General features: G+C 70.6%; 51 protein-coding genes (1 of these 51 cut by a window edge). 16 read left to right on the top strand and 35 right to left on the bottom strand.

Translation table 11 applies throughout. The annotated features are described in order from the left end of the window. The 4 genes from ACWCQ6_RS04490 to rimP form a co-directional block, all read right to left on the bottom strand. A partial coding sequence (locus ACWCQ6_RS04490) for a translation initiation factor IF-2 N-terminal domain-containing protein (protein ID WP_451085354.1) occupies positions 1-605 on the bottom strand: 605 nt, incomplete at its 3' end. Between the two features lie 147 nt (positions 606-752). Next, positions 753-1,031: a YlxR family protein gene (locus tag ACWCQ6_RS04495; RefSeq protein ID WP_403781980.1), complete on the bottom strand. Its 279-nt coding sequence runs from the start codon at positions 1,029-1,031 to the stop codon at positions 753-755. 122 nt (positions 1,032-1,153) lie between these two features. Beyond that, complete coding sequence (gene nusA, locus ACWCQ6_RS04500) at positions 1,154-2,194, bottom strand: transcription termination factor NusA (RefSeq protein WP_266729381.1); 1,041 nt, start codon at positions 2,192-2,194, stop codon at positions 1,154-1,156. 2 nt (positions 2,195-2,196) lie between these two features. Then, a complete protein-coding gene (rimP, locus tag ACWCQ6_RS04505) occupies positions 2,197-2,694 on the bottom strand; it encodes a ribosome maturation factor RimP (protein WP_329813712.1) in 498 nt (165 codons plus the stop codon). A gap of 176 nt (positions 2,695-2,870) precedes the next feature. Between rimP and ACWCQ6_RS04510 the strand changes: the two genes are divergently transcribed. Genes ACWCQ6_RS04510 through ACWCQ6_RS04520 form a run of 3 tightly spaced genes read left to right on the top strand, consistent with a single transcriptional unit; the run spans position 2,871 to position 4,844 of the window. Beyond that, a complete protein-coding gene (locus ACWCQ6_RS04510; protein ID WP_451085357.1) occupies positions 2,871-3,398 on the top strand; it encodes a hypothetical protein in 528 nt (175 codons plus the stop codon). Then, a complete protein-coding gene (locus tag ACWCQ6_RS04515) occupies positions 3,395-3,913 on the top strand; it encodes a ferritin-like domain-containing protein (protein ID WP_451085359.1) in 519 nt (172 codons plus the stop codon). Before ACWCQ6_RS04510 ends, ACWCQ6_RS04515 begins: the two co-directional genes overlap by 4 nt. Positions 3,914-3,941: 28 nt before the next feature. Next, complete coding sequence (locus ACWCQ6_RS04520; RefSeq protein WP_451085361.1) at positions 3,942-4,844, top strand: aminoglycoside phosphotransferase family protein; 903 nt, start codon at positions 3,942-3,944, stop codon at positions 4,842-4,844. A gap of 57 nt (positions 4,845-4,901) precedes the next feature. On the opposite strand, the gene ACWCQ6_RS04525 is transcribed toward ACWCQ6_RS04520, so the two are convergent. From ACWCQ6_RS04525 to ACWCQ6_RS04570, 10 genes are all read right to left on the bottom strand, one after another. Further along, entirely contained in the window at positions 4,902-6,596 is a 1,695-nt protein-coding gene (locus tag ACWCQ6_RS04525; protein ID WP_451085363.1) for a proline--tRNA ligase, read from the bottom strand. 81 nt (positions 6,597-6,677) lie between these two features. Then, positions 6,678-7,247: a GNAT family N-acetyltransferase gene (locus ACWCQ6_RS04530; RefSeq protein WP_451085365.1), complete on the bottom strand. Its 570-nt coding sequence runs from the start codon at positions 7,245-7,247 to the stop codon at positions 6,678-6,680. 64 nt (positions 7,248-7,311) lie between these two features. Beyond that, positions 7,312-8,157: a GNAT family N-acetyltransferase gene (locus tag ACWCQ6_RS04535; RefSeq protein ID WP_451085367.1), complete on the bottom strand. Its 846-nt coding sequence runs from the start codon at positions 8,155-8,157 to the stop codon at positions 7,312-7,314. A 169-nt stretch (positions 8,158-8,326) separates the two neighbouring features. Continuing rightward, positions 8,327-9,481, bottom strand: a complete 1,155-nt coding sequence (gene ispG, locus ACWCQ6_RS04540; RefSeq protein WP_451085369.1) for a flavodoxin-dependent (E)-4-hydroxy-3-methylbut-2-enyl-diphosphate synthase — start codon at positions 9,479-9,481, stop codon at positions 8,327-8,329. Between the two features lie 178 nt (positions 9,482-9,659). Beyond that, entirely contained in the window at positions 9,660-10,970 is a 1,311-nt protein-coding gene (locus tag ACWCQ6_RS04545; protein ID WP_451085371.1) for a M50 family metallopeptidase, read from the bottom strand. Further along, positions 10,967-12,220 (bottom strand): 1-deoxy-D-xylulose-5-phosphate reductoisomerase, encoded by a 1,254-nt coding sequence (gene dxr, locus ACWCQ6_RS04550; protein WP_451085373.1) that lies wholly within the window; start codon positions 12,218-12,220, stop codon positions 10,967-10,969. Before dxr ends, ACWCQ6_RS04545 begins: the two co-directional genes overlap by 4 nt. Positions 12,221-12,342: 122 nt before the next feature. Beyond that, complete coding sequence (locus ACWCQ6_RS04555; RefSeq protein WP_451085375.1) at positions 12,343-14,289, bottom strand: acyl-CoA dehydrogenase family protein; 1,947 nt, start codon at positions 14,287-14,289, stop codon at positions 12,343-12,345. 307 nt (positions 14,290-14,596) lie between these two features. Next, on the bottom strand, positions 14,597-16,042 hold the full coding sequence (locus tag ACWCQ6_RS04560) for an aldehyde dehydrogenase family protein (RefSeq protein WP_451085377.1): 1,446 nt from the start codon (positions 16,040-16,042) through the stop codon (positions 14,597-14,599). A gap of 150 nt (positions 16,043-16,192) precedes the next feature. Beyond that, entirely contained in the window at positions 16,193-17,764 is a 1,572-nt protein-coding gene (locus ACWCQ6_RS04565; protein ID WP_451085379.1) for a PucR family transcriptional regulator, read from the bottom strand. 124 nt (positions 17,765-17,888) lie between these two features. Then, entirely contained in the window at positions 17,889-20,243 is a 2,355-nt protein-coding gene (locus tag ACWCQ6_RS04570) for an ATP/GTP-binding protein (RefSeq protein ID WP_451085381.1), read from the bottom strand. Positions 20,244-20,507: 264 nt separating this feature from the next. Between ACWCQ6_RS04570 and gabT the strand changes: the two genes are divergently transcribed. Both gabT and ACWCQ6_RS04580 read left to right on the top strand, forming a co-directional pair. Further along, positions 20,508-21,848, top strand: coding sequence for a 4-aminobutyrate--2-oxoglutarate transaminase (gene gabT / locus ACWCQ6_RS04575; protein WP_451085383.1), 1,341 nt, complete (start codon positions 20,508-20,510; stop codon positions 21,846-21,848). A gap of 148 nt (positions 21,849-21,996) precedes the next feature. Next, positions 21,997-22,824 carry a phosphatase PAP2 family protein gene (locus tag ACWCQ6_RS04580; protein ID WP_451085385.1) on the top strand — a complete coding sequence of 276 codons (828 nt, stop codon included), beginning with the start codon at positions 21,997-21,999 and terminating at the stop codon, positions 22,822-22,824. Between the two features lie 56 nt (positions 22,825-22,880). Here ACWCQ6_RS04580 and ACWCQ6_RS04585 read toward each other — a convergent pair whose 3' ends face one another. From ACWCQ6_RS04585 to ACWCQ6_RS04615, 7 genes are all read right to left on the bottom strand, one after another. Then, positions 22,881-23,342 (bottom strand): hypothetical protein, encoded by a 462-nt coding sequence (locus ACWCQ6_RS04585; protein ID WP_451085387.1) that lies wholly within the window; start codon positions 23,340-23,342, stop codon positions 22,881-22,883. Positions 23,343-23,493: 151 nt separating this feature from the next. Further along, entirely contained in the window at positions 23,494-24,909 is a 1,416-nt protein-coding gene (locus ACWCQ6_RS04590) for an NAD(P)/FAD-dependent oxidoreductase (RefSeq protein ID WP_451085389.1), read from the bottom strand. A 24-nt stretch (positions 24,910-24,933) separates the two neighbouring features. Then, on the bottom strand, positions 24,934-25,734 hold the full coding sequence (locus ACWCQ6_RS04595; RefSeq protein WP_451085391.1) for an ABC transporter permease: 801 nt from the start codon (positions 25,732-25,734) through the stop codon (positions 24,934-24,936). Continuing rightward, positions 25,734-26,663, bottom strand: a complete 930-nt coding sequence (locus ACWCQ6_RS04600) for an ABC transporter permease (protein ID WP_451085393.1) — start codon at positions 26,661-26,663, stop codon at positions 25,734-25,736. The genes ACWCQ6_RS04595 and ACWCQ6_RS04600 overlap by 1 nt, the downstream gene beginning before the upstream one ends. Continuing rightward, complete coding sequence (locus tag ACWCQ6_RS04605; protein WP_451085395.1) at positions 26,660-27,826, bottom strand: ABC transporter ATP-binding protein; 1,167 nt, start codon at positions 27,824-27,826, stop codon at positions 26,660-26,662. Before ACWCQ6_RS04605 ends, ACWCQ6_RS04600 begins: the two co-directional genes overlap by 4 nt. Before the next feature lie 79 nt (positions 27,827-27,905). Beyond that, on the bottom strand, positions 27,906-29,153 hold the full coding sequence (locus ACWCQ6_RS04610) for an ABC transporter substrate-binding protein (RefSeq protein WP_451085397.1): 1,248 nt from the start codon (positions 29,151-29,153) through the stop codon (positions 27,906-27,908). Positions 29,154-29,195: 42 nt separating this feature from the next. Then, entirely contained in the window at positions 29,196-30,710 is a 1,515-nt protein-coding gene (locus ACWCQ6_RS04615) for a gamma-aminobutyraldehyde dehydrogenase (protein ID WP_451085399.1), read from the bottom strand. Between the two features lie 216 nt (positions 30,711-30,926). Between ACWCQ6_RS04615 and ACWCQ6_RS04620 the strand changes: the two genes are divergently transcribed. Then, entirely contained in the window at positions 30,927-31,466 is a 540-nt protein-coding gene (locus tag ACWCQ6_RS04620; protein ID WP_451085620.1) for an NADAR family protein, read from the top strand. Positions 31,467-31,581: 115 nt separating this feature from the next. Here ACWCQ6_RS04620 and ACWCQ6_RS04625 read toward each other — a convergent pair whose 3' ends face one another. Next, positions 31,582-32,355, bottom strand: a complete 774-nt coding sequence (locus tag ACWCQ6_RS04625; RefSeq protein ID WP_451085401.1) for a DUF4190 domain-containing protein — start codon at positions 32,353-32,355, stop codon at positions 31,582-31,584. 132 nt (positions 32,356-32,487) lie between these two features. On the opposite strand from ACWCQ6_RS04625, the gene ACWCQ6_RS04630 reads away from it, so the two are divergent. From ACWCQ6_RS04630 to ACWCQ6_RS04655, 6 genes are all read left to right on the top strand, one after another. Further along, a complete protein-coding gene (locus tag ACWCQ6_RS04630; RefSeq protein WP_451085403.1) occupies positions 32,488-33,522 on the top strand; it encodes an adenosine deaminase in 1,035 nt (344 codons plus the stop codon). 22 nt (positions 33,523-33,544) lie between these two features. Then, positions 33,545-34,249 carry a glycerophosphodiester phosphodiesterase gene (locus ACWCQ6_RS04635; RefSeq protein ID WP_451085405.1) on the top strand — a complete coding sequence of 235 codons (705 nt, stop codon included), beginning with the start codon at positions 33,545-33,547 and terminating at the stop codon, positions 34,247-34,249. Between the two features lie 67 nt (positions 34,250-34,316). Further along, positions 34,317-34,616 carry an SAM-dependent methyltransferase gene (locus ACWCQ6_RS04640; RefSeq protein ID WP_451085407.1) on the top strand — a complete coding sequence of 100 codons (300 nt, stop codon included), beginning with the start codon at positions 34,317-34,319 and terminating at the stop codon, positions 34,614-34,616. A 13-nt stretch (positions 34,617-34,629) separates the two neighbouring features. Then, complete coding sequence (locus ACWCQ6_RS04645; RefSeq protein WP_451085409.1) at positions 34,630-35,835, top strand: sensor histidine kinase; 1,206 nt, start codon at positions 34,630-34,632, stop codon at positions 35,833-35,835. Further along, positions 35,832-36,578: a response regulator transcription factor gene (locus ACWCQ6_RS04650; protein WP_451085411.1), complete on the top strand. Its 747-nt coding sequence runs from the start codon at positions 35,832-35,834 to the stop codon at positions 36,576-36,578. The genes ACWCQ6_RS04645 and ACWCQ6_RS04650 overlap by 4 nt, the downstream gene beginning before the upstream one ends. Positions 36,579-36,811: 233 nt before the next feature. Next, positions 36,812-37,999 (top strand): serine hydrolase domain-containing protein, encoded by a 1,188-nt coding sequence (locus ACWCQ6_RS04655; protein ID WP_451085413.1) that lies wholly within the window; start codon positions 36,812-36,814, stop codon positions 37,997-37,999. A gap of 1 nt (position 38,000) precedes the next feature. Here the strand turns inward: ACWCQ6_RS04655 and ACWCQ6_RS04660 are convergent, their stop codons facing one another. The 3 genes from ACWCQ6_RS04660 to ACWCQ6_RS04670 form a co-directional block, all read right to left on the bottom strand. Continuing rightward, positions 38,001-38,546, bottom strand: coding sequence for a hypothetical protein (locus ACWCQ6_RS04660; protein WP_451085415.1), 546 nt, complete (start codon positions 38,544-38,546; stop codon positions 38,001-38,003). A 53-nt stretch (positions 38,547-38,599) separates the two neighbouring features. Continuing rightward, a complete protein-coding gene (locus tag ACWCQ6_RS04665; protein ID WP_451085622.1) occupies positions 38,600-39,763 on the bottom strand; it encodes an ABC transporter substrate-binding protein in 1,164 nt (387 codons plus the stop codon). 188 nt (positions 39,764-39,951) lie between these two features. Beyond that, positions 39,952-41,391, bottom strand: a complete 1,440-nt coding sequence (locus ACWCQ6_RS04670) for a gamma-aminobutyraldehyde dehydrogenase (protein ID WP_451085417.1) — start codon at positions 41,389-41,391, stop codon at positions 39,952-39,954. A 163-nt stretch (positions 41,392-41,554) separates the two neighbouring features. Between ACWCQ6_RS04670 and ACWCQ6_RS04675 the strand changes: the two genes are divergently transcribed. The 4 genes from ACWCQ6_RS04675 (at position 41,555) to ACWCQ6_RS04690 (ending at position 45,607) form a co-directional block, all read left to right on the top strand. Next, on the top strand, positions 41,555-42,061 hold the full coding sequence (locus tag ACWCQ6_RS04675) for an Lrp/AsnC family transcriptional regulator (protein WP_451085624.1): 507 nt from the start codon (positions 41,555-41,557) through the stop codon (positions 42,059-42,061). After that, positions 42,046-43,425: an aspartate aminotransferase family protein gene (locus tag ACWCQ6_RS04680; RefSeq protein ID WP_451085419.1), complete on the top strand. Its 1,380-nt coding sequence runs from the start codon at positions 42,046-42,048 to the stop codon at positions 43,423-43,425. Before ACWCQ6_RS04675 ends, ACWCQ6_RS04680 begins: the two co-directional genes overlap by 16 nt. Positions 43,426-43,703: 278 nt before the next feature. Continuing rightward, entirely contained in the window at positions 43,704-44,441 is a 738-nt protein-coding gene (locus ACWCQ6_RS04685) for an ABC transporter ATP-binding protein (protein WP_451085421.1), read from the top strand. Continuing rightward, positions 44,423-45,607 carry a hypothetical protein gene (locus ACWCQ6_RS04690; RefSeq protein WP_451085423.1) on the top strand — a complete coding sequence of 395 codons (1,185 nt, stop codon included), beginning with the start codon at positions 44,423-44,425 and terminating at the stop codon, positions 45,605-45,607. The genes ACWCQ6_RS04685 and ACWCQ6_RS04690 overlap by 19 nt, the downstream gene beginning before the upstream one ends. 40 nt (positions 45,608-45,647) lie before the next feature. Here ACWCQ6_RS04690 and ACWCQ6_RS04695 read toward each other — a convergent pair whose 3' ends face one another. The 10 genes from ACWCQ6_RS04695 to rpsB form a co-directional block, all read right to left on the bottom strand. Further along, positions 45,648-46,100 carry an SRPBCC family protein gene (locus ACWCQ6_RS04695; protein WP_451085425.1) on the bottom strand — a complete coding sequence of 151 codons (453 nt, stop codon included), beginning with the start codon at positions 46,098-46,100 and terminating at the stop codon, positions 45,648-45,650. A 188-nt stretch (positions 46,101-46,288) separates the two neighbouring features. Further along, a complete protein-coding gene (locus tag ACWCQ6_RS04700) occupies positions 46,289-47,314 on the bottom strand; it encodes an ABC transporter ATP-binding protein (protein WP_451085427.1) in 1,026 nt (341 codons plus the stop codon). A gap of 2 nt (positions 47,315-47,316) precedes the next feature. Beyond that, a complete protein-coding gene (locus tag ACWCQ6_RS04705; protein ID WP_451085429.1) occupies positions 47,317-48,930 on the bottom strand; it encodes an ABC transporter permease in 1,614 nt (537 codons plus the stop codon). 125 nt (positions 48,931-49,055) lie between these two features. Further along, entirely contained in the window at positions 49,056-50,168 is a 1,113-nt protein-coding gene (locus ACWCQ6_RS04710; protein WP_451085431.1) for a thiamine ABC transporter substrate-binding protein, read from the bottom strand. 246 nt (positions 50,169-50,414) lie between these two features. Beyond that, entirely contained in the window at positions 50,415-51,521 is a 1,107-nt protein-coding gene (rlmN, locus tag ACWCQ6_RS04715; protein ID WP_451085433.1) for a 23S rRNA (adenine(2503)-C(2))-methyltransferase RlmN, read from the bottom strand. Positions 51,522-51,614: 93 nt separating this feature from the next. Beyond that, the gene (locus ACWCQ6_RS04720; RefSeq protein WP_451085435.1) at positions 51,615-52,700 is read right to left on the bottom strand and encodes a phosphatidate cytidylyltransferase; all 1,086 of its coding nucleotides are present in this window, start codon (positions 52,698-52,700) and stop codon (positions 51,615-51,617) included. Continuing rightward, entirely contained in the window at positions 52,700-53,257 is a 558-nt protein-coding gene (gene frr / locus ACWCQ6_RS04725; RefSeq protein WP_397803143.1) for a ribosome recycling factor, read from the bottom strand. Before frr ends, ACWCQ6_RS04720 begins: the two co-directional genes overlap by 1 nt. A 179-nt stretch (positions 53,258-53,436) precedes the next feature. Continuing rightward, positions 53,437-54,213, bottom strand: a complete 777-nt coding sequence (pyrH, locus tag ACWCQ6_RS04730) for a UMP kinase (protein WP_189545913.1) — start codon at positions 54,211-54,213, stop codon at positions 53,437-53,439. A gap of 159 nt (positions 54,214-54,372) precedes the next feature. Next, the gene (gene tsf / locus ACWCQ6_RS04735; RefSeq protein WP_451085438.1) at positions 54,373-55,209 is read right to left on the bottom strand and encodes a translation elongation factor Ts; all 837 of its coding nucleotides are present in this window, start codon (positions 55,207-55,209) and stop codon (positions 54,373-54,375) included. Positions 55,210-55,308: 99 nt separating this feature from the next. Then, on the bottom strand, positions 55,309-55,969 hold the 3' portion of the coding sequence (gene rpsB, locus ACWCQ6_RS04740) for a 30S ribosomal protein S2 (protein WP_451085440.1). Its footprint extends 218 nt past the window's final position; only the last 661 of its 879 coding nucleotides appear in the window; its start codon lies off the right edge, out of view — the gene reads right to left on this strand; the stop codon is at positions 55,309-55,311.

Here is a 55,969-nt window from a genome sequence, read left to right on the forward strand (position 1 = left end):
GCCGCCGCGACCAGCTGCGCACCACCCCGGTGGGCACCGACGCGTCCGGGTTGGCGTGCTCCTCCCACCGGTCGCCCGCCGGCCGGGGCCGGACGGGCGTGGCCACCGGCAGGTCGAGGCCCGGGCGTGGCACCCGTGGGTCGCGGGGCCTGCTGCGGGGCAGCGGGCTGGGCCGGAGCCGGAGCCGAGAACTCGGCGGCGGGCACCGGGGTCACCGGAGCGGGCTTGGGCGCGGGCTTCGGGCCCGGACGCGGGCCGGGAGTCGGCGCGGAAGGCGCTGCGGGGGTGCTGCTCGCCGGGGCGGCGGGGGCCGGCTTGGGGGCCGGGGCGCCGGGCTTCGGGGCAGCGGGACGTGCCGCAGCGGCCGGGGAGGGCGCTGCGGGCTTTGCGGGCGTCGCCTTGCGGGGCGCGCCAGGCTTTGCAGCGGACTTGCCGGCGTTGCCGCCGGGCCCCTGCAGTGCGTCAGTCAACTTGCGTACAACCGGCGCCTCGATCGTCGAGGACGCCGAACGGACGAATTCACCGAGTTCTTGGAGCTTGGCCATGACGACCTTGCTCTCGACGCCGAACTCCTTGGCGAGTTCGTATACCCGGACCTTAGCCACTTCGCTCCTTTTAGGTCCGGGTTACCGCCGGACCGTCGCTACTTCATGGGCGTACTCATCGCGTACTCATCGAGTGCTCATCGCAATCTCGACCTACTTCCAACTCGCGAGGTACCTGACCGCACGGGGTCCCGTGCCGTTCATTTCTTACGGTGTCACCCGTTCGACGAACCGCTGCACTGCGGCGGGGTCGAACGGCCCCTTGGCCTTGAAGGCCCGGGGGAAGGCCCGGCGGCGAACCGCCAGGTCCAGACAGACGGAGGCGGGGTGTACGTAGGCACCCCGGCCGGGCAGCGTACCGCGAGGATCGGGGACGCAGTCGTCCCCGTCCGCGACGATGCGCAGCAGCTCGCTCTTGGCCGCCCGCTCCCGGCATCCCACACAGGTTCGCTCAGGGCAAGCGCGGGCGTGCGTCCGGCCAGACACGGTTAAGTCTACCTCCCCGCACCGACCTCACCTCTTTGGGGCAAAAATCGAACGGATGTTGTCGTGATCTCAGCGGCCTGCCGCCGAGATGTATTCCCCGCGGGTGTATTCCCGCGGACCGGTCAGCGGCGCTCGGACCGCTCGCGGGCCCGCTCGGCCCGCTCCCGGTCGGCCACGTCGCGCTCGGCGTCGGTCTCGGTGTCCGGGCGGATGTCGATGCGCCAGCCGGTGAGGCGGGCGGCGAGGCGGGCATTCTGCCCCTCCTTGCCGATCGCCAGCGACAGCTGGTAGTCCGGCACGGTGACCCGGGCGGACCGGGCACCGAGGTCGACGACCTCGACCTCGCTCACCCGCGCGGGTGACAGCGCGTTGGCGACCATCTCGGCCGGATCGTCCGACCAGTCCACGATGTCGATCTTCTCGCCGTGCAGCTCGGCCATGACATTGCGCACCCGGCCGCCCATCGGGCCGATGCAGGCTCCCTTGGCGTTCAGCCCGGAGCGGGTCGAGCGGACCGCGATCTTGGTGCGGTGACCGGCCTCGCGGGCGATCGCGCAGATCTCGACGGAACCGTCGGCGATCTCCGGCACCTCCAGCGCGAAGAGCTTCTTCACGAGGTTGGGGTGGGTCCGCGACAGCGTCACGGACGGGCCGCGCACACCCTTGGCGACCCGTACGACGTACGTGCGCAGCCGCAGGCCGTGGGTGTACTCCTCGCCCGGCACCTGCTCCTGCACCGGCAGGATCGCTTCCAGCTTGCCGATGTCGACCAGGACGTTCTTCGGGTCCTTGCCCTGCTGGACGACGCCGGTGACGACATCGCCCTCGTGGCCCGCGTACTCGCCGAAGGTCTTGTCGTCCTCGGCGTCGCGCAGCCGCTGCAGGATGACCTGCTTGGCGGTGGTCGCGGCGATCCGGCCGAAACCGGACGGGGTGTCGTCGAACTCCTTGGGCTCCTGGCCCTCCTCAAGGTCGGCCGGGTCCTCCTTCGCCCACACCGTCACATGGCCGCGCTCGTCGAGCTTCACTCGCGCGCGGCGGTAGCTGCCGTCGGTACGGTGGTAGGCGATGAGGAGGGCCGACTCGATCGCCTCGACGAGCACGTCGAAGGGGATCTCCTTGTCCTGTGCCAAGCCCTTCAAGAGCTTCACATCGATGTCCACGGCTACGCCTCCTCTTCCTTCTTGTCCTTGCGGCTGAATTCGATCTCCACGCGCGCCTTGGCGATCTCGTCGAAGGCGACCCGGCGGGACGTGGGCCTGCGGCCCTTGACGCCCGGCACTTCGAGGTCGAGGCCCTCCTCGTCCACCGCGAGGATGCGGGCCACCAGCTCGCCGCCCTCGTGCAGGTGGAACTTGGCCAGGCGGCCCGTGGCACGTACGTAGTGGCGGTGCTCCGTCAGCGGACGGTCGGCACCGGGGGAACTGACTTCGAGGACGTACTCGCCGTCGCCCATCGCGTCGGTCTCGTCGAGCTTCTCGGAGATCGCGCGGCTCAGCTCGGCGCAGGCGTCCAGCTCGACGCCCTCTTCGGAGTCCACGACGATGCGCAGCACACGGCGGCGGCCGGCCCGGGACACCTCGATCTCCTCGAGGTCCAGCTGTTCGGCGCTGACGAGCGGTTCGAGCAGCCCGCGCAGCCTCTCGCTCTGGGTGGTGCTCATCCGGGTGACTCCTCGGCCGCGTGTGCTGTTGTGGGATCGTCGCGTGTCAGGTCAAAGGGTATCCGGTCCCGAGGGGTGTTGCCGTCCCCCGGCTCCCCGGCCGCGGGTACGCTCGCCTGCGGTGATCACTTCAGGACAGATCCCGTCAAGTCAGGTACAGGCCCGAAGGAGAACAGGTGCGGCGCACGGGGACGACGCGCAGAGGTGTGTTCACCGCGACGGGAGCGATCGCCCTGGGGGCGGTGCTGACCGGCTGCGGTGACGGGCCCGGCAGCGAGAAGGAATCCGGCCGGTCAGGGGCGGCGACCGCGGCCGAACAGGCCTCCGCGGCACGGACGGAGAAGCGGATCCGGGCCGCTGCCGCGCGGACCAGCCTGGAACTGCTCGGCGGCTACGAGCACGTGATCAGGACCCATCCGGCGACCACCGCCGGGCTCTCGCCGCTGCGGGACGCCGTACGGGCCCACGCGAAGGCGTTGGCTCCCGACGACTCGCAGGCGCTCGCCTTCACGCGCTCGCGCGCGACCGGTGCCAAGGCCGCAGTCAGGGAACTGGCCACGGCGGAGCGCCGCGCCGCGGACACGCACCTGGCGGCCCTCATGGAGGCCCCGCCGGAGCTGGCCCGGCTGCTGGCGTCGATCGCGGCGGCGGGCGCGGCCCACGCCCATCTGCTGACCGAACTGGCCAAGGAGACCTCGTCATGAGCGCCGGGACACAGAAGGCAGCCCAAGCGGCCCTGGCCGCCGAACACGCGGCGGTGTACGGATACGGAGTGGTCGGCGGCCGGGTCGCCGAGGGCCGCCGGACCGAGGCCACGGCCGCCTACCACGCGCACCGGGCCCGGCGCGACGCGCTGGTGCGGACGGTGCGCGGGCTGGGCGGTGAGCCGGTGGCGGCGCAGGCCGCGTACGCTCTGCCGTTCGCGGTGCCCGACCCGGCCGCGGCGGTGCGGCTGGCGGCCGTGCTGGAGGACCGGGTCGCGGGCGTGTACTCCGATCTCGTCCGGGCCGCCGAGGGGCCGCTCAGGCGGGAGGCCGCCGACGCGCTGCGGGAGGCCGCGGTCCGCGCGGTCCGCTGGCGGGGCAGCGGCGTAGCCTTTCCCGGGCTCGTCGAGCGGACCGCCGACGGCACCGGCGCGAAGGCGGGGACGGCCGCGAACGCCGGGTCCGGTGCGCAGCGGGGGTCCGATACGACGAACGGGTCCGGCGCGGCGCACTGAAGACGCTCTGAAAGGGAACAAAGCACGTATGGGTTTCGAACCGCCGCAGCGTCTGGTGCGGGCGCTGGGCGAGTCGTACGGGGACGCGGCCGCCGCCGACTGGCTGGCGCGGCTTCCCGCACTGGCCGAGGAAGCGCTGTCCGCCACCGGCGGGCCGGCCGTGGAGCGGGTCGCCGCCCCGGGGGGCCGCAGCAGTCTGGTCCTGCTGGTGACGTGTGCCGACGGCACACCGGCCGCGCTGAAGATCGCACCGCCCGGGGCCGCGCCTGAGCTGGAGCGGGCGGCACTGGCCCACTGGAACGGCTGGGGCGCGGTGCGGCTCGTCGCCTCCGGACCCGGCGCGCTGCTGCTGGAGCGGCTGCACCCCGAGGTGTCGCTGCGCTCGCTGCCGGAGGCGAAGGCGCTGCTCGAAGCGGCGGGGACGGTGCGCCGGCTGTGGGTCGAGCCACCGCCCGGGCACGGTTTCGAGACGGTCGCCGAGCGGACCGGGCGCCGCATCGAGCCGATGCGTGCCTGCGCGGCGGCCGCCCCGGGGCTGGAGCCGCTGGTCGCCGCGGCGCTCGCGGCGCGCGAGGAGCTGATCGCCCACTCCCCCGAACTCCTGCTGCTGCACGGCAATTTCCGCCAGAGCAAGGTGCTGGCCGGTGAGCGGGTGCCGTGGCTGACGGTCGGTCCCGAGCCGCTGGTCGGTGAGCGCGCCTACGACCTGGCGCGCCTGGTGCGCGACCGCGTCGAGGACCTGATCGCCTCGCCCGGAGGCCCGGTGACGGCCCGGCGGCGGATCAAGAAGCTCGCCGATTCGCTGGACGTGGACCGGGAGCGGCTGCACGGCTGGACGCTGTTCCGTGCGGTGGAGTCGGGGACCCGGGCACTGACAGCAGGCCGCCGCCAGGAGGGCGAGCTGACGCTGGAGTTCGCGAGCTGGCTCTGAGGACCGGAAGCCGCAGGCCCCCGCGCGGTGCGCGAGGGCCTGCGGCTTTCTGCGGTGTCAGGCGGTGAGGCGGGCGATCGCCTCGTCGACGGTGAGCTCCTCGCGCTCGCCGGTGCGGCGGTCCTTCAGCTCCAGGACACCCTCGGCCGAGCGGCGGCCTGCGACCAGGATCTTCGGGACGCCGATGAGCTCGGAGTCGGTGAACTTCACGCCGGGCGAGACTCCCGGGCGGTCGTCGACCAGGACCCGCAGGCCGGCGGCGTTCAGCTTCTCGGAGACGTCGAGCGCCAGCTCGGTCTGGAGCGCCTTGCCCGCCGCGACGACGTGCACGTCGGCCGGGGCGATCTCGCGGGGCCAGCACAGGCCCTTGTCGTCGGCGGTCTGCTCGGCGAGGGCGGCCACCGCACGGGAGACGCCGATGCCGTACGAGCCCATCGTGACGCGGACCGGCTTGCCCTGCTGGCCGAGGACGTCGAGGGAGAAGATGTCGGCGTACTTGCGGCCGAGCTGGAAGATGTGGCCGATCTCGATGGCGCGGTCCACCTGGAGGCCGGTGCCGCACTGGGGGCAGGGGTCGCCCGGCTCGACGACGACGACGTCGAGGTAGTCGGCGACCTCGAAGTCGCGGCCCGCGACGACGTTCTTCGCGTGCTTGCCCTCCTGGTTGGCGCCGGTGATCCAGGCGGTGCCGGGGGCGACGCGCGGGTCGGCGATGTAGCGGACCTTCTCCAGGCCCTGCGGGCCGACGTAGCCGCGTACCAGGTCGGGACGGCCCTCGAAGTCCTCGGCGGTGACCAGCTCGACGACGGCGGGGGCGAGGTGCTCGCCGAGCTTGCCCAGGTCGACCTCGCGGTCGCCCGGCACGCCCACGGCCACGATCTCGCCGTCGACCTTGACCAGCAGGTTCTTCAAGGTGGCGGAGGCCGGGACGCCGAGGTGCGCGGCGAGCGTCTCGATGGTCGGGGTGTCGGGGGTGTCCAGCTCCTCGACGGGGCCGTGCGCCGAGCCGTCCGCGGGGGTGGCCTTGAAGGTCACGGCCTCGGTGTTGGCGGCGTAGTCGCAGGCGGGGCAGTCGACGAAGGTGTCCTCACCGGCCGGGGCGGGCGCGAGGAATTCCTCGGACGCCGAGCCGCCCATGGCGCCGGAGACGGCGGAGACGATGCGGTGGTCGAGGCCGAGCCGCTCGAAGATCCGGATGTAGGCGGCGCGGTGGAGCCGGTACGCCTCGGCGAGACCCTCGTCGGTGGTGTCGAAGGAGTACGAGTCCTTCATCTGGAACTCGCGGCCGCGCAGCACGCCGGCCCGGGGGCGGGCCTCGTCGCGGTACTTGGTCTGGATCTGGTACAGGATCACGGGCAGGTCCTTGTAGGACGAGCACATGTCCTTGACGACCTGGGTGAAGATCTCCTCGTGGGTGGGGCCGAGGAGGTAGTCGGCGCCCTTGCGGTCCTTCAGCCGGAACAGCAGGTCGCCGTACTCGTCGTACCGCCCGCTCGCCTCGTACGGCTCCTTGGGCAGCAGTGCGGGGAGCAGCACCTCCTGGCCGCCGATGGCGTCCATCTCCTCGCGGACGACGCGGGTGATGTTCTCCAGGACCTTCTTGCCGAGTGGCAGCCAGGTCCAGATTCCGGCCGCGGTGCGACGAACGTAACCGGCCCGGACGAGCAGCTTGTGGTTGAGCGTCTCGGCGTCGGCCGGGTCGTCGCGCAGTGTCTTGATCATCAATCGGGACATGCGCTGGACCTGGGCCATGGTGAACTCCTGCTCGGAAAGGTTGATGTGCAGGAGGTTAGCCGGGTGGCCCGGGTGGGCGGAAATCCATTGCCCACGGTCTCAGCCCTTGCGACGCAGCGGGAGCGGCGCTCCCATCACGGCGTACGGCTTGGGAGCACTGGGGAAAAGCACCTGACGTGCCAGGTCCTGGTAGCCGAGACTGCGGTACAGGCCACGTGCCGGACTCTCGGTGTCGATGGCGGAGAGGATGGACCGGGGCTGGTCCACGGCGTCGGTGATGGTGGTGATCAGGGCGCGCCCGATGCCCCGGTTCTGGAATCGCGGCAGGACGTGCAGCTCGGTGATGACGAAGGAGTCGTCGAGCCAGTGCGCGCAGCCGGTGGCGCGGAGGTAGGGCTCGACGACGGTGGACCACCACTGGCCGCGTTCGTTCGGCATGCCGTAGACGAAGCCGACGAGCCGCTCGTCGGCGGTGGTGGCACCGAAGGCGCGGGCGTGCGGGTGGTCGAGGTGTCTGAGGACGATGTGGCGCCGTACCTCGATCTCTTCGGGGCCCAGGCCGAAGGCGACGGCCTGCACGGCGAGCGCCTCGTCCACGCGCGCGGCGAGATCGATGGGCCCGATCCGGACGCTGGGAGTGCGGGGGCCGCCCCCGGAGTCTGCTGCCATGCGCCGACCCTACTGGCCGGGGCGGGGTACGGGGTACGGGGCGGTGGCGCCGGTGCCCGGAGGGTCAGAACAGCACGCTCATGAACGCGCCGGTCTCCCGGAAACCGACCCGGGCATAGGCCCGGCGCGCGGGAGTGTTGTAGTCGTTCACGTAGAGGCTGACGACGGGGGCGACATCGGCCAGTGCGTAGCGCAGGACCGCCGCCATGCCGGATTCGGAGAGCCCACGGCCGCGGTGTTCGGGGGCGACCCAGACGCCCTGGATCTGGCAGGCCTGCGGGGTCGCGGCGCCGATCTCGGCCTTGAAGACGACCTTGCCGTCCTCGATCCGGGCGAAGGAGCGGCCGGCTCCGATGAGCTCGGCGACGCGTGCCTGGTAGAGGAGTCCGCCGTCGCCCGCGAGCGGGGAGATGCCGACCTCCTCGGTGAACATCGCCACGCAGGCCGGCATCAGGACGTCCATCTCGTCCTTGCCGATCCGGCGGACCAGTGGGTCGGGGGCGATGTCGGCGGACGGGCGCTCGGCGACCATCAGCGGCTGGTTGGCCCGGACTTCGCGGGCGGGGCCCCAGCCCGGTTCGAGGAGCCGCCACAGCTGGGCGGTGGGCTCGGCGGGGCCGACGATCGAGGAGCAGCGGCGGCCGGCCCGGCGGGCCCGGTCGGCGAAGGCCCGCACGGCCTCGGGGGTGGCGCAGATGGGGACGAGGTTGGCGCCCGAGTAGCAGAGCGAGCGGAGCCGTCCGTCGGTGTACCAGCCCCACATCTCGCCGCCGAGGCGCCAGGGGTCGAGACCCGCGATCTGGACCCGGGATGTCACGAAGGCGTTGGCGACGGGCTCGCTCTCCAGGACGGCGAGAGCGGCACCGAGGTCGCCGGGTTCGAGCACCCGGGTGGTGGTCTGCGTCAACACGAGGGGGGCCTCACCATACGGTCTGCTGATTTCCGCACTTTAACCGAAGCGACTGATCCGTGCCGAACGCGCCTGCGAACAGGGTCCGCGGTGCTCCGTGAGGTCGCTCACGGGAGCGCCCCGCCGGTCGGTGTCCGTCCGGCGGGGCGCTGTGGTGCGGGTCATGGGTTCAGCTGACGGACACCTCGGGCTCGCCCGAGGCGATGCCGTCCTTCTCCATCTGCTCGGCGATCTTCATGGCCTCTTCGATCAGCGTCTCGACGATCTTCGACTCGGGAACGGTCTTGATGACCTCGCCCTTCACGAAGATCTGCCCCTTGCCGTTGCCGGACGCAACACCCAGGTCCGCCTCACGGGCCTCACCCGGACCGTTGACGACACAGCCCATCACGGCCACCCGCAGCGGAACCTCCATGCCCTCAAGCCCCGCGGTCACCTGGTCCGCCAGCTTGTACACATCCACCTGCGCCCGCCCGCACGACGGACACGACACGATCTCCAGCCGCCGCTGACGCAGATTCAGCGACTCCAGGATCTGGATACCGACCTTGACCTCCTCGGCCGGCGGCGCCGACAACGACACCCGGATCGTGTCCCCGATCCCCTCCGACAGCAACGCACCGAACGCCACCGCCGACTTGATCGTCCCCTGGAACGCCGGGCCCGCCTCCGTCACCCCCAGATGCAACGGATAGTCACAACGAGCCGCCAGCTGACGGTACGCATTCACCATCACCACCGGATCGTTGTGCTTCACCGAGATCTTGATGTCCCGGAAACCGTGCTCCTCGAAGAGCGACGCCTCCCACAACGCCGACTCCACCAACGCCTCGGGGGTCGCCTTCCCGTACTTCGCCAGCAACCGCGCATCCAGCGAACCCGCGTTCACACCGATCCGGATCGGCGTACCCGCGTCGTTCGCCGCCCGCGCGATCTCCTTCACCTTGTCGTCGAACTGCTTGATGTTCCCCGGATTCACCCGCACCGCCGCACAGCCCGCGTCGATCGCCGCGAACACGTACTTCGGCTGGAAATGAATATCCGCGATCACCGGGATCTGCGACTTCTTCGCGATCACCGCCAACGCGTCCGCGTCGTCCTGCGTCGGGCACGCCACCCGCACGATCTGACAGCCGGACGCCGTCAGCTCCGCGATCTGCTGCAACGTCGCACCCACGTCCGACGTACGCGTCGTCGTCATCGACTGCACCGACACCGGCGCATCCCCGCCCACCGCAACCGACCCGACCTGGATCTTGCGGCTGACCCTCCGGTCGGCGAGCTTGGTCGGAACGGACGGAATTCCGAGAGAAATCGCAGTCATGCGCTGAGCATCCCCAAGGTGTGGATCAAGGTCCCGAGATCGGCGGGCTCCGGCCTTCGAGGTTACGGCACCGGCGGCGTCCCGGCGCACACCGTGTGCGGGAGCGCCGCAGAAAAGCGACGGCCCGGCACACACTGTGTGCCGGGCCGTCACCCATGGTGCACGGAGGGCCGGTGAGTCAGGAGATCCTGACCGGATTCACGATGTCGGCGACCAGCACCAGCAGTGTGAAGCAGATGAAGACACCGGCGACGACATAGGCGACCGGCATCAGCTTGGCCACGTCGACGGGGCCCGGGTCGGGGCGCCGGAAGACCCGTGCCACATTGCGGCGCAGGGCCTCCCAGAGCGCTCCGGCGATGTGCCCGCCGTCGAGCGGCAGCAGGGGCAGCATGTTGAAGAGGAACAGCGAGAGGTTGAAGCCCGCCAGCAGGAACAGCATCATCGCGATCTGGTTCGTCGCCGGGACGTCGAGCGTCATCACCTCGCCGCCGATCCTGGCCGCGCCGACCACGCCGACCGGGGAGTCCGCCGCCCGCTCGCCGTCGCCGAAGGCGGCGTCCCACAGGCCCGGGATCTTGGACGGCAGGGCGATCATCGAGTCGACGCCGCTCTCGACCATGTCTCCCATGCGGACGACCGACTCGCCGAACGAGAGCGGGACGATCTCGGTCTGGGCGGCGAAGCCGAGGTAGCCGGCGTCCACGAACTCGCCGGGGATCACCTCGCCCTTGGAGTCCTTCTTGGCCACCGAGTTCTTCTGGAGCACGGCGTGGAGGGTCTTCTCCTGGCCGTCGCGCTCGACCGTGATGGTGGCGGGGCCGATGGTGTCGCGGATCTTCGCGGAGAGCGTGGCCCAGTCGTCGACCTTCTGCCCGTCGAAGGCGACGATCTTGTCGCCCTTCTGGAGCCCCGCCTCCTTGGCGGGCGAGACCGGGTCGGACTTCTTGCAGGTGTCGCGGTTGGTGCTCTGCTCGATCACGCACTGCTGGACGCCCGCCACCTCGGTGGTCTGGGTCTGGAAGCCGAAGGTCATCGCCACACCGATGAAGATCGCGACGGCGAGGACCAGGTTCATGAACGGTCCGGCGAACATCACGATGATGCGCTTCCAGGGCTTGCGCGTGTAGAAGAGGCGCTTCTCGTCACCCGGTTCGAGCTCTTCGAAGGCGGCGGACCTGGCGTCCTCGATCATGCCGCGCCAGGGGGAGGTGGACCGCGCCTCCAGGCGTCCGTCCTCGCCCGGCGGGAACATGCCGATCATGCGGATGTAGCCGCCGGCCGGAATGGCCTTGATCCCGTACTCGGTGTCGCCCTTCTTCCGGGACCAGATCGTCGGTCCGAATCCGACCATGTACTGGGGGACGCGGATACCGAAGAGCTTGGCGGTCGACAGGTGCCCGAGCTCGTGCCAGGCGATCGAGAACAGCAGACCGATGGCGAAGACGACGATGCCCAGAATCGTCAACAGGACCGTCGAAATACTCATGCGCGCGCCTCCGCTGTCGCTTTCGCCGAGAGTTCACGGGCCCGGGCGCGTGCCCAGGTCTCCGCTTCCAGGACGTCTGCGACCGTGAGCGAAGTTCCCGTGGCGGGGGTGCCGTGTTCGGTCACCACCGCGGTGACCGTATCCATGATTCCGTTGAACGGCAGCCGTCCGGCGAGGAATGCGTCGACGCATTCCTCGTTGGCGGCGTTGAAGACGGCCGGTGCGGTGGCACCGAGCGTGCCGACGTGCCTGGCCAGTCCCACGGACGGGAAGGCCTCGTTGTCGAGGGGGAAGAACTCCCAGCTGGACGCCTTCGACCAGTCGAAGGCCGGGGCGGCGTCCGGGATGCGGGCGGGCCAGCCGATGCCGATGGCGATCGGGCCCCTCATGTCCGGGGGCGTGGCCTGGGCAAGGGTGGAGCCGTCGGTGAACTCCACCATGGAGTGAACGTAGGACTGGGGGTGGACGACGACCTCGATCCGGTCGAACGGGATGTCGTAGAGGAGATGGGCCTCGATGACCTCCAGTCCCTTGTTGACCAGGGTGGCGGAGTTGATCGTGATGACCGGTCCCATGGCCCAGGTCGGGTGGGCGAGGGCCTGCTCGCGTGTGACGTCCGCCAGCTCGCTCCTCGTCCGTCCCCGGAAGGGGCCGCCGGAGGCGGTGACGACGAGCTTGCGTACGTCGGCGCGGGTGCCGGCGCCCAGCGCCTGGAAGAGCGCGGCGTGTTCGGAGTCGACCGGGATGATCTGGCCGGGCTTCGCCAGCGCCTTCACCAGCGGGCCGCCGACGATCAGCGACTCCTTGTTGGCCAGGGCGAGTGTGCGGCCCGCCTCCAGCGCGGCGAGTGTGGGGGCGAGTCCGATCGAGCCGGTGATCCCGTTGAGCACGGTGTGGCAGTCGCTCGCCGCCAGCTGTGCGGCGGCATCGGGCCCTGCCAGGATCTCGGGGAGCGGCTCGCCCGCCCCGTACTGCTCGCGCAGCGCTTCGCGCAGGGCGGGTACGGCGTCCGGGGCGGCGACGGCCACGGTGCGCACCCGCAGCTGCCGCGCCTGCTCGGCGAGGAGGGCGACCCGTCCGCCGGCGGCGGAGAGCGCGGTGACGCGGAAGCGGTCGGGGTTGCGCAGCACCAGGTCGATGGCCTGAGTGCCGACGGAACCGGTTGAGCCGAGGATGACGAGATCCCGGCGGCCTTCCGCTGCGTCGAAGACGAGGTGCGGGTCGGCGAGGGGGGCAGGGCTGTCGCTCATGACCCCCATTGTTGCCGCATCGCCTGTGGACGTGGACAGTGCGTCCCCGCGTACGGGGTTGTACCGCGCGCGAACGGGCGGGGCGCGTCCGGTGAGTGGACGCGCCCGGCCCGGCCGGTGGTTCAGCGGACGGTCCGGTGGACGTTCTCCCGGGCGGACGGCCCCGGGGTGGCGTCGGCGATCCACGGTCCTTCGCCGCTCGGGTCGATGACGCCCTCCTCCAGCCAGGTGTACGCACCGGACAGGACGCCGTCGACCAGGCGCCGGTCCAGGTCGTCGGTGTTGGACCACAGGCGGGTGAAGAGTTCCTCGACCCGGACGCGGGACTGGTGGCAGAACACGTCGGCGAGCCGGTAGGCCTCGCGTCCGTGGTCGCCCGAGGAGCGCAGCAGTTCGGCGCGTACGCAGGCCGCGCTCATCGCGAAGAGTTCCGCGCCGATGTCGACGATCCGTCCGAGGAAGCCCTGCTTGGTCTCCATCCGTCCCTGCCAGCGCGACATGGCATAGAAGGTGGAGCGTGCGAGCTTCCGTGAGGCGCGCTCGACATAGCGCAGATGGGCGGACAGGTCGGGGTGGCCGGACGGGTTGAACTCAGCGTACGTACGCGGGAGTTGTCCGGGTCCCGCGACGAGTCTGGGCAGCCAGCGGGCGTAGAAGCCGGCCGCGTTCGCGCCAGCCTTCGCCTTGGCGGAGAGGGGTTTGTCGGGGTCGATGATGTCCCCGGCGACCTTCAGATGGGCGTCCACGGCCTCGCGGGCGATCAGCAGATGCATGATCTCGGTCGAGCCCTCGAAGATCCGGTTGATCCGCAGATCGCGCAGCAACTGTTCGGCGGGGACGGCCCGCTCGCCGCGGGCGGCGAGGGAATCGGCGGTCTCGAAGCCGCGTCCGCCCCGGATCTGGACGAGTTCGTCGGCCATCAGGCAGCCCATCTCGGAGCCGTACAGCTTGGCGAGGGCGGCCTCGATGCGGATGTCGTTGCGGTTCTCGTCCGCCATCTGCGAAGAGAGGTCGACCACCGCTTCGAGTGCGAAGGTGGTCGCGGCGATGAAGGAGATCTTGGTGCCGACGGCCTCGTGCCGGGCGACCGGCCTGCCCCACTGCTCACGTACCGCGGACCATTCACGGGCGATCTTCAGGCACCACTTCCCGGCGCCGACGCACATGGCGGGCAGCGAGAGCCGTCCCGTGTTGAGCGTGGTGAGGGCGATCTTGAGCCCGGCGCCCTCGGGGCCGATGCGGTTCGCGGCCGGGACCCGGACCCGGTGGAAGCGGGTGACACCGTTCTCCAGGCCGCGCAGCCCCATGAAGGCGTTGCGGTTCTCGACGGTGATGCCCGGGGAGTCCGCCTCGACGACGAAGGCCGTGATACCGCCCTTGTGGCCTTCGGACTTCGGTACCCGGGCCATCACGACGAGCAGATCGGCGACGACGCCGTTGGTCGTCCAGAGCTTCACCCCGTCGAGAACGTAGTCGGGCCCGTCCGGGACGGCCGAGGTGGCGAGCCGGGCCGGGTCGGAGCCGACATCCGGTTCGGTGAGGAGGAACGCCGAGATGTCGGTGCGGGCCAGCCGGGGCAGGAAGGTTTCCTTCTGCTCCTGGCTGCCGAAGAGTTTCAGCGGCTGCGGCACACCGATGGACTGGTGGGCGGAGAGCAGCGCGCCGATGGCCGGGCTCACGGAGCCGACCAGGGCGAGGGCCTTGTTGTAGTAGACCTGGGTCAGTCCGAGGCCGCCGTACTTGGGGTCGATCTTCATCCCGAGCGCGCCGAGTTCCTTGAGACCGCGGATCACCTCGTCGGGGATTCTCGCCTCGCGCTCGATCAGGGCGCCGTCGATTCTCGTCTCGCAGAACCGGCGCAGCCGGGCGAGGAAGGCCTCGCCGCGCCGCACGTCGTCCGCGGGCGGAAGCGGATGGGGATGGATCAGGTCGAGCCGGAAGCGCCCGAGGAAGAGTTCCTTGGCGAAGCTCGGCTTGTGCCAGTCCTGTTCGCGTGCGGCCTCGGCCACTTGGCGCGCTTCACGCTCGGTGACCCTGGGCGTGTTCTTCGGTGCGGATGGTGCGGACATGAGGAGCTCACCTCGCCGCGTTCTGAGTGGGTGGACGCGGCCGGTCCGCGTGGGCAAGCACCCACCGGTACCAACCGGCTCTACTCGTCCGTATGTACCCGATTCCCGACATGCCCACCATCCCCCCGACGCCGATCGGGTCGGGATCCACTCCACTGACCCGCCTGCGGTGGCGGAAGCGACGGGAACGCCGAGACGGCCGGAGCCCCCGCACAGTGGGCTCCGGCCGTCTCGTTGTCACCTGCTGTCGTGCTGTCCAGGCGGAACACAGGCGACGTCGGTGGATCGGTTCGATCCTGTTCGCGGACTACAGGGCGAGGCCGGTGAGGACCAGCACGCGCTCGTAGGTGTAGTCGTCCATGGCGTAGCGGACGCCCTCGCGGCCGACGCCGGACTGCTTGGCGCCGCCGTACGGCATCTGGTCCGCGCGGTAGGAGGGGACGTCACCGATGATCACGCCGCCGACCTCAAGGGCGCGGTGGGCGCGGAAGGCCGTCTGCAGGTCGTGGGTGAACACACCTGCCTGCAGGCCGTACTTGGAGGAGTTGACGGCCGCGAACGCCTCGGCCTCGCCGTCCACCTTCTGCACGGACAGCACCGGTCCGAAGACCTCCTCGCAGGAGAGGGTGACGTTGTCCGGGAGTTCGGCGAGCACGGTCGGGGCGTAGGTGGCACCGTCCCGCTTGCCGCCGGTGAGCAGCTGGGCGCCGGCCTGCACGGCCTCGTCGACCCAGGACTCGACGCGCTTGGCGGCGTCCTCGTTGACCAGCGGGCCGACATCGGTGGTGGCATCCGACGGGTCGCCGGTGACCTGGGCCTCGACGGCGGCGACGATCTTCGGGACGAGCCGGTCGTAGACCGAGGCGTCCGCGATGACGCGCTGCACGGAGATGCAGGACTGGCCGCCCTGGTAGTTGGAGAAGGTCGCGATACGGGTCGCGGCCCAGTCCAGGTCCTCGTCCGAGGCGTAGTCGCCGAGGACGACCGCGGCGCCGTTGCCGCCGAGCTCCAGGGTGCAGTGCTTGCGCGGCACCGACTCCATGATCGAGTAGCCGACGGGGCCGGAACCGGTGAAGGAGATCACGGGCAGGCGCTCGTCCTGGACCAGGGCGGGCATCCGGTCGTTGGGGACCGTCAGCACGGACCAGGAACCGGCCGGCAGGTCGGTCTCGGCCAGCAGCTCGCCCAGGATCAGCGAGGAGATCGGGGTGGCCGGGGCGGGCTTCAGGATGATCGGGGCACCGACGGCGATGGCCGGGGCCACCTTGTGGGCGCTCAGGTTCAGCGGGAAGTTGAACGGGGCGATGCCGAGGACCGCGCCGCGCGGGAAGCGGCGGGTCAGGCCGAGCCGGCCGGTGCCGCCGGCGTCGGTGTCCAGGCGCTGGGCGTCGCCGCCGTTGAAGCGGCGGGCCTCCTCCGCGGCGAACCGGAACACCGAGACGGCGCGGCCGACCTCGCCACGGGCCCACTTGATGGGCTTGCCGTTCTCGGCGGAGATCAGCTGGGCGATCTCCTCGGTGCGCTCCACCAGACGCCGTACGACGTGGTCGAGTGCGGCGGCCCGGACGTGCGCCGGGGTCGCGGCGAACTCCTCGCGCACGGCGTGCGCGGCCGCGACGGCCTCCTCGATCTGGGCGTCGGTCGGCACACTGACGGTGCCGACGAGACGGCCGTCCCAGGGGTTGGTGACGTCGAAGCTGTCCTCGCCGGTGGCCGGGCGGCCGGCGAGCCAGAAGGCGTGGGTGGAAGTCATGGAGGTTCCGGCCCTTCGGAGCGGTGGAGTGTCTTGCCCCCACCGTAGGGCCGCTCGGCCGTCCTGGCGTTTGTCCGGGGTGGAGCAGTGCGCGCCAGGGACGCGCCGCTTTGTCGGATGCGGACGGAACACCCGGCTCCGGCTGAGCGGCTACGTCTCCGGCGGGCTGCTCGTCGCCTTCAGCGCCAGCCACAGCTCCATCCGGACGTCCGGATCGTCCAGCGAGCGGCCCAGGATCTCCTCCACCCGGCGCATCCGGTAACGCAGCGTGTGGCGGTGCACCCCCAGGTCCGCCGCGGCGGCGTCCCACTGGCCGTGGTGGGCGAGCCAGGCCCGCAGCGAGGCCACGAGGTCGCCACGGCCCTTGGCATCGTGCTCGTGCAGGGCGCGGAGCATCCCGTCGGCGAAGGCCCGTACGGCGTCGTCCGCGAGCAGCGGGAGCACCGAGCCGGCCGCCAGCTCCTCGTGCTCGACCAGCGCCCTGCCCCGGCGGCGGGCCACCGACAGGGCCTGTTCGGCCTGCTTGTACGCGGCGGAGACGGCGATCGGGCCCGCCGGCGCGGAGAGGCCCACGACCACTTGGCCCTCCTCCGCCTTCGCCCCTTCGGCGGGTGTCCGCGCCTCCTGGGCCACCGCGTACGCCGCGCAGGCCGCGACCGCCGCCCCGCCGTCCGCGGCGAGGACGACGAGCCGGTCGCCCTCGGGGACGGTCAGCAGGGTCTCGCCGGTCCGCAGGGCCGCCGCCTCCATCGCCTCGCCGAGCGGCACGGGGGTGGCGGGGTCGGACGCCTCCGCGATGAGCAGCCGGAACGGGGCGTCGAGCAGCCCTCCGTACAGGTCCCCGGCGACGGCCCTGGCGTGGTCCGGCTGGCCGGCGAGCAGCATGCGCAGCACCGCCGCGCCGAGGCGCTGCTCGGCGCCCTGGAGGGACCGGGAGCGCGCGGTGGTCAGGGTGAGCAGGGCGACGGCGGAGTGCACGGCGTACCGCTCGGCGGTGCCGAGTGCCGCGCCGGTGCCGACGGCCAGCGCCCCCCTGACCCGGCGGCCGGTGCCCAGGGACTGGAGCTCGACCCGGTCGTCGGTGTCGCCGGCCACGATGCTGGCGGGGGCCCGGCGGTCCCGCAGCCGTTCCACGTCGGGGGTGAGCCGGGCGGCGCGGCGGGCGGCCCATTCGGGGGCCGCGGCGACGACCTGGCCGGTCGCGTCGTACAGCGCGGCCCAGCCGTCGATGTGGGCGGCGAGGCGGGTGAGGAGTTCGCCGGGGCCGTCGCCCGAGAGCGCGGCCCTGGTCAGTTCCCGCTGGACCTCGAACCCGGCCGTCACGGCCCGGTACTGGTCCTCGGCGATCGCGGAGGACACCGCCTTGGCGATGGCGATGAACGGGGTGCGGCGCGGCACTTCGAGCAGCGGCAGCCCCGCTTCCTCGGCCGCGTCGATCAGGGCCTTCGGCACCTCGTCGTAGTGGACGCCGACGGCGAAGCCCAGGCCGACGACTCCGGCCGCGGCCAGCCGCCGCACGTACCGCCGCATCGCCTCGGGGTTCTCGGCGTCGAGGTTGGTGGCGGTGACGAGCAGGAACTCGCCGCCCTCCATGTATGGCACGGGGTCGGTCAGCTCGCTGGCGTGCGCCCAGCGCACGGGCGCGTCGAGCCGGCCCGCCCCCGCGCGCACGGTGAGTTTGAGCGCGGAACGCTGAACGAGCGAGGCGAGAGTGAGGGGCATGGGTACCGCTGGACCTCGGGGAGTCGGTTTTCTCCGTCCCGTACGAACGGCTGCTGTCAATTCTGCCAGGCTGGCAGGGTTCAGCATGACCATGCCCGAGGACCGGGGCCGCGTCCCGCGCCGCTCAGCCGTTCAGATCCACCAGCAGCGGCGGCGCGTGCTCCCCCCGCACGGTCGTCAGGGACAGTACCGCGTGTCCGGCGGGCACCCGGTGGGCCAGCTCGGAGGCCGACCAGCGCTCCCGCTCGACCTGGCGCACGGTCACCGCGTCCGTGGTGACCGCCTTGCCGGTGACGAGCTTGCGCAGGGCGTGGACGGCCCGGGTGAGCGGCTGGTCGGCGAAGACCGTGTGCTTGGCGACCTCGGTGGTCTCCACCCACTCGGTGCCCCACGCCTGCGCGAAGAGCCGCCCGTCCCAGGTCGTGACGCCGGAGAAGGTCATGTGGCAGCCGACCGAGCCGAGCAGCGCCGTGTGCAGGCTCTCCGGCACGTCGCCCAGCCCGCGCAGGGTGAGCAGGACTCCGGCGTTGCAGTTCCGCAGCCGTTGCACGGCCCGTACGGACTCGGCGGTGACGGTGTGCGTGGCGTCGTCCAGGGCGAGGAGGGCGAACAGCGAGCGGTCGGTACGGGCGGCCGCCCCGGCGGTGAACTGGGCGAGCACCAGCCGGGCGATCAGGCGGGCGGCCTCGGGGTGGGCGCGTTCCGGGAGGTCGATGCGGACCCGCAGCGGGTGTTGCAGGGTGCGTACCGAGAAGGGCCGGGTCGTGCCGGTGGTGTCGAAGAAGCCCTCGAAGGCGGGCCGGTCCAGGGCGGCGAGCCGGTCGGCGAGCCGGACCGCCGGGTCGCCGGGGGTGCCCGCCTGCCGTGCCCGGGTGTCGAGCTCACGGAGGTAGGTGCGGTGCGCCTCGCTGTCGAGCTGCGCGCGGAGCTCGGCGAGGGCGCCGGGAGAGCCGTCGAGCAGCTCGCGCAGCACCGGGACGGACGGGAAGCGGTCGTGGACCGCCCGGTAGGGGCCGAGCAGCTGGGCGAGCGCGGTGGTGGCCCGCCGCGCGTCGACGTCGGGCAGGTCGCCCGCGATCGCCTCGGCGAGCAGGGCTGCGGCCTCGTCCACGTCGTCGGTCCCGCTGTACAGGTCGAGGTCGTGGGCGCAGGACGGGTCGCCCGGCCTGATCACCACGTCGTAGCCCTCGTCGGGCCCGAGCGGGGTGCCCGTCGCGCAGACGGCGACGACGACGGCCTTCCCGGCGAGGGCCTGGAGGGCGAGCGACTCCACGACGGGCCGCACCAGGTGCCGGGTCTTGCCCGATCCGAAGGGCCCGACGGCCAGCAGCGAGGAGCCCAGGGACGCCGGGTCGACGGCGGCCCCGGCGCCCCGCCGGGCCGCCGGGTTGCGCTCGGATTCCGTGTACCGGCCGAGCCGCACCTGCGAGGTGAGCAGGTCGTGGGTGGCGGCACGGGCCGGCAGGTCCCGGTCGCCCGAAGGGTGCGGACAGGCCCCCGCGCCCTGGCCGAGCACGGCGTCGGTGAACGGGCCGATCCGCGAAAAGTCGGCCTCCACGGAGTGCCAGGCACGCCGGATCCGTACACAGTCGACATCGTTCATCCGTCCGGCCCGCTCGTCCGCCACCAGCCGGTCGGCGGCCGTGTGCCGGCCCGCGGCGCGCAGCTGCGGCCAGTCGGCTGGGCTCTCACCGGGTGCCTTCTCCGGTTCCGGTCCGGGCTCCGCACGGCCGCGCAGCTCCCGTACGAGGGTGAGCCAGCCGCCGGCCCGCGCGATCGGCAGGAGGATCGCGGCGGCGCCCACCAGGTGGTACACGGACTTGAAGGTCTCCACGCGGCCCAGGGTCTCCTCGGCCGTGCCGCCGTACAGCCAGGAGTACGGGGTAAGGCCCAGCGCCAGGTCGTCGAAGGGCAGCAGCTCGTCGGCGTTGACGAAGCACCAGACCAGGACGGCCCCGACCAGCGCGGTGCCCAGCGCCCGGCGCGGCTGGGGGTGGTCGACGGCGTACCGGTGGAACACCTCGCGCCAGTTGCCCAGCCGCCCGAAGCCCCAGATCACCAGGGCGGCGACCAGGGTGTTGTAGACGGCGAGGGCGGTGAGGGCCGCCGCGGGGCGTTCGAGCCCCCACCAGTCGGACGGTGTGACCAGTTCCAGAAGGACCCGGCTGTGCGGCACGTATCCGTTGCGCCACAGCGACCACACCAGCATGGCGGCGAGCAGCGCCACGAGCGCGCCGCCGATCAGTGCCCGGTCGGGCACCCGGTCGGGATCGGACTCGGGACGGGGCGTGTGGCCGAACCGCCACAGGCCGGGCTCGGCCGCCGCGCGCGGAGTGCGCAGCCAGGCCCCCAGTGAAGGGCCGGAGGCGGGGGCGTATCCCGGCCTCGGCGGCAGTTCGGGTGGGGGCGGGCCCGCCGGGCGCGGCACCGGGCTACCGGAGCGTGTGTCGCGCGAGCCGTACGTGCCCTCGGTGTCCATCTGCTGTCCCTCGTCCCCTGACCAGCGCCGACCGGTAACTCCGGGCGCGGGCGCCCGAAGCCATCAATCTAGTGCCCCGTGTCACCCCGACGGACGCGGTCCGGCGGGATGTCTTCGCCCGTCCCCCGGTGCCGTGCGCCCTCTCGCTATGTCCGTCACGGACAACGGCGCGCGGGCACCACTCCCGAACGGAACATGCCGTATCCCGGACCCCGCCCATAGCCTGCACGGAGAAGCGTCCGAAACATCCCCCAGGAGCCCCTCATGACCGCAATCCCGCAGGAGCGCCGCGTCGTCACTGCCATTCCCGGCCCGAAGTCGGTGGAGCTGCAGGCCCGCCGTCTGGAGACGGTGGCCGCAGGTGTGGGCTCCACCCTGCCGGTGTTCACCGCCCGCGCCGGTGGCGGGATCATCGAGGACGTGGACGGCAACCGTCTGATCGACCTCGGCTCCGGTATCGCCGTGACGTCGGTGGGCGCCTCCGCCGAGGCCGTCGTGCGCCGCGCCTCCGCGCAGCTCGCCGACTTCACCCACACCTGCTTCATGGTCACGCCGTACGAGGGGTACGTCGAGGTCTGTGAGCAGCTTGCCGAGCTGACGCCGGGCGACCACCCGAAGAAGTCCGCGCTGTTCAACTCGGGCGCCGAGGCCGTCGAGAACGCGGTGAAGATCGCCCGCATCCACACCAAGCGCACCGCGGTCGTCGTCTTCGACCACGGCTACCACGGCCGCACCAACCTCACGATGGCGCTGACCGCCAAGAACATGCCGTACAAGCAGGGCTTCGGCCCGTTCGCGCCCGAGGTCTACCGGGTGCCGGTGGCGTACGGCTACCGCTGGCCGACCGGTGCCGAGAACGCCGGCGCCGAGGCGTCCGCGCAGGCCATCGACCAGATCAACAAGCAGATCGGCGCGGAGAACGTCGCCGCGATCATCATCGAGCCGGTGCTCGGCGAGGGCGGCTTCATCGAGCCGGCCAAGGGCTTCCTCCCGGCGATCGCCCAGTTCGCCAAGGACAACGGCATCGTCTTCGTCGCGGACGAGATCCAGTCCGGTTTCTGCCGCACCGGCCAGTGGTTCGCCTGCGAGGACGAGGGCATCGTCCCGGACCTGATCACCACCGCCAAGGGCATCGCGGGCGGCCTGCCGCTCTCCGCCGTGACCGGCCGCGCCGAGATCATGGACTCCGCCCACTCCGGCGGCCTCGGCGGCACCTACGGCGGCAACCCGGTCGCCTGTGCGGGTGCGCTCGGCGCCATCGAGACGATGCGCGAGCTGGACCTGAACGGGAAGGCGAAGCGCATCGAGGAGGTCATGAAGGGCCGCCTCGGCGAGATGCAGTCGAAGCTCGCCAACGGCGACATCATCGGTGACATCCGCGGTCGCGGCGCGATGATCGCGATCGAGCTGGTGAAGTCCGGCACGAAGGACCCGAACCCGGAGGCCGCCGCGAAGCTCGCCAAGGCCTGCCACGCGGAGGGCGTGCTGGTCCTCACCTGCGGCACCTACGGCAACGTCCTGCGCTTCCTCCCGCCGCTGGTGATCGGCGAGGACCTGCTGAACGAGGCGCTCGACGTCATCGAGCAGGCTTTCGGCCGGATCTGATCTGTGCGAACCCCGGCGGCTCCGGAACCCGTTTCCGCAGGGGATACGAGGGGCCCGCGTGAGGGCCTGTGAAGAACGTGTGGGGGGCCGATGGCGGGATCTGTTTCCCGCTGTCGGTCCCCCCTCGGCTGCCGTACGGTTTCTGCAGATGAGAGAAACACCCCGCCCGCAGGGAACTGCGGGCGATGCCGGGCCGGAGCTTCCCCAGCGCCGTCCTGGCCGTGCCTTCGGGCACACCGCTGGAGCCTCCGGCTCCGGAACTCCTCACCGATCGGATGGCCGCTCGCCCCAGACCCCCCGGGGCGTGCGGCAAACCGGTCCGACCGGCCGCCCCGGAACCACCCCCCCTGTTCCCGGGCGGCCGGCCCTTTTTCTTTCTCTGCCCCTGGCCCTCCTGGCGCTGTTCGCGCTCACCACCTGGCAGGTCGCGGCCGACGGCCCGTTGCGCGCGCTCGACGAACGGGCCGGCCGGGCGGTCGTGGGAGACGGCCCCGCGCGGCTCACCGAATTCCTCGCCGATCTGGGCAATATGCAGGTCGCGCTCCCGGTGCTGTGCTGCGCGATCGTCCTTGCCCTGGTGCGCGGTGCGCGCCGCGAGGCGCTGTACGCGGCGCTCGCCATGGGCGCGGTGCCCGCTCTGGTCGCTCCGCTGAAAGCCTGGATCGCGCGTCCGGGACCGCTGACGGACGCCATCGGCTACTTCCCGTCCGGTCATGCCGCGACGGCCGCGGTGGCCTACGGGGCGGCGGCGCTGCTGGTCGTGCCGTACCTGCGGCGGCCGTGGTCGTGGATGATGCCCGTCGCCGCCGTCCTGCTGACCACGGCGACGGGCATCGGTCTGGTGCTGCGCGGCTACCACTGGCCGCTGGATGTGCTGGGCAGCTGGTTCCTGTGCGGGATGCTGCTCCTGCCGCTCGGCCTCAGCCGCCGAAGCAGGCGTCGAAGTTCCTCGAGAACTCCCCCGTCAGACCTCTGACAGTCCCGCACCGCCCGCCCGGTCGGCGGCATGCACCCTTCCCCCGCCGGGCACCGTCAGCCCCTGCCGCTCTCGGCCTGCCCGGCCGCCGCCTCGTGCATCGCGAGTTCAAGAAGTGTCGCGTCGGTGAGGGTTCCCGAACCGTCGGGCGGGATCAGCCAGCGCACCCCGCCGTTGGACGCCCGGCCCGGATGGGGCACGACGATCCACGCTCCCCGGCCCACGCCCCGTACGCCGGTGCCGACCCAGCGGGCGACGGTGCCCGGCGCCACGAAGAAGCCCATGCGGGCGTCGCCGAAATCGGAGAGAACGGGACCGGGCCTGTCGAGCAGGCGGGTCAGTACGTCGAGGGTGGGATAGCCCAGCTCCCCCGGAAGAATCAGCACGTCCCAGCGCCGGCCGGCGGGCAGGAGCGCGACCCCGCGGGGATTGCGCTCCCACTGCCACCGGCAGGCGTCCGGATCCGGCGCCACCGACACGAGCCACTCGACTGCTGCTTTGACCCCCGCGCCAGCCATGACCGGCCTCCATTTCCGTGTGCACCGGCCATGCGTTGCCGGTGTGTTCACACGGGAGAGAGCGGTGGCGCCGATCGATTACGCGGGTTCGGGCAACGAGTTGGCAAACGGACGGGCCGGTCACCCGCGAGGGTGACCGGCCCGTCCGGACTCAGCTGTCGAAACCCAGCCCCAGCCGGTCCATCGTCCGCAGCCAGAGATTGCGGTGCCCGCCATTGTTGTCCGCCCTGGCCAGGGACCTCTTGGTGAGCTCGATACCGGCCCAGGCGAAGGGCTCCGGCGGGAACGGCATCGGCTTGCTGCGGACCATTTCCAGCGCGGTCCGTTCGTTCTGTGCGCCCGCCAGCAGATCGAGCATCACATCGGCCCCGAAACGGGTCGCGCCGACGCCGAGGCCGGTGAATCCGGCGGCATAGGCGACCCGGCCCTGATGGGCCGTGCCGAAGAAGGCGGAAAATCGCGAACAGGTGTCGATCGCTCCGCCCCAGGCATGGCTGAAACGGACCCCGGCCAACTGCGGGAAGCAGTCGAAGAACTGGCCCGCGAGTTTGAGGAAGGTCTCCGGACGCTGATCGAGATCGGCGCTCATCCGGCCGCCGAACGGGTAGATCGCGTCATAGCCGCCCCACAGGATCCGGTTGTCGGCCGACAGACGGAAATAGTGGAACTGATTGGCGCTGTCGCCCAGCCCCTGCCGGTTCTTCCAGCCGATGGAGGCCAACTGGTCGGCGGTCAGGGGCTCGGTCATCAGCGCGTAGTCGTAGACCGGCACGGTGTACGGGCGCACCCGCTTGACCAGCGACGGGAAGATGTTGGTACCGAGTGCGACCCGGCGCGCGAAGACCCTCCCGTAGGAGGTGCGTACCGCCATTCCCGTGGTGGACCTGGCCAGTTCGAGGCCCCGGGTGTGTTCGTAGATCCGCACTCCGAGACCGAGGCAGGCCTGCTTCAGACCCCAGGCCAGTTTGGCGGGGTGCAGCATGGCGACACCCCTGCGGTCCCAGAGGCCACCCAGGAATGTCGGTGAGTCGACTTCGGCGCGCACTGCGTCCTGGTCCAGGAATTCCGTTCCGGTGAAACCGAGTTTCTCGGCCTCCTGGTGCCATTCCCGGAGCTCTTCGAGCTGGTGCGGTTCGGTGGCGACGTCGATTTCGCCGGTGCGCTCGAATTCGCAGTCGATCGAATAGCGGGCGACGGCGGCCTCGATGGCGTCGAGGTTGCGCTCCCCGAGCTCCTCCAGCCTGTGGATCTCCTCGGGCCAGCGTTCCAGGCCGTTGGGCAGGCCGTGGGTGAGGGAGGCGGCGCAGAATCCGCCGTTGCGGCCCGAGGCGGCCCAGCCCACCTCGTGCCCCTCGATCAGTACGACGTCCCGTTCCGGGTCGCGTTCCTTGGCGATCAATGCGGTCCACAGTCCGCTGTAGCCGCCGCCGACGACGAGCAGATCGCAGTGCTCGTCACCGGTGAGCGCGGGCAGCGCCTCGGGCTTGCCCGGGTCGTCCAGCCAGAACGCGACGGGCTTCGCGTCGGAGAGCGATTGTGCAGCAGTACGCATGGCAGCTGGGGCCATGGTTTCCAACTCCTTCAGGGCTTTCTATCGTGCGCTGTTCTTGCGCCGGTTCGCGATGAGCTGGCCGACGACGACCACCATGACGGCAATGATGAACATCGCCGTACCGATGACGTTGATCTGCACGGGCGTGCCGCGCTGTGCCGATCCCCAGACGAACATGGGGAAGGTCACGGTGGAGCCCGCGTTGAAATTGGTGATGATGAAATCGTCGAAGGAGAGCGCGAAGGCCAGCAGCGCTCCCGCCGCGATTCCGGGGGCGGCGATCGGCAGTGTCACCCGCAGGAAGGTCTGCACGGGTCCGGCGTACAGGTCGCGGGCCGCCTCCTCCAGCCTCGGGTCCATCGACATCACGCGCGCCTTCACGGCCGTCACGACGAAGCTCAGGCAGAACATGATGTGGGCGATCAGGACCGTCCAGAAGCCCAGCTGTGCGCCCATGTTGAGGAAGAGCGTGAGCAGCGAGGCAGCCATGACGACCTCGGGCATCGCCATCGGCAGGAAGATCAGCGAGTTGATCGCGCCGCGCGCCCGGAAGCGGTAACGGACCAGCGCGAAGGCGATCATCGTGCCGAGGACGGTCGCGCCGATGGTGGCCCAGACGGCGATCTGCAGGGACAGCGAGAGCGAGCCGCACATGTCGGCGACGCCGCAGGGGTCCTTCCAGGCGTCCAGGGAGAAGCGCTGCCAGGCGTAGTTGAACCGCCCGTTCGGCTTGTTGAACGAGAACACCATGACGACGACGTTCGGCAGGATCATGTACGCGAGGGTCAGCAGACCCGCGATGACGATCAGATTCCGGCGAATCCAGCGCAGTACGGCCATCAGACCAGGTCCTCCGTCCCGGAGCGGCGGATGTAGAGGGTGACCACGATCAGGACGACCGCCATGAGGATGAAGGAGAGCGCGGCCGCCGTCGGATAGTCCAGGACCCGCAGGAACTGGGTCTGGATGACGCTGCCGACCATCTTGGTGTCGGTGGATCCCAGCAGCTCCGCGTTGACGTAGTCACCGCTGGCCGGGATGAAGGTGAGCAGAGTTCCGGAGACGACGCCCGGCATGGAGAGCGGGAAGGTCACCTTGCGGAAGGTGGTGGCGGGGGTGGCGTACAGATCGCCGGCCGCCTCGTGCAGCCGGCCGTCGATCCGCTCAAGCGAGGTGTAGAGCGGCAGGATCATGAACGGCAGGAAGTTGTACGTCAGACCGCAGACCACCGCCATCGGCGTGGCCAGCACCCGGTTGGACTCGGTCCAGCCGAGCCAGCTGGTGACGTCCAGGACGTGCAGGGTGTTCAGTACGTCGACGACCACGCCGCCGTCCGCGAGGATCGTCTTCCAGGCGAGCGTGCGGATCAGGAAGCTGGTGAAGAACGGCGCGATGACCAGCACCAGGACGACGTTGCGCCAGCGTCCGGCCTTGAACGCGATGAGGTAGGCGAGCGGGTAGCCGAGCAGCAGGCACAGGATGGTCGCGGTGCCCGCGTAGAGCAGGGACCGCATGAACTGCGGGTAGTAGTCGGTCAGCGCGTCCCAGTAGGTCTGGAAGTGCCAGGTGACCTCGAATCCCTTCTCAAGGGATCCGGTCTGCACGGAGGTCGAGGCCTGGTAGACCAGTGGCAGCGCGAAGAAGACCAGCAGCCACAGGATGCCGGGGAGCAACAGCCAGTACGGGACGAGACGCTTGCGGGTCGAGGCCTTGCGTACCTTGAGCTCCGCCGTGACGGGCGCCGGTGGCGCCTCCTTGGTGACGGTCACGCCGCGTCCTCCACCGTCTCCACACCGGCGTCGCCCATCGTCCCTGCCAGCATGGACTGAGCTGCGTCCAGGCCGAAGGTGTGCGCCGGGTTCCAGTGCAGCACGACCTCGGCGCCGGGGGTGAGCCGGGCGTCGCGCTCGATGTTCTGCTCGTAGACCTGGAGCGCCTTGCCGGCCGGGCTCTCCACCACGTACTGGGTGGACACTCCGATGAAGCTGGAGTCGACGATCCGGCCGGTGACCCGGTTGCGGCCGTCCGCGATCGCGTCCGCGTCGTCGGCGTGCGCGAGCGATATCTTCTCCGGACGGACGCCGAGGAGCAGCTTGCCGCCGTTCACCGTCGGGGCCGTACAGCGGTCGGTGGGCAGCCGCAGCTTCCCGCCGCCCGCGGCCACGACGATGTCCGTACCCGCGGAGACGACCTCGCCCTCGATGAGGTTGGAGGTGCCGAGGAAGTTGGCGACGAAGGTCGTCCTGGGGTTCTCGTACAGATCGGCGGGGGCCCCGAGCTGCTCGACACGGCCCCCGTTCATCACCGCGACGGTGTCGGCCATGGTCATGGCCTCCTCCTGGTCGTGGGTGACATGGATGAAGGTGATGCCGACCTCGGTCTGGATGCGCTTGAGCTCCAGTTGCATCTGGCGGCGCAGCTTGAGGTCGAGGGCACCGAGCGGTTCGTCGAGCAGCAGCACCTGCGGGTGGTTGATCAGGGCGCGGGCGACGGCGACGCGCTGCTGCTGGCCGCCGGAGAGCTGGTGCGGCTTGCGCTTGGCGAAGTCGCCGAGCTGGACGAGCTCCAGCATCTCGTCGACCTGCTTCTTCACCGACTTGATGCCGCGCCGGCGCAGACCGAAGGCGACGTTCTCCGAGATGTCGAGGTGCGGGAAGAGCGCATAGCTCTGGAAGACCGTGTTGACGGGCCGTTTGTACGGGGGAAGCCCGGTGATGTCCTGGCCGCCGAGCGAGACCGTGCCGGTGGTCGCCTCCTCCAGGCCGGCGATCATCCGCAGGGTGGTGGTCTTTCCGCAGCCGGACGCGCCGAGCAGCGCGAAGAAGGAGCCCTGCGGGACGGTCAGATCGAGCGGCTTGACGGCTGCGAACGAGCCGTACGTCTTGCTGATCCCGGTGAGGCGGACGTCGCCGCCTGTCTGCTGCTGTGTCATGGATCGCGGTCCCAGTGGTGTCAGAGGGAGATCAGGGGAGATCAGGGGAAGATCGGGTGGGGCGGGGGATGCGCGGCGGTCAGGCGCCGATGAGCTTGGCGAACTTCTCTTCGTACGCCGTCTCTTCCTTGCTGGTCAGGGAGCGGAAGGCGTGCGACCGGGACGCCATCTCCTTGTCCGGGAGGATCAGGACGTTGTCGGCCATCGCCTGGTCGATCTTCGCCAGCTCGTCGCGGACCCCGTCGACCGGGCAGACGAAGTTGATGTACGCGGCGAGTTCCGCGGCGACCGGCGGCTCGTAGTAGTAGTCGATGAGCTTTTCGGCGTTGGTCTTGTGCCGGGCCTTCACCGGGACCATCAGGTTGTCGCTGGATATGACGTAACCCGCGGCCGGGATCGCGTACTTGATGTCCGGATTCCCGGCCTGGAGCTGGATTATGTCGCCGGCCCAGGCGACGCAGGCGGCGATGTCGCCCTTGTCGAGGTCCGCGGTGTAGTCGTTGCCGGTGAAGCGGCGGATCTGGTTCCTGTCGACGCCCTTCTGGAGCCGTCCGATCGCGGCGTCGTAGTCGGCGTCGGTGAAGGTTCCGGGGTCCTTGCCCATGTCGAGCAGGGTCATGCCGATGGAGTCGCGCATCTCCGAGAGGAAGCTGACCCGGCCCTTGAGTTTCGGGTCGTCGAGCAGCTGGCTGACGGAGTCGACCTTGCGGCCGCCGGTCGCCTTGGAGTTGTAGGCGATGACGGTGGGGATGCCCGCCCAGGGGTACGAGTAGGAGCGGCCCGGGTCCCAGTCCGGGGAGCGGAACTGGGCCGAGAGGTTGGCGTAGGCGTGCGGCAGGTGCGAGGGGTCGAGCTTCTGCGCCCAGCCGAGGCGGACGATGCGGGCGGCCAGCCAGTCGGTGACGCAGATGATGTCGCGGCCGGTGTCCTGGCCGGCCGCGAGCTGCGGCTTGATCTTGCCGAAGAACTCGACGTTGTCGTTGATGTCCTCGGTGTACTTGACCTTGATGCCGGTGCGCTTGGTGAACGCCTCCAGGGTGGGCCGGTGCCTGCCGTCGTCGGTGACGTCCATGTACTCGGTCCAGTTGGAGAAGTTGACCTGCTTCTCCTCGGCCGAGTGGTCGTCGGAGGCCGCGGCGTCCCCCTCCCGCTGGGCGGGCGGGATGCCGCACGCGCTCAGCGTGCCCAGCCCGCCGATCGCCAGCGCCCCCATGCCGGAGGCGCGGATCAGCGATCGGCGGGTCAGAGCGCCCCGGCCGCTGGTGAGACTGCGTCGCATCGCGGCGATCTGGGCCGCGGAGAGACGCTCCGGCTCGTACTGCTCCATGCGCGTTGCCCTTCCGGGTGTGTGCGGCCGGGGTCGGCCGGGCTATCGGTCTCCGAAGATCGTGCGGTGCCAGTCCTTCCGGGCGACCGCGGTGTTGTCGTACATGACGTGCTTGACCTGCGTGTACTCCTCGAAGGAGTACGAGGACATGTCCTTGCCGAAGCCGCTGGCCTTGTATCCGCCGTGCGGCATCTCGCTGATGATCGGGATGTGGTCGTTGACCCAGACGCAGCCCGCCTTGATCTCGCGGGTGGCGCGGTTGGCGCGGTACAGGTCGCGGCTCCAGGCGGAGGCGGCGAGGCCGTACGGGGTGTCGTTGGCGAGGCGGATGCCCTCGTCGTCGGTGTCGAAGGGCAGCACGACCAGGACCGGGCCGAAGATCTCCGACTGGACGATCTCGCTGTCCTGGGCGGCTCCGGCGACCAGCGTCGGCCGGTAGTAGGCGCCGGCTTCCAGTTCGCCGCCGGGGGCCTCGCCGCCGGTGACGACGGTGGCATAGGCGCGGGCCCGCTCGACGAATCCGGCGACCCGGTCCCGCTGGGCGTGGCTGATCAGCGGGCCGAGGTCGGTCGACGGGTCGAAGGGGTCGCCGAGCCGGACGGTCTCCATCAGCGCGGCGACACCCTCCACGAAGGCGTCGTACAGCGGGCGCTGGACGTAGGCACGGGTGGCCGCGGTGCAGTCCTGGCCGGTGTTGATGAGCGCTCCGGCGACCGCGCCGTTGACCGCGGCTTCGAGGTCGGCGTCGTCGAAGACCACGAAGGGGGCCTTGCCGCCGAGTTCGAGGTGGAGGCGCTTGACGGTGGAGGTGGCGATCTCCGCGACCCGCTTGCCGACGGCGGTGGAGCCGGTGAAGGAGGTCATGACCACGTCCGGGTGGCCGACCAGGTGCTCCCCGGCGTCCTTGCCCGCGCCGGTGACGATGTTGATCACACCGTCGGGGATGCCCGCCTCGGTGGCCGCCTGGGCGAACATCAGCGAGGTCAGCGGGGTGATCTCGGCGGGCTTGAGGACGATGGTGTTGCCCGCGGCGACGGCCGGGAGGATCTTCCAGGCGGCCATCTGGAGCGGGTAGTTCCAGGGCGCGATGGAGCCGACGACGCCGATCGCCTCACGGCGTACGTACGAGGTGTGGTCGCCGTCGTACTCGGCGGCCGACTTGCCCTCCAGATGGCGGGCGGCGCCGGCGAAGAAGGAGGTGTTGTCCACGGTGCCGGGCACGTCGAACTCGGTGGAGAGCTTGATCGGCTTGCCGCACTGGAGGGACTCCACGTGCGCGAAGTCCTCGGCCTGCTCGGCGAGTACGGCGGCGAAGCGGTGCATCGCCTCGGACCGCTCGGCGGGCGTCGTGCCCGACCAGCCGGGGAACGCCTCGCGGGCAGCTGCCACTGCTGCGTCCACGTCGGCGGTGCCCGCCAGCTCGTAGCTGTAGACGGTCTCGCCCGTCGCCGGGTTCACGACGTCGTGGTGACGTCCCGATGTTCCGGACCGCAGCTTTCCGCCGATGTACTGTGCGCCGTCCGCGAAGCGGTCCCGCACCTGGATGCTGTTGCCCATGACGATCTCCTCCGCCGAGTGCCCCGGAGAGCGGGGACGGCGTAGCCTCTGCTCGATTTGAGTGCCGATCCTGGCAGAGGGGAACAACCCCAACAAGTGATTCCGTTGTTGCCTTTTGGTTACGCGACGGAATCTGTCGACCATGTGTCGGGTCAGTACGGAATTCCCCGTACGGAGTGTCAGTGGCGAATGCCAGAATCGCATGTCATGGCACACATGGACGCTCTCCTCGCGCGGGCCGCGAGCGGCGAGAAGGTGAAGTACCTGCACTTCTGGGGGCACCGCCCCCGGCCCGACGGCCGCATCGGCGCGAGCTGTCTCAGCCAGTGGTGGCCGGCGCCCTTCACGGTCGACGGCGTGCGGTACGCCTCGGCCGAGCACTGGATGATGGCCGCCAAGGCCCGGCTGTTCGGCGATGCGGCCTCGGAGGCCGCGGCGGTGGCGGCGAAGAGCCCGGCGGCGGCGAAGAAGGTGGGCCGGCTGGTCCGCGGTTTCGACGAAGCGACATGGGAGCGCGAGCGGTTCGCGCTGGTGGTGGCCGGCAGCGTGCACAAGTTCGGCGGCGATCCGGAGCTGCGGGAGTTCCTGCTGAACACCGGGGACCGGGTGCTGGTCGAGGCGAGCCCGATGGACCGGATCTGGGGCATCGGCCTGGCGGCGGACGACCCGCGGGCGGCGGATCCGGCGAGCTGGCGGGGGCTGAATCTGCTGGGGTTCGCGCTGATGGACGCGCGGGCAAAGCTGCGCGCGACATGAGGCGGCCCGGACGAGCGATGGCCCGGCGGGGCCGGGACACGGCCCCGCCGGGCCATCGGCGGATATCGCGCCGGTGCCGGACCACAGGGGGTCCGGCACCGGCGCCCGGATGCTGCTACCGGCTGACGTCGACGACCAGGGACGTGGAGTACGGGTCGTCGTGGTAGCCGCTGTCCTCGAATTCCTCGGCGTTGGTCGCGAACAGCCAGATGAAGAAGCTGATGACCGCCACACCGAAGACGATGCCGATGGATCCCATGATGATCCCGGCGAGCGCCTGACCGCTGTTGTTCGCCTCACCGCGCTGCACCCGCTTGCGGCCGAGGATGCCGAAGATCAGGGCCAGTACGCCCAGGACCAGGCTGGGAATCCCGTAGACGCAGAACATGCAGATGGCCAGGATGCCGAGCACCATGGCCGCGGTTCCCATGCCGTTGGCGGGTGGCGGAGCTCCCCAAGGCGCCTGGTTGTAGCCGGGGTATCCCGGGTAGCCGCCGTACTGCGGGGCCGGTGCGGCCGGGTAGCCGTACTGTCCGGCCGGCGGGACCGGCCCGCCCGGTCCGTTCGGTCCGTTCGGTCCGACCGGCGGTGGCGGTACCTCCCCGGGACCGGGACCGAATCCGGGACCGGGACCGAATCCGGGACCGGGACCGAATCCGGGACCGGGCGCCGGCCCGGTCTGCGCCGGCGAACCGAAGGCCGGCGGCGGTGCGTCGGCCGGTGCGGGGTCGTCCCCGGTGCCCGGCATAGAGGTGACCGTGGGCTGATTGTGCACAGCGGGCGGGCGAGGGTCGCCGGCCGGCTTCTCCAGCGGCACCCTGCTCTCCGGCGGAGCCCACGGATCGCGCGGCGCGGCCCCGCCCTCGGGCTGCTCTGTGTTGTCTGACATGGGCCTCCCCCATCGTGGTCTTGTCATGCTACGGCCCCTCTGCCCGCCGGTTGCCCCGCCCTACGATGATCCCCGTCCCCTGCCCGGCCGACCGTGCCGGCACCCGAAACGTCCCACGCCCCGGAGAGTCCGATGACCGATCTGCACCCCTTCATCGCGGGGCTGCCCAAGGCCGAACTGCATGTCCACCATGTCGGCTCCGCCTCGCCCCGCATCGTCGCCGAGCTGGCCGCGCACCACCCCGACTCCAAGGTCCCCACCGACCCCGAGGCGCTCGCCGACTACTTCACCTTCACGGACTTCGCTCACTTCATCGACGTGTATCTCTCCGTCGTGGACCTGATCCGCGCCCCGGAGGACGTCCGCCTGCTGACCTTCGAGGTCGCCCGCGACATGGCGCGGCAGAACATCCGCTACGCGGAGCTGACCGTGACCCCGTTCTCCTCGACCCGGCGCGGCATCCCCGAGCAGGCGTTCATGGAGGCCATAGAGGACGCCCGCAAGGCCGCCGAGGCCGAGCTCGGTGTCGTGCTGCGCTGGTGCTTCGACATTCCGGGCGAGGCCGGGCTCGAAGCCGCCGAGGAGACCACCCGGCTCGCGGTGGACCTGCGGCCCGAGGGGCTCGTCTCGTTCGGCCTCGGTGGCCCGGAGATCGGTGTGGAGCGCCCGCAATTCAAGCCCTACTTCGACCGGGCGATCGCCGCGGGCCTGCACTCCGTGCCGCACGCCGGGGAGACCACCGGGCCGCAGACCGTCTGGGACGCCCTGACCCATCTGCGCGCCGAGCGCATCGGTCACGGCACCAGCTCCGTCCAGGACCCGAAGCTGCTGGCCCATCTCGCCGAGCACCGCATCGCGCTGGAGGTCTGCCCGACCTCGAACATCGCGACCCGCGCGGTGGCGGACATCGAGCAGCACCCGGTGAAGCAGATGGTGGATGCGGGCGTACTGGTCACCATCAACAGCGATGACCCGCCGATGTTCGGCACGGACCTCAACAACGAGTACGCGGTGGCCGCCCGCCTGCTCGGTCTGGACGAGCGGGGTCTCGCGTCGCTGGCGAAGAACGCGGTCGAGGCGTCGTACCTCGACGCGGCCGGCAAGCGGAGGCTTGCCGCCGAGATAGACACGTACACGGCCAACTGGCTGGAGCGCGCGGCCCGGTGACCCCGGTGGTCACAATGACCCCATGGTCACCTCAGTCACCGCCGTGGCCCACCGCGGCGATCCCTACCGGGTGCGCGAGAACACACTCCCCTCGATCCGCTCCGCCCTCGGCCGAGGGGCGGACGCGGTCGAGATCGACGTACGGGTCACCCGCGACGGCGTTCCGGTCCTGCTGCACGACTCCACACTGAAGCGGCTGTGGGGCCATGACGTGCGACTCGACCGGCTGACCCACGGGGAGCTCACGGAACTGACCCGGGGCGGTGTGCCCACACTGCGCGAGGCGCTGCTCGCCGCCGGGGCGCACCGGATCATGATTGATCTGCCGGGCTCCACCGACGGCTCCGTGCCGAGGATCGTCGACGCGGTGCGCGAGTGCGGGGCCGGCGAGCGGGTGTACTACTGCGCCGGCCCGGATGCCATGCTCCGGGTGCGGGCCGCCGACCCGGGCGCCGAGATCGCCATGACCTGGACGACCCTCGCGCCGCCGCGCGCCACGCTGCTCGACACGGTACGGCCGCGCTGGCTGAACTACCGGTTCGGGCTGGTGGACCGGGAACTGACGGACCGTCTGCACCGCGACGGGCTGCTGGTCTCCGCGTGGACGGCCGACACCAGGCGGACCATGCGCCGTCTGGTGCGGCACGGCGTCGACTCGATCACCACCAACCGGGTCGACGTCCTGCGCGGCCTCCTCGCCAACTCCCCGGTCCGCGAACCCTCCTGACCCGTCCGGCATCATGGGCCTGCCCCATCGTCCGTGATGCCGGGCCCGGAGCAGGAGGAGCAGCGCCGTGACCGATCCCCGCACCACCCCCGTTCCCGACGGCCTCGTCCGTTCCGGCGTCGCCCACCACGCGCGGGTCCAAAACCACTGGCTCGGCGGCACGGACAACTGTCCGGTGGACCGCGCGGCCGGCGACCGGGTCACCGCCCTGTACCCGCGCATCGGCGAAGTGGCCCACGCCGGGTTCGCCGGGTTCCTGGCGGGGCTCGGCCTGGTGGAGCCGGGCATCGTGTCGTGCGCGCAGCGGCGTGCCGAGCCCGGTGCGGCACGGGTCGCTCAGTTCGGCACGGTGGCGCAAAAGCCCTGACGGCACCGGTCCGATGCGTATACGAGACATCACGGCGAGAGTGCGGGTCCACGCCCTGCGGTCCGGCCCCCTCGGCGTCGACCTGCTCATCGCTGCGCTGGTCCAGGCCGCCATGACCATGCCGTTCGTCGTCCCGCGCGCCCCGGAGCTGCCGGACGCGACATGGACGTCGTACGGGCTGACCACCCTGATGGTGCTGCCGCTGGTGGCCCGCCGCCGGGCGCCGGTCGCGATCCTCGTCGCGGTACTGGCGGCCGGCGCCCTGTACACGTTCGCCGTAGACGGGCCGGGCCAGCCGCTCCCGTACACCGGCCTGGTGGCGTTCTACACGGTGGCCGAGCTCTCCTCGCCGCCGAAGCGCCTCGGGATCGCGGTGCTCACGGTGGCGGCGGTGCTGGTCTCGGTCGGGCTCGACGGCAACGACATGCGGGAGCTGCTGTTCTCCCTGTTCGTCTTCGCGGCGGCCTACGCCTTCGGCCGGTTCACGGTGACGCGCAAGGCCTATCTGCGCGCGGTGGAGGACCGGGCCCGTCAGCTGGAGCTGACGCACCGGATCGAGGCCGAGCAGGCGGCGGCCCGCGAACGGGCCCGGATCGCCCGGGAGATGCACGACATCCTGTCCCATGCGGTGAGCCTGATGATCGTGCAGGCGGAGGCCGGACCGGTGGCGGTCCGCACGGCTCCGGAGCGTGCGGAGGCGGCCTTCGACGCGATCTCGGAGGCGGGCCGGGACGCGATGGCGCAGCTGCGCCGGATGCTCGGCGTGCTGCGCGAGAACGAGGGTCCGACGGACGCGCCGCGGGAACCCCAGCCCGCGCTGGCCGAACTGCCGGGTCTCGTGGAGCGGGTGCGCGGCAGCGGTCCGGCGGTCTCGTACGAGGTCACGGGGAGCCCCGGCGCACCGGGTCTGGCGGTCGAGGCGACCGTCTACCGGATCGTGCAGGAGGCCCTGACCAACGTGGTCAAGCACGCGGGGGCGGACTCGGTCCACGTCCTGCTGGACCACGGACCCGATGCACTGACCCTTACCGTCACCGACGACGGACGGGGCCCCGGGGGCGGCTCGGGGCTGGGGCTGGTCGGCATCCGGGAGCGTGCCGCCGCGCACGGCGGCACGGCCGGTACCGGCCCCGGTCCGGACGGGCGGGGGTTCCGGGTCCGGGTGACGATTCCGCGGGCCCGGCCAAGGACGGAGCACAGGACAGAGGTGGGAAGTTGACGATCCGTGTGGTGGTGGCCGACGACCAGGAGCTGGTGCGCAGCGGCTTCGCGATGATCCTGGACGCGCAGCCGGACATCGAGGTGGTGGCCGAGGCGGGCGACGGCCGGGCGGCGGTCGAAGCGGTGCGGCGGCTGGCGCCCGAGGTGGCGCTGCTCGACATCCGGATGCCCGGCACGGACGGCATCGAGGCCTGCCGGACCATCAGCGCCGGGACCGGCTGCCGGACGGTCATGCTGACCACCTTCGACTCCGACGAGTACGTCTACGAGGCGCTGCACGCGGGCGCGAGCGGCTTCCTGCTCAAGGACGTCCGCCGCGACGACCTGGTGCACGCGGTACGGGTGGTGGCGGCCGGGGACTCGTTGCTGGCTCCTTCGGTGGCACGCCGGCTGATCGCCGAGTACACCTCGCGCCCGCCCGCCACGGCCGCGGCGCCTTCGGCACGTCTGGACGTACTGACCGCCCGGGAGCGCGAGACGCTGCTGCACCTGGCCCGCGGCCTGTCGAACGCGGAGATCGCGGCGGCGCTGGTCGTCAGCGAGCACACGGTGAAGACCCATGTCGGCAATGTGCTGTCCAAGCTGGGGCTGCGCGACCGGATCCAAGCGGTGATCTGCGCGTACGAGTGCGGTGTCGTGACTCCCTCTCCGGAGGGAGGTCCGGCCTTCGGCTCCCCCGCGCAGGGGAGCGGACCTCCCTCCGGCAAACCCCCGGCCGGGGGATCCGCCCGGACGCACTGATCAACAGGATGGAGTCCGTGAGCAGTTGAGGATTCCACGCCCAGGAGGCACCCGACATGAACGCCCGCACGTCCCGCACCGCCCTAGCGCCGCGGCAGGCAACGTTCGCCCCGTCGCGACGCCCGGCACGCGCTCTCGCCGCACCGTCCGAAAGCCCGAGTACATCCAGTACGAGGACTTCCGGCCGGCACGCCGAGAGCACGCACCGCGCGCCGCTCCTCGGCAGGCAAACGTTGCCTGCCGCGGCACTAGTAGCAGCCGCGCTGGTCCTCGGCATCGCCGCGGGCCCTGTCCCACCGGCCCTGGCGGCGGCCGGTGCCCCGGCGTCCGCAGGCCACTCCGCGCAGCGGGAAGCCACCGGACAGGCCCCGGATGCCAAGGCGCTGCGGGCCGCCGTCGCCGGGCTCCCGAAGGACGACGCCACGGCCGCGCTGGTGCGGGTCTCGGGCACCGGGGGCGAGTGGCGGGGCAGCGCCGGCGTCCACGACCTGGTCTCCGGGCGGCCGGCGGACCCGGACGGCCGCTTCCGGGCCGGTTCGGTGACCAAGGTCTTCACGGCGGCCGTCGTGCTGCAGCTTGCCGGGGAGGGCAGGCTCGGCCTGGACCGCCCGGTCCGGCACTATCTGCCGGATCTGATGCCGGCGGCGTACAAGGACGTCACGGTGCGCCAGCTGCTGAACCACACGAGCGGTATCCCGTCCGTCGGTTCCGGAGGCGACCTGGAGGACTGGTACGCGCACCGCTTCGACCTGCACGACCCGGTGCAGACCGTGCGCGAAGCCACAGCCCGGAAGCCGGACTTCGCACCCGGGACGCAACAGCACTACGCCAACATCGGCTACACCGTGGCGGGCCTGCTGATCGAGCGGGTCACGGGTGACACGTACGCCTCGCAGGTCTCCCGCCGCGTCCTGGAGCCCCTGCGTCTGAAGGACAGCTATTTCCCCGGCGCCGATCCGGCGATCCGCGGCCCGCACAATCACGGCTACCAGCTCTTCGGCACGGCCGGCGAGCTGCGCGATGTGACGGTGTGGGGGGCGACGGACGCCTGGGCCGCGGGGGACCTGATCTCGACCACCGCCGATCTGGAGCGTTTCACCCGGGCGCTCTTCAGCGGGAAGGTGGTGCGCGGTCCGCTGCTCCGGGAGATGTTCACGCTGCCCGACGCCTCGGTCCGCGAATACGGCACGGGCAAGCCCGCCGCGTTCAGCGCGGGGCTCTCGGTGATGCGGCTGGGCGGTCGCGAGGTCTGGGGCAAGACGGGTGGCCGCTGGGGCTACAACACGGCCGTCGCGGCCACCCGCGATCTCTCCCGGACCCTCGTCTACAGCGTCAACTCGACGAATGCCAAGGGGGAAGACATGAATCCCACGGCGATGAACATAGCGGTGGCCGCCTTCGGCGCCCCGTCGGCCGGGTGATTCAGAGCGCCGGCGCGGTCGTCGCAGCGGGCTCGGGGCGCGGTGTCCGCTCCAAGGCCTCCAACTGCTTGATCATGCGGCGTACCACGAGCAGCGGGATCACCCCGAAGACCCCGAACGACATGTCGATGACGGACCACCAGAAGGGGATGGAGCGGATGGGACCGCAGATCAGCGCGAGCGGGATGATCCCGGCGCAGGCGATCATGCCGAATTCGACGACCCAGATATTGCGGACCGGGTCGCGGTAGGGGCCGTAGAAGGCGACCGCGATGACCAGATGGGCGAAGGCCAGCCAGTCGGTGCCGTACAGCACGAAGGGGTACTTCGCGTCGGCCTCGTCGAGGCCGGTGCGGACCTTGGTGATCCACTCCATCAGTGCCGGGAAGTGCTCCGGAACGGGAGAGGCCGAGGACCTCAACAGGTCCTCGGCCCAATGGAGTTCATGGACGAGCGGAAAGGCGGTCAGCCCGCTCAGCACCAGACAGACGATAAAGACGGCCAACCACACGCGTATGCGCCTCAGCAGGGCTCTTCGCTCGCTCATGTCCGCAGCGTACGCCCGCTTTTACGGTCCCTTCACACCACCCCCGGCACCACTCACAAGCCGACGACGGAGTTCCACTTCTTCGCGAACTCGGGGCGCTCCTCGGACGTGATGTCGCGGCCGGTCACCAGTCGGCGGCGCATCTCGTCGTCGGGGAAGATCAGCGGATCCTCGGCGAGCGCGGCGGTCTCCTTGTCCTTGGCGGAGGCCAGCACCTCGCGGGCGGCCGGCACAGGACAGACGTAGTTGACCCAGGCCGCCAGTTGCGCGGCCACCTCCGGCTCGTAGTAGTAGTCGATGAGCTTTTCCGCGTTGCGCTTGTGGCGGGCGAGGTTGGGGATCATGAGGGATTCCGCCCAGAGTTCGCCGCCCTCCTCGGGCACCACGAACTCGATCTCCGGGTTGTCGGCCTGGAGCTGGATGACATCGCCCGAGTACGCCTGGCAGGCGAGCACGTCCCCGGTCGACAGGTCCTTGATGTAGTCATTGCCGGTGAAGCCGCGGATGTGCTTCTTCTTCACCAGCTTCTCCACCTGGTCACACACCTCGTAGAAGTCGTCCTGCTTCCAGCGGGTGGTGTCGACGCCGTTGCCCTGCATCAGAAGGCCGATGGCTTCGTCGAGCCCCGACAGCAACGTCACCCTGCCGCGCAGGTCGTCCGCCCACATATCGCTCAGGTGCTTGATCTCGCGGCCGAGCTTCTTGCGGTTGTACGCGATGCCGGTGATCCCGGACTGCCAGGGGACGCTGTGCATCCGCCCCTTGTCGAAGGCGGGTGAACTCAGCTGCGGGTCCAGGTACTTGGCGACGTTCGGCTGCTTCGCCCGGTCCATCTCCTGCACCCAGCCCAGCCGTACGAACCGGGCGGACATCCAGTCGCTGACGACCATCACGTCCCGGCCGGTCTCCTGGTGGTTCATCAGCGACGGACTGATCTTGCCGAAGAACTCGTCGTTGTCGTTGATCTCCTCGGTGTACATGACCGAGATCCCGGTGCGCCTGCTGAATGCGTCCAGGGTGGGCCTCTTCGACGCGTCCTCGTCGTCGGTGTCGATGTACAGGGGCCAGTTCGCGAAGTGCAGGGAGCGGTCGCTCGCCGAGGTGTCGCGGCCGGCGCGGTCACCGGGCTCCACATAGGCGGCGGGCACTCCGCAGCCTGCCAGCGTGACGCCGGCGGCCGTGGCCCCGAAGGCGCGCAGCAGGGACCGGCGGGACATGGGGTTCTTCGGGGTTGCTCGCACCTGCGCAGGATGCCGGTCGGCCGACGGGGCGGGCAATGGACCAACCGTCCAGCGGCACGCGCTCCGTCCGCACACCCTGTCGATACCGGGGAGCGGATCGGCGCCGGGGAACGGTCACGGCCCCGGGCGGGCGCCCGGGGCCGTGACCGTCTGCTGACGGAGTATCAGCCGTCGAGCGAGGTCATGACGTGCTTGATGCGCGTGTAGTCCTCGAAGCCGTACGCGGAGAGGTCCTTGCCGTAGCCGGACTTCTTGAAGCCGCCGTGCGGCATCTCGGCGACGAGCGGGATGTGGGTGTTGATCCACACGCAGCCGAAGTCGAGGTTCTTGGACATCCGCATGGCGCGGGCGTGGTCCTTGGTCCACACCGAGGAGGCCAGGGCGTACTCGACGCCGTTGGCGTACTCCACGGCCTGGGCCTCGTCCGTGAACTTCTGGACGGTGATGACCGGGCCGAAGACCTCGTTCTGGATGATCTCGTCGTCCTGCTTGAGGCCGGAGACGACGGTCGGGGCGTAGAAGTAGCCCTTGTCGCCGACCCGGTGGCCGCCCGCCTCGACCTTGGCGTGCGCGGGGAGCCGCTCGATGAAGCCGCTGACCTGCTTGAGCTGGTTGGCGTTGTTGAGCGGGCCGTACAGCACGTCCTCGTCGTCCGGCTGCCCCGTCTTGGTGTCGGCGGCGGCCTTGGCGAGCGCGGTGACGAACTCGTCGTGGATGGACTCGTGGACCAGGACACGGGTCGCGGCCGTGCAGTCCTGACCGGCGTTGAAGTAACCCGCGACGGAGATGCCCTCGACGGCCTTGGCGATGTCGGTGTCCTCGAACACCACGACCGGGGCCTTGCCGCCGAGCTCCAGGTGGACGCGCTTGACGTCCTTGGAGGCGGACTCGGCGACCTGCATGCCGGCCCGTACCGAGCCGGTGATGGAGGCCATCGCCGGGGTCGGGTGCTCAACCATCGCACGGCCGGTGTCCCGGTCGCCGCAGATGACGTTGAAGACGCCCTTGGGCAGGATCTGGCCGATGATCTCGGCGATCAGCACGGTCGACGCCGGGGTGGTGTCGGACGGCTTGATGACGACGGTGTTGCCCGCGGCGAGCGCCGGGGCGAACTTCCAGACGGCCATCATCATCGGGTAGTTCCACGGCGCGACCTGTGCGCAGACCCCGACCGGCTCACGCCGGATGATGGAGGTCAGGCCCTCCATGTACTCGCCGGCCGAGCGGCCTTCGAGCAGCCGCGCGGCACCCGCGAAGAAGCGGATCTGGTCCACCATCGGGGGGACCTCTTCGGTGCGGACGAGTTCGAACGGCTTGCCGGTGTTCTCCGACTCGGCGGCGACGAGGTCCTCGGCGCGCTCCTCGAAGGCGTCGGCGACCTTCAGCAGGGCCTTCTGGCGCTCGGCGGGCGTGGCGTCGCGCCAGGCGGGGAAAGCGGCCGCGGCGGCTTCCATCGCGGCATCGACATCGGCCTGCCCGGAGAGCGGCGAGGTCGCGTAGACCTCTTCCGTCACCGGGTTGATCACATCGATGGTCCGCCCGTCAGCGGCGTCCCGGAACTCTCCGTTGATGTAGTTGCGCAGACGGCGCACCTCGGTGGTCACAACCACCCCTCCTGTCGACACGTCCAATGTGTGAAATGCCCAGGGTAGTCGCTCGGGTATCGCTTTCGACATGCCCAACCGCCGCCAACTTCGGATTCAGTGAGATCAAGACCTTCAGACAACGAATTTCATCGATCTGGGGTTGCAAGACCGACGGGTCCCGGTGCACAGTGGAGGCGTGGCCAGTCGCAGCGCAGACTCCAGGACCGGGAGCGGATCGTCCCCAGCGGTCGATGCCGTCTCCCTTGCAATCATCGAGCAGCTCCAGGAGGACGGACGCCGTCCGTACGCCGCGATAGGCAAGGCCGTCGGCCTCTCCGAGGCGGCCGTGCGGCAGCGCGTCCAGAAGCTGCTCGATCAGGGCGTGATGCAGATCGTCGCCGTCACCGACCCCCTCACCGTGGGGTTCCGGCGGCAGGCGATGGTCGGCATCAATGTCGAGGGCGACCTCGATCCCGTCGCGGAAGCGCTGTCGGCCATGGCCGAGTGCGAGTACGTGGTGATGACCGCGGGCTCCTTCGACCTGATGGTGGAGATCGTCTGCGAGGACGACGACCACCTGCTGGAAACGATCAACAAACGCATCCGGGCCCTCCCCGGTGTGCGCTCCACCGAGAGCTTTGTGTACCTGAAGCTCAAGAAGCAGACCTATATGTGGGGAACCCGATAGCCGTGAGCAAGGACCTCAGCCGAACCGCGTACGACCACCTGTGGATGCACTTCACCCGCATGTCGGACTACGAGAACGCGCCCGTTCCCACCATCGTGCGTGGCGAGGGCACCTACATCTTCGACGACCAGGGCAAGCGTTACCTGGACGGCCTCTCCGGCCTGTTCGTGGTCAACGCCGGTCACGGCCGTCACGAGCTCGCCGAGGCGGCCTACAAGCAGGGCCAGGAACTGGGCTTCTTCCCGGTGTGGTCCTACGCCCACCCGAAGGCCGTCGAGCTTGCCGAGCGTCTGGCCGACTACGCGCCGGGCGACCTCAACAAGGTCTTCTTCACCACCGGTGGCGGCGAGGCCGTGGAGACCGCCTGGAAGCTGGCCAAGCAGTACTTCAAGCTCCAGGGCAAGCCGACCAAGTACAAGGTCATCTCGCGTGCGGTCGCCTACCACGGCACCCCGCAGGGCGCCCTGTCCATCACCGGCCTGCCGGCCCTGAAGGCGCCCTTCGAGCCGCTGGTCCCCGGCACGCACAAGGTGCCGAACACCAACATCTACCGCGCCCCGATCCACGGCGACGACCCCGAGGCCTTCGGCCGCTGGGCCGCCGACCAGATCGAGCAGGAGATCCTCTTCGAGGGCCCGGAGACCGTCGCCGCGGTCTTCCTGGAGCCGGTGCAGAACGCCGGTGGCTGCTTCCCGCCGCCGCCCGGATACTTCCAGCGCGTCCGCGAGATCTGCGACAAGTACGACGTGCTGCTCGTCTCCGACGAGGTCATCTGCGCCTTCGGCCGCCTCGGCACGATGTTCGCCTGCGACAAGTTCGGCTACGTGCCGGACATGATCACCTGCGCCAAGGGCATGACCTCGGGCTACTCCCCGATCGGTGCCTGCATCGTCTCGGACCGCGTCGCCGCGCCGTTCTACGACGGTGACAACACCTTCCTGCACGGCTACACCTTCGGTGGCCACCCGGTCTCCGCCGCGGTCGGCCTCGCCAACCTCGACATCTTCGAGCGCGAGGGCCTCAACCAGCACGTCCTGGACAACGAGAACGCCTTCTTCACGACGCTGCAGAAGCTGCTCGACCTGCCGATCGTCGGCGACGTCCGCGGCAACGGCTTCTTCTACGGCATCGAGCTGGTGAAGGACAAGGCCACCAAGGAGACCTTCACCGACGAGGAGACCGAGCGCGTACTGTACGGCTTCCTCTCCAAGGCGCTGTACGACAACGGCCTGTACTGCCGGGCCGACGACCGCGGCGACCCGGTCGTCCAGCTCGCGCCGCCGCTGGTCTCCGACCAGTCGACGTTCGACGAGATCGAGGGCATCCTGCGCACCGTCCTCACGGAGGCATGGACCAAGCTCTGACCGGTGCGACGACCGGCCGGCCGACCACGGATCGGCCGCCGGTCGGACGGCCTTCCGGCCCGCCATCGCTTGACCACTGATCGACCGGCTTCCAGCCGTCATCCTCATACGGTCCACACGGCCCGGATGCGCCCATTCGAGTGGGAAGGGACGCACCCGGGCCGTGTGCTGTGCGCACACCGCGGTTCGAATCCTTACGGTGCCGAGTGACCGATCGGCCTTCTCTTCGTTCCCCCGTACGGGGGACGGGAATTACGATCTGAACCGAGGTGTACGCCATGGTGGCCCCGCCGGACAACGACGTGATCTGGGCGCGCTCCCTGCACCATTCCCACAACGGCTCACCCGCGCTCGGCGGCGTCTCCCTGGGTGTCCGTGACGGCGAGATCCTCGCCGTGACCGGCCCCCGGGGCTGCGGCAAGACGACCCTGCTGCACTGCCTGTCCGGTCAGCTGGTGCCCGAACAGGGCGAGGTGTGGTTCAACAGCGTCCCCGTCCACACCATGGGGCCCCGACTGCGCGAACGGCTGCGCCGCGACCGGTTCGGCTGGATCGCCCCCGAGCCCCAGCTGGTGCCCGAGCTGAACACCTGGGAGAATACGGCCCTTCCACTGCTGCTGCGCGGCGCCCCGCGCCGGGAGGCGAAGAAGGCCGCCCTGGAGTGGCTGGAGCGGCTCGACATCGGTGCCTGCGCCCGGCAGCGACCGCACACCCTGCTCCAGGGAGAGCGCCAGCGGATCGCCGTGGCCCGCGCCCTGGCCGCCGCCCCCGCGGTGATCTTCGCCGACGAGCCGACCGCGACCCTGCACCGCAGCGACCGGACCCATGTACTGCGCACCCTCACCAGCGCGGCCCGTTCGCACGGCATCACAATCGTGCTCGCCACCCACGACCCGGAGATCGCCGCCCTCGCCGACCGCACGGTCCCGCTGCTGGACGGCCGCCGCGTCGCCACCGTCGCCCTGCCCTCCGTATCCGATACGGAGGGCCGCGCGGCGTGCTCGCTCTCCGTCTAGCCCGGGGTTCCCATCCGCTGGTCCTGCTGCGGCGGCTGCTGGTCGCCGCCGCCTCCGCCGGAGTCGGCTTCCTCCTGCTGTGCGTCCTGAGCTACGCGTCGGGGCACCCGGCGCACTCCACCGGGGCCTTGCTGCGCCTGTTGTGGTGCTTCGTGCCGCTCGCCGCCACCGTGCAGTTCGCGGTCGCGGTGGCCCGTACTGACCCGAGCACCCGGCCGCGTTCCGGGCTGTCCGCCGTGGGCCTCGGGCCGGTCCGGCTCGCCGTGCTCGCCGCGGTCTCCACCGCCGTCTCCTGCACCCTCGGGTCGCTGGTGGCGCTGCTGTTCTTCCTGCATCTGCGCGGTGATCTGACCGGGCTGCCGTTCGACGGCGCGGCGGCCGGAATGCTCGACGCCGAAGCCCCGCTGCCGCTCGCCGCCGTGCTCGTGCTGCTGGCCCTGGTCCCGGTGGGCGCGGCGAGCGCGAGCGCGCTCGCGCTGCGCGCCGAGCCGGTCTCGACCGCGGCCCCGGACGACAGCTCCACGGAGGTACTGACGGAACCGGAAGCACCCGATCCGGCGGCGCCCCCGACGGGGCTGCCGTGGGGCGTGGCGCTGACCTCGGTCGGTCTCGCCGTCGAGGCGTACATGAGCCGGGGCGACGGTCGCAGCCTGCTCCCGCTGCCCGGCGGGCTCGACGCCACCCCGGCCGGGGTGCTGGTGGGGTGGACGCTGGCGGCGGTCGGGCTGGCCGTGGCGGGGCCGGGCCTGGCCCATCTGTGCGGGCGGCTGCTGCAGGCGGCGCGCCCCGGCGCCGTACGCCTGCTGGCCGGCCGGGTGCTGATGGACGAGTCGCGCCGGATCGGCCGGCCGCTCGGCGTGGTCTGCGCGGTGCTCACCGCGGCCGTCGCGGGCTACGCGCTGTACGGGGCGGACGCGCACCCCTTCGGCCCGCTCACGGCGCTGGGCGCGGTGCTCGTTCTCGGCTGCACGACGGCGACGCTGCTGACCTCGGCCCTGGAGGCCAGGCAGGCGCGCGCGCAGACCTCGCAGGCGTTGCTGCGGCTCGGCGCCCCGGAGTCGGCACTGCGGGTCGCTACGGCCCTGCGCGCCGTCGCGCTGCTGCTCGTCTTCGCCCCGCTGACCTGGCTGATCGCGAAGCTGGCGGCACTGCCGCTGACGGTCTGAGGACGCGCGCCTCCGGACCGGCGGCGGTGCAGCGGCCGGTTCAGGAGGACGCGAGCCGGGCCACCAGCGCGTCGAAGAAGGCCTCCCAGCCGTCCTCCGCCGCCGCGTACTGCTCGGGCGTGAGGTTGCCGCCGCGCTGCTGGAAGACCAGCTCGGTGGTCCTGCCGCCGCGGTCGGTGAAGGTGGCGGTGACGATCTCGCCCTCGATGTCGGCGGGCGCGGAGGCGTCCTTCATCGTGAGCACGAGCCGCTCGGGGGCCACCACCTCCCGGTAGACCCCGTGGAACGGCATCTCGGCGCCCGGCACCACCATGACCAGGCTCCAGGCGCCGCCCGGCCTGACGTCCATCGAAACCCGGTCGAGCGGCACCTCGGCGTCACCGCCGAACCAGGCCGCGAAGTGCTCGGGCGTCGTCCAGGCCTCGAAGACCCGTTCCCGCGGGGCGTCGAGGATGCGGGTGATGTCGATGCCCTCGCGTGCTGACTCGGTCATTGTCCCTGTCCTTCCCGGAGTCGTTCCGGATCTGCCGCGCGGCCCCGGGCTGCCCGCGAGGACGTGCCGGAGGACCCCGGGGACGGCCGGAGCCGCGCTCCGGGCCATCAGGCAATAGTCCGGCCGGCGGCCGGATCCCGCGACCGGGACCGGCCCCCGGCTGGTCCGGTCCGGTGAACGCGCCCTGGTCAGAAGCGGGCGGGCAGGACGACGGTCTCCGCCGCGTCGAAGCGCGCCCCGACCGCCGCGCCCTGCTCGGGCGCGTCCCGCAGCGCGCACTCCGCCTCCAGGACCGGACCACGTTCCGGCATCAGCCGTACGGCGACATGGTTGCCCCGGAACGTACGCGTCCCGACCACACAACGCAGCCCCTCGTCCGGGGCGCCGACCCGGACCCCGGCCGGACGCACCAGCAGATCGCACTCCCCCTGTGGCGAGCCCCCGGGCACCGGCACCCTGCCCCACACCGTGTCGGCGACTGCACCGGTCACCGTCGCACCGACCACGTTGTCGAAGCCGAGGAACCGGGCGACGAAGGCGGAGGCGGGCCGCTGCCAGACCTCCATCGGGGTGCCTGCCTGGGCGATCCGCCCGTCGCGCATCACCACCACCTTGTCGGCCAGGGCGAACGCCTCGCCCTGGTCGTGCGTGACGGCGAGCACCGTCGTACCCAACTGCCCGAAGAGCGAGCGCAGTTCGACGACGAGCCGTTCACGCAGACCGCGGTCGAGCTGGCCGAGCGGCTCGTCCAGCATCAGCAGCTTGGGGCGCGGAGCGAGGGCCCGCGCGAGGGCGACGCGCTGCTGCTCGCCGCCGGACAGTGTGGCGACGGCCCGCCGTTCGGCGCCGGGCAGGCCCACCAGGTCGAGGAGTTCGCCGACCCTGCGCTCCTGGTCACGGCGCGACACCCTGCGCATCCGCAGCCCGAACGCGACATTGGCGCCGACGTCCCGGTGCGGGAAGAGCTGGTGGTCCTGGAACATCAGGCCGAGACCGCGCCGGTGCACCGGCACCCCGGCCTGGTCGGCGCCGTCCAGCAGCACCCGGCCGCCGTCCGGCGGGTGCAGTCCGGCGACCACCCGCAGCAGGGTGGACTTGCCGCTTCCGCTCGGCCCGAGCACACACACGATCTCGTGCTCGGCGACCTCCAGGTCCACCGCGTCGAGCGCCGCCCGCTCGCCGAAGCGGACCGTGGCCGATTCCAGTGTCAGCATCTCTAGAACTCCCCGGACCGGTCCGTGCGGATACGTTCGAGCAGCAGCAGCGAGACGGCACAGACCACCATCAGGATGGTGCTGAGAGCCATCGCCTGGCCGTAGTTGAGCTCCCCGGCCCGCCCCAGCAGCCGGGCCACGGCGACCGGCAGCGTCGGATGGTCGGGCCGCGCGATGAACACCGTCGCGCCGAACTCGCCGAGCGAGACGGCGAACGCGAAACCGGCCGCGACCAGCAACGCCCGCCGCACCAGTGGCAGATCGACCTCTCGCCAGGCCCGCAGCGGCGACGCCCCGAGCACCGCCGCCGCCTCCCTCAGCCGCCCGTCCACCGCGCGCAGCACGGGCAGCATGGTCCGTACGACGAAGGGCACACCGACCAGCGCCTGAGCGAGCGGCACCAGGATCCAGGAAGTCCGCAGATCCAGCGGGGGCTTGTCCAGCGTGATCAGGAAGCCGAAGCCGACGGTGACCGCGGACACCCCGAGCGGCAGCATCAGCAGCGCGTCGAAGCCGCGCACGAGGCGGCCGGCGCGCCGAGTCAGCGCCGCGGCGGCCAGCCCGCCGACGACGAGCGCGATGACCGTCGCGACCAGCGCGTACTGCAAGGAGTTCCAGATCGCTTCGAGCGGGGCGACCAGGAACGTGCCGCCGCCCGCGTCCACGGACGCCAGCGCACGGTAGAAGTCGAAACCGTGCCCGCCGGTGGTGTCCAAGGAGCGCTCGACCAACACCCCGAGCGGCAGCAGGATCAGCAACAGTACGGTCAGCAGCACCCCGCAGAGCAGCGCCCACTGCCCGGCGCCGCGCGGCCTGCGGGCGGTCTGCGCCGGGTCGACCAGCTTCAGCGCGGTCTCCCGGCGCCGTACGGTCCACGCGTGCACGGCGAGGATCGCGCCGACCGCGGCGAACTGCAGCAGCGTCAGCACGGCGGCCGTCGGCAGGTCGAGCAACTGCGCGGTCTGCCGGTAGATCTCCACCTCCAGTGTGGAGAACTCGGGACCGCCGAGGATCTGCACGACCCCGAAGGAGGTGAAGGTGAAGAGGAAGACCATCAGCGCGGCCGCGGCCACCGCGGGTGCGAGGGCCGGCAGGGCGACCCGCCGCCAGGCGGCGAACCGTCCCGCGCCCAGCACCCTGGCGGCCTCCTCCTGCCGGGGGTCGAGCTGGGCCCACAACCCGCCGACCGTCCGTACGACCACCGCGTAGTTGAAGAAGACATGGGCGAGCAGAATCGCCCAGACGGTGGTGTCGAGCCGTACGCCCCAGAGTTCGTCGAGCAAGCCGCCACGTCCCAGCAGCGCCAGGAAGGCCGTCCCGACGACCACGGTCGGCAGGACGAACGGCACTGTGACGACCGCCCGCAGCAGTTGCTTGCCGGGGAAGTCGAAGCGGGCGAAGACATAGGCGCCGGGCAGCGCGATCAGCAGGGTCAGCACGGTCGAGGCGAGCGCCTGCCAGCTGGTGAACCAGAGGACCTCGCGGATGTCCGGCCGGGTGAGCACCTCACCGATCCGGCCGAACTGCCAGACGCCGTCCACCTTCAGGCCGCGGCCGACGATCGCGGCGACCGGGTAGGCGAAGAACAGCGCGAAGAACGCGACGGGCACGGCCATCAGGCCGAGCCGCACCGCGCTCCCGCGCCGGTTCCTCGTACGAGCGGCCTCCGCGTGCGCCGGCCGGACCGACCGGCCGCGGGGCGCCTGCCCGCCCGCGGCCGGTCCGCGTACCGGGGTCTTCGTTACTTCACTACGAGCGAGGACCACGACTGGACCCACTGCTCACGGTTCTTGGCGATGAGGTCCGGGGCCACGGTCGCCGGCGTGTCCACCGTCGCGCCGAACTTCGTGAAGAGCTCGGGCAGTTCTGCGTCCTTGACGACTGGCTTCACGAACATGTTGAGCGGCATGTCCTCCTGGAACTGCTTGCTGATCAGGAAGTCCAGCAGGGCCTTGCCGCCCTCCTCGTTCTTCGCACCCTTCAGCAGGCCCGCGAACTCGATCTGGCGGAAACAGGTCCCGGTTGCGACACCGGTCGGCGCCTCGTCCGGCTGCGGCTTCGCGTACAGCACCTCGACGGGCGGGCTGGAGGCGTACGAGACGACGAGCGGCCGGTCGGCCTTGGCCTTCTTGCCGCCCGCGGAGCCGGAGAACTCCTCGTTGTACGCCTGCTCCCAGCCGTCGACGACCTTGACGCCGTTGCGCTCCAGCTTCTTCCAGTAGTCCTGGTACCCGTTCTCGCCGTAGGTGGCGATGGTGCCGAGGAGGAAGCCGAGGCCGGGCGAGGAGGTCCCGGCGTTCTCGGTGACGAGGAGGTCCTTGTACGCGGGCTTCGCCAGGTCGTCGAAGGACTGCGGCGGCGCGAGCTTCTTGTCGGCGAAGTACTTCTTGTCGTAGTTGACGCAGATGTCGCCGGTGTCGACGGGGGTGACCCGGTGCTCGTCCGCGTCGAGCCGGGTTTCTGCCGCGACCCGGTCGATGCCCTTCGCCTCGTACGGTGTGAAGATCCCGCTGTCGAGGGCGCGGGAGAGCAGTGTGTTGTCGACGCCGAAGAAGACGTCGCCGCGCGGGGAGCCCTTGGTCAGGATCTCCTGATTGAGCGCGACACCCGCGTCGCCGCTCTTCAGTACCTTGACCGTGTAGCCGGTCTCCTCGGTGAACTCCTTCAGTACGTCCTTGGAGGCGTTGAAGGAGTCGTGGCTGACGAGGGTCACGGTCTTGGAGCCCGAGCCCTTGGTACCGCCGGAACCGGAGGACTGGTCGTCGGAACTGCCGCACCCGGCGAGTGCGGTGACGCCGAGCGCGGCGGCGGCGGCCGATGCCGCGAGCTGCCGGGTTCTGCGCGTGGTGCTCATTGTGGATTCCTCCTGGGTTTTGGCCAGGAAGAGACGCGGCCCCGCCCGCGGCGAAGCGGGCAGGGCGCAACAGCATGAGTTGATGACCGAACTTCCTACCCGGAATGACCCGGGCGAGGTTCAGAGGGTCTGCGGCCAGCCTGTCCTCGGTGCCGCACTCTCAGCGCTGTGGCGCTCCCCTGTCGGAATATGAAGTTGATTTCGGGCCCAGGCTACACGGGCTCCCGGGCCCGTCCATGAGCGGCCTCAGCGCTCGGCCGCCGCCAGCTGCCCGCAGGCTCCGTCGATCTCCTGGCCACGGGTGTCCCGCACGGTCACCGGCACCCCATGGGCCGCGATCGCCTCGACGAACGCCCTCTCGTCCTCGGGCCGCGAGGCGGTCCACTTGGAACCGGGCGTGGGGTTCAGCGGGATCAGGTTGACGTGCACTCGCTTGCCCTTGAGGAGCCGGCCGAGCCGGTCACCGCGCCACGCCTGGTCGTTGATGTCACGGATCAGCGCGTACTCGATGGAGACGCGGCGACCGGACTTCTCCGCGTACTCCCACGCGGCGTCCAGCACCTCGCTCACCTTCCAGCGCGTGTTCACGGGAACGAGGGTGTCGCGCAGTTCGTCGTCCGGCGCGTGCAGCGAGACGGCGAGACGGCACTTGAAGCCCTCGTCGGCGAAGCGGAGCATCGCGGGCACCAGACCCACCGTGGAGACGGTGATCCCGCGCTGCGAGATCCCCAGCCCGTCCGGCTCGGGGTCGGTCAGCCGACGGATGGCGCCGACCACCCGGTTGTAGTTGGCGAGCGGCTCGCCCATGCCCATGAAGACGATGTTGGAGAGCCGCGCGGGGCCGCCGGGAACTTCGCCGTCGCGCAGCGCCCGCATCCCGTCCACGATCTGGTGGACGATCTCGGCGGTCGACAGATTGCGGTCGAGACCGGCCTGCCCCGTCGCGCAGAACGGGCAGTTCATCCCGCATCCCGCCTGCGAGGAGATACACATCGTCACCCGCTCCGGGTAGCGCATCAGGACTGACTCGACGAGCGTCCCGTCGTGCAGCTTCCACAGCGTCTTGCGGGTGGTGTCGTTGTCGCAGCTGATGTGGCGGACCACGGACATCAGGTCGGGGAACATCGCCTCGGCGAGCTTGTCCCGCGACGCGGCCGGGATGTTGGTCCACTCCGCCGGGTCGTGCGCGTACCGCGCGAAGTAGTGCTGCGAGAGCTGCTGGGCGCGGAACGGCTTCTCGCCGATCGCGGCGACGGCTTCCTTGCGCTCGGCGGGCGTGAGGTCGGCGAGGTGCCGCGGCGGCTTCTTGGCTCCGCGGGGCGCGACGAAAGTGAGTTCTCCGGGCTTAGGCATGGTTCATCCAGTGTCGCAGACGCAGCAGTGAGGGCCCGCCGTCCTGTGGACAGCGGGCCCTCACTCGTGAAATCCCAGGTCAGCGGCGCGATCTCAGCCGGAGCCGACAAACAGCACCAGCAGCAGCCAGACCACCGGGGCGGTCGGCAGCAGCGAGTCGAGCCGGTCCATGATGCCGCCGTGCCCCGGCAGCAGCGTGCCCATGTCCTTGATCCCGAGGTCCCGCTTGATCATTGACTCGCCGAGGTCGCCGAGAGTGGCGCTGACCGCGACCGCGAGCCCGAGCAGCAGCCCCTGCCACCAGGAACCGCCGTCGATCAGGAACTGCATGCACAGCGCACCGGCCACCATCGCGAAGGCGACGGCCCCGAACAGGCCCTCCCGGGTCTTTCCGGGGCTGATGCGCGGCGCGAGCTTGTGCTTCCCGAAGCGCCAGCCGACGGCGTACGCACCCGTGTCGCTGACCACGGTCAGCAGCAGAAAGGTGAGCACCCGCTGCGGCCCGTCGTCGGCGGTCAGGAGCATGGCAACGAACGTGGCGAGGAACGGTACGTAGAAGGCCGCGAACACACCGGCCGTGACGTCCTTGAGATAGCCCTCGGGCGGCTCGGTCATCCGCCAGACGAGCACCGCCAGCGCGGTCAGCGCCATCGCCACCCAGGCGCCTTCGGCGCCCTGCGCGTAGCCGGCGACCACCATCGCCGCGCCGCCCACCGCCAGGGGGACGAGCGGCGCCTTGATGCCCTTGCGCTCCTGGAGCCGGGAGGTCAGCTCCCACAGGCCCACGACGACGGCAACGGCGATCACGCCGACGAAGACGGCCTTGACGATGAACAGCGAGGCGACGATAACGGCGCCGAGCCCCACACCGACGCCTATAGCGGCTCGCAGGTCACGGCCCGCACGTTTCTTCTGCGGGGGCGGCGGCGCGGTGGACATGGGCTCCTGCGGCTTCTCGTCACGGAACAGGGGGCCGCCGCTCAGGCGTCCGGCCCCCTGGCCCCGGTCATCACGGTCGTCAGCGTCTCTACCTGCGTCGGGAACGTCCGGCACGATGGGCATGGGCCGAGTCTGCTGGGCGTCATGCACATCGTAAGCAGGACCCGCCGGGGCAGCCCGCATCTCGGGCGCACCCCAGTGGCCGGCTCCCTGCGGGGCGCCCCAGGAAGAGTCGTTCATCAGACTTCGAGCAGCTCGGCTTCCTTGTGCTTGAGCAGCTCGTCGACCTGCGCGACGTACTTCGCGGTGGTGTCGTCGAGCTCCTTCTCGGCGCGGCGCACCTCGTCCTCGCCCGACTCCTTGTCCTTGACCAGCTTGTCGAGGGTCTCCTTGGCCTTGCGGCGCACGGCGCGGATGGAGATCTTGGAGTCCTCGGCCTTGCCCTTGGCGACCTTGATGTAGTCGCGGCGGCGCTCCTCTGTGAGCTCCGGGAAGGTCACCCGGATGATGTTGCCGTCGTTGCTCGGGTTGACGCCGAGGTCCGAGTCGCGGATCGCCTGCTCGATGTTGCGCAGCGCGCTCTTGTCGAACGGCGTCACGACGGCCATGCGCGGCTCGGGCACCGAGAACGAGGCGAGCTGGTTGATCGGGGTCAGCGCGCCGTAGTAGTCGGCGACGATCTTGTTGAACATCGCGGGGTGCGCACGGCCGGTGCGGATCGCTGCGAAGTCCTCTTTCGCGACGACGACGGCCTTCTCCATCTTCTCCTCGGCCTCGAGGAGGGTTTCTTCGATCACCACGTGCTCCTGCGTGTCTTGAGTGGGCCCGTCGTGCCCGGGCCCGGCGGATCCTGCGTCGCGTCCTCACCTGCACGGTGTCCGACCGGCAGGCCGTTGTCCATCCTTCGGGGCCGGTACCGGGGGTTCCCCCGGGGGCCCGGACCTTCCCGTGGTACTCCGGGAAGGTCCCCCGGTCCTCAGACCCGGGTGCTCCGGTCACTCACGAGCGTGCCGATCTTCTCACCCTTGACCGCGCGGGCGATATTGCCGGTGGCGGTGAGCTCGAAGACGAGGATCGGCAGGTCGTTGTCGCGGCAGAGCGTGATGGCGGTGGCGTCGGCGACCTTGAGATCGCGGGCGAGAACCTCGCTGTACTCGAGCGCGTCGAACTTCACCGCGTCGGGGTTGCTCTTCGGGTCGGAGTCGTAGACCCCGTCCACCCCGTTCTTGCCCATCAGAAGGGCCTCTGCGTCGATCTCCAGGGCGCGCTGGGCGGCAGTGGTGTCGGTGGAGAAGTACGGCATCCCCATGCCGGCGCCGAAGATGACGACGCGGCCCTTCTCCAAGTGGCGCACGGCGCGCAGCGGGATGTACGGCTCCGCGACCTGCCCCATGGTGATGGCGGTCTGGACGCGGGAGTCGATGCCTTCCTTCTCCAGGAAGTCCTGGAGCGCCAGGCAGTTCATGACCGTGCCGAGCATGCCCATGTAGTCGGACCGGGCCCGGTCCATGCCGCGCTGCTGGAGTTCGGCGCCGCGGAAGAAGTTGCCGCCACCGATGACGACCGCGATTTCCGCGCCATCGCGGACGACCGCCGCGATTTCCCGGGCGATGGCGTGTACGACATCGGGGTCGACACCGAGGCCCCCGCCACCGGCGAACGCCTCTCCGGACAGCTTCAGCATGAAGCGTCCGGCCACCTTGCCGTCGTCGCGCTTGTGGTCACCTTTTGCGGCGTCCGCGCCCTTGTTCATGGAGATTCTCCTCGTGCACATACCAAGAAGGCCATTGCCGGTGGGTCTGGTGTCCCTCAGCGGCAATGGCCTCCTCGTCAGATCTGCGGTCGTACGGCGTGAGTGCGGCCGACGACTGCACTAGACCCTATCGGGGTCCACCGTTGTTCGCGGACGGACTCAGATGCCGACCTTGATGCGCGAGAAGCGCTTCAGGGTGACACCGGCCTCGTCCAGGACCTTCTGGACGGACTTCTTGTTGTCCTTGGCGAAGGCCTGCTCCAGGACGACGACGTCCTTGAAGAAGCCGTTGACGCGCCCCTCGACGATCTTCGGAAGGGCGGCCTCGGGCTTGCCCTCCTCGCGAGAGGTGGCCTCGGCGACACGACGCTCGTTCTCCACCGTCTCGGCCGGGACCTCGTCGCGGTTGAGGTACTTCGGGGAGAAGGCGGCGATGTGCTGCGCGACGTCCTTGGCGACCTCGGCGTTCTCCTTGTCGAGCTCGACCAGGACACCGACCTGCGGCGGGAGGTCGGGCATCGTGCGGTGCATGTACGCAGCCACGTAACCGCCGGTGAACTGCGCGAAGCGGTCCAGGACGATCTTCTCGCCGAGGTTGGCGTTGGCCTCGTCGACGTACGCCTGGACGGTCTTGCCGGCCTCGATCTCGGAGGCGAGCAGCGCGGCCAGGTCCGCCGGGGAGGTCGCGGCGACGTGGGCGGCGAGCGTGTTGGCGACGGTCTGGAACTTCTCGCCCTTGGCGACGAAGTCCGTCTCGCACTTCAGCTCGAGCAGAACGCCGGAGGTCTTGTCCTCGGAGATGAGGGAGACGACGGCACCGTTCTCGGCAGAACGGCCCTCGCGCTTGGCGACGCCCTTCTGGCCCTTGATACGGAGTGCCTCGACGGCCTTGTCGACGTTGCCGTCGGCCTCGTCGAGCGCCTTCTTGCAGTCCATCATGCCGGCGCCGGTCAGCTCGCGGAGCTTCTTGACGTCAGCGGCGGTGTAGTTCGCCATGAGTCTGTGTTTCTCTCTCGAAGTCTGAAAGATCTACGGGGCAACGGCGGGGGCGGTGCTTGTGGCACCGGCCCCCGCCGTCTTCAGCCGTGACGGGTGTCAGGCCTGCTCGGCGTCCGCGGCCGGAGCCTCGGCAGCGGCCTCGGCGTCCGCGACCTTCTCGGTCTCGGCGGAGGCCTGCACCTCGGCGTCGGCCTTCTTGTCGCCCTCGAGCAGGTCGCGCTCCCACTCGGCGAGCGGCTCACCGGCGGCCTTCTCGCCCGGCTTCGAGTCACCGGTGGCGGCACCGGAACGGGCGATGAGACCCTCGGCGACGGCGTCGGCGATCACGCGGGTGAGCAGGGTGACGGAGCGGATCGCGTCGTCGTTGCCCGGAATCTTGTAGTCGACCTCGTCGGGGTCGCAGTTGGTGTCGAGGATCGCGACGACCGGGATGTGGAGCTTGCGCGCCTCACCGACGGCGATGTGCTCCTTCTTGGTGTCGACGATCCAGACGGCGCTCGGCACCTTCTGCATCTCGCGGATACCACCGAGGGTCTTCTCCAGCTTGGCCTTCTCGCGGGAGAGGACCAGGAGCTCCTTCTTGGTGAGGCCGGAGGCGGCCACGTCCTCGAAGTCGATGAGCTCAAGCTCCTTCAGACGCTGAAGGCGCTTGTAGACGGTGGAGAAGTTGGTGAGCATGCCGCCGAGCCAACGCTGGTTGACGTACGGCATGCCGACGCGCGTCGCCTGCTCGGCGATGGCCTCCTGGGCCTGCTTC

It is taken from the genome of Streptomyces sp. NPDC001880 (genome assembly GCF_053594575.1).

What these genes read in the sequence shown, in the direction of transcription:
- dxr (WP_451085373.1), bottom strand. Translation starts at nt 12,220, where the DNA reads ATGAGCGACAGCCCTGCCCCCCTCGCCGACCCGCACCTCGTCTTCGAC.
- ACWCQ6_RS04610 (WP_451085397.1), bottom strand. Translation starts at nt 29,153, where the DNA reads ATGGAGCAGTACGAGCCGGAGCGTCTCTCCGCGGCCCAGATCGCCGCG.
- ACWCQ6_RS04525 (WP_451085363.1), bottom strand. Translation starts at nt 6,596, where the DNA reads ATGGCCCAGGTCCAGCGCATGTCCCGATTGATGATCAAGACACTGCGC.
- ACWCQ6_RS04515 (WP_451085359.1), top strand. Translation starts at nt 3,395, where the DNA reads ATGAGCGCCGGGACACAGAAGGCAGCCCAAGCGGCCCTGGCCGCCGAA.
- ACWCQ6_RS04660 (WP_451085415.1), bottom strand. Translation starts at nt 38,546, where the DNA reads ATGAGCGAGCGAAGAGCCCTGCTGAGGCGCATACGCGTGTGGTTGGCC.
- ACWCQ6_RS04580 (WP_451085385.1), top strand. Translation starts at nt 21,997, where the DNA reads ATGAGAGAAACACCCCGCCCGCAGGGAACTGCGGGCGATGCCGGGCCG.
- ACWCQ6_RS04565 (WP_451085379.1), bottom strand. Translation starts at nt 17,764, where the DNA reads ATGCCCCTCACTCTCGCCTCGCTCGTTCAGCGTTCCGCGCTCAAACTC.
- ACWCQ6_RS04695 (WP_451085425.1), bottom strand. Translation starts at nt 46,100, where the DNA reads ATGACCGAGTCAGCACGCGAGGGCATCGACATCACCCGCATCCTCGAC.
- ACWCQ6_RS04585 (WP_451085387.1), bottom strand. Translation starts at nt 23,342, where the DNA reads ATGGCTGGCGCGGGGGTCAAAGCAGCAGTCGAGTGGCTCGTGTCGGTG.
- ACWCQ6_RS04625 (WP_451085401.1), bottom strand. Translation starts at nt 32,355, where the DNA reads ATGTCAGACAACACAGAGCAGCCCGAGGGCGGGGCCGCGCCGCGCGAT.
- pyrH (WP_189545913.1), bottom strand. Translation starts at nt 54,213, where the DNA reads ATGAACAAGGGCGCGGACGCCGCAAAAGGTGACCACAAGCGCGACGAC.
- ispG (WP_451085369.1), bottom strand. Translation starts at nt 9,481, where the DNA reads ATGACTGCGATTTCTCTCGGAATTCCGTCCGTTCCGACCAAGCTCGCC.
- ACWCQ6_RS04530 (WP_451085365.1), bottom strand. Translation starts at nt 7,247, where the DNA reads ATGGCAGCAGACTCCGGGGGCGGCCCCCGCACTCCCAGCGTCCGGATC.
- ACWCQ6_RS04700 (WP_451085427.1), bottom strand. Translation starts at nt 47,314, where the DNA reads ATGCTGACACTGGAATCGGCCACGGTCCGCTTCGGCGAGCGGGCGGCG.
- ACWCQ6_RS04645 (WP_451085409.1), top strand. Translation starts at nt 34,630, where the DNA reads ATGCGTATACGAGACATCACGGCGAGAGTGCGGGTCCACGCCCTGCGG.
- ACWCQ6_RS04615 (WP_451085399.1), bottom strand. Translation starts at nt 30,710, where the DNA reads ATGGGCAACAGCATCCAGGTGCGGGACCGCTTCGCGGACGGCGCACAG.
- ACWCQ6_RS04570 (WP_451085381.1), bottom strand. Translation starts at nt 20,243, where the DNA reads ATGGACACCGAGGGCACGTACGGCTCGCGCGACACACGCTCCGGTAGC.
- ACWCQ6_RS04705 (WP_451085429.1), bottom strand. Translation starts at nt 48,930, where the DNA reads ATGGCCGTGCCCGTCGCGTTCTTCGCGCTGTTCTTCGCCTACCCGGTC.
- ACWCQ6_RS04520 (WP_451085361.1), top strand. Translation starts at nt 3,942, where the DNA reads ATGGGTTTCGAACCGCCGCAGCGTCTGGTGCGGGCGCTGGGCGAGTCG.
- ACWCQ6_RS04635 (WP_451085405.1), top strand. Translation starts at nt 33,545, where the DNA reads ATGGTCACCTCAGTCACCGCCGTGGCCCACCGCGGCGATCCCTACCGG.
- ACWCQ6_RS04685 (WP_451085421.1), top strand. Translation starts at nt 43,704, where the DNA reads ATGGTGGCCCCGCCGGACAACGACGTGATCTGGGCGCGCTCCCTGCAC.
- ACWCQ6_RS04720 (WP_451085435.1), bottom strand. Translation starts at nt 52,700, where the DNA reads ATGAACGACTCTTCCTGGGGCGCCCCGCAGGGAGCCGGCCACTGGGGT.
- ACWCQ6_RS04665 (WP_451085622.1), bottom strand. Translation starts at nt 39,763, where the DNA reads ATGTCCCGCCGGTCCCTGCTGCGCGCCTTCGGGGCCACGGCCGCCGGC.
- tsf (WP_451085438.1), bottom strand. Translation starts at nt 55,209, where the DNA reads ATGGCGAACTACACCGCCGCTGACGTCAAGAAGCTCCGCGAGCTGACC.
- ACWCQ6_RS04630 (WP_451085403.1), top strand. Translation starts at nt 32,488, where the DNA reads ATGACCGATCTGCACCCCTTCATCGCGGGGCTGCCCAAGGCCGAACTG.
- rlmN (WP_451085433.1), bottom strand. Translation starts at nt 51,521, where the DNA reads ATGCCTAAGCCCGGAGAACTCACTTTCGTCGCGCCCCGCGGAGCCAAG.
- ACWCQ6_RS04620 (WP_451085620.1), top strand. Translation starts at nt 30,927, where the DNA reads ATGGACGCTCTCCTCGCGCGGGCCGCGAGCGGCGAGAAGGTGAAGTAC.
- rimP (WP_329813712.1), bottom strand. Translation starts at nt 2,694, where the DNA reads ATGAGCACCACCCAGAGCGAGAGGCTGCGCGGGCTGCTCGAACCGCTC.
- ACWCQ6_RS04555 (WP_451085375.1), bottom strand. Translation starts at nt 14,289, where the DNA reads ATGTCCGCACCATCCGCACCGAAGAACACGCCCAGGGTCACCGAGCGT.
- ACWCQ6_RS04590 (WP_451085389.1), bottom strand. Translation starts at nt 24,909, where the DNA reads ATGGCCCCAGCTGCCATGCGTACTGCTGCACAATCGCTCTCCGACGCG.
- ACWCQ6_RS04605 (WP_451085395.1), bottom strand. Translation starts at nt 27,826, where the DNA reads ATGACACAGCAGCAGACAGGCGGCGACGTCCGCCTCACCGGGATCAGC.
- ACWCQ6_RS04545 (WP_451085371.1), bottom strand. Translation starts at nt 10,970, where the DNA reads ATGAGTATTTCGACGGTCCTGTTGACGATTCTGGGCATCGTCGTCTTC.
- ACWCQ6_RS04710 (WP_451085431.1), bottom strand. Translation starts at nt 50,168, where the DNA reads ATGAGCACCACGCGCAGAACCCGGCAGCTCGCGGCATCGGCCGCCGCC.
- gabT (WP_451085383.1), top strand. Translation starts at nt 20,508, where the DNA reads ATGACCGCAATCCCGCAGGAGCGCCGCGTCGTCACTGCCATTCCCGGC.
- ACWCQ6_RS04560 (WP_451085377.1), bottom strand. Translation starts at nt 16,042, where the DNA reads ATGACTTCCACCCACGCCTTCTGGCTCGCCGGCCGCCCGGCCACCGGC.
- ACWCQ6_RS04595 (WP_451085391.1), bottom strand. Translation starts at nt 25,734, where the DNA reads ATGGCCGTACTGCGCTGGATTCGCCGGAATCTGATCGTCATCGCGGGT.